This is a genomic window from Desulfovibrio sp. SGI.230, from assembly GCF_050313065.1.
In the GTDB taxonomy this organism is placed as follows: Bacteria; Desulfobacterota; Desulfovibrionia; order Desulfovibrionales; family Desulfovibrionaceae; genus Desulfovibrio.
The window spans coordinates 1-57,671 of sequence record NZ_JBNPKS010000012.1 but is presented as its reverse complement, the minus strand read 5'-3'; the positions used below and the strand labels follow the sequence as shown (position 1 = coordinate 57,671).

Here is a 57,671-nt window from a genome sequence, read left to right as displayed (position 1 = left end):
TGGTGTAGGGATAGCTGACCCAGTAGGGGGCGGGCAGCAGCACTTCGTCACCGGGGTTGATGGAGGCCTGCATGAAGTTGTACAGGGCATGCTTGCCGCCGGCGGAAACGATGGTGCATTCGGGGGCGATGTCCTCGCCGTAGAATTTTTTGAAGTAACCGCCCACCGCGGCCCGCAGCTCCGGGATGCCGGGCACGGCCGTGTAGCGGCAGAAATTGGCGTCGATGGCGGCCTTGGCGGCCTCACAGATATGCTTGGGGGTGGGGAAGTCCGGCTCGCCCACGGCCAGGCTGGTGACTTGTATGCCCTGGGCCCGCAACTCCATGGCGCGGGTGTTGACGCTGAGGGTCAGCGAGGGCTTCATGGTGCGCACACGTTCGGAAATCTGCATAGGGTGCTCCTTGCCTGGAATAGGAGTGGCCGGACTGCGGCGCGCCCGCTCCGGTCACGGCGCAATAGCGTATCAGGTTCATATCTGACTGTAAACGAGGGCCCCTCCCCGCGGCCCTGTGTCCCTTTTAAGGATGATCCATGGAAAAAACACCGTTGCTGCCCCTTCCCCAAGGCTGTGTGGTGGGGCGTTTCATCAGGCGTTACAAGCGCTTCAGTGTGGAGATGCTGCTGGACGGGCAGAACGTCTGGGTCCACAGCAACAATTCCGGCAGCATGCTGGGCCTGACCCTGGCCGGAGCCCCGCTGCTGGCCTCGCCCGCGGCCAATCCGGCGCGCAAGCTGCCCTACACGCAGGAGGCCGTCTGGCTGGCCGAGCGGGCCGTACCGCCCCTGCCCGGCGGGGAGGAAGGCGCGGATGGCTCCGCCCTGGGCCGTGGCTTTTGGGTGGGCGTCAACACCAGCGTGCCCAACCGCATGATAGAAGTTGCCTTCCATGCCGGGCGGCTGGCCTTTGCCGCCGGATACACGCAATGCCGCCGGGAGGCCAAACGCGGCGAGAGCCGCCTGGATGCCTGCCTCACCGGGCCGGATCTGCCGCCGCTGTGGGTGGAATGCAAGAACGTGACCATGGTGGAAGACGGCGTGGCCTGCTTTCCCGATGCGGCCACGGAGCGCGGTCAGAAGCATCTGCGCGAGCTCATGGACATCGTGCGCTGCGGCGAACGCGCGGCCATGTTCTATCTGGTGCAGCGCCCGGACGGCCATTGCTTCGGCCCGGCGGACGTAGTGGACCCCGCCTATGCGGCCCTGTTCTATGAGGCGATGGATGCCGGGGTGGAGATCTATCCCTACCGCGCCTCGGTGAGCCCTGCCGGTATCGAGCTGGAAGGCCTGCTGCCCGTGGCGCCCCGTCCCGCCGGACTGTGATGTCCTCCTGTTGGGGGGAATGTGATGCGGAGGGGCGCGGGGCCATTTTCATAGGGCACCCCACAGCGCGTGAGCGCCTCTTCCCCACGCCTGTTCTCTCCCTGTTGCCCATTGGGACAAAAACGCGCACAATGACGGGCGGCAAACTGTGGCGGGCGCATCGGCCGTTCCCGGCCGGAAAGGGATTCGCCGTTTGCCGCTCCGGCACAGGCGGATACCGCCTTGCGGCGATGTGTCCCGGCGGCCCCCTGTGGCCCCTGTTGCCACGGTCCATGCTCTCAAGGAGACAGTTCCATGACTCACCGTTTCATCCCCCGGCTTTCTCCCGAAGAGATCGCCCGCCAGCAGCTGGAAGGCCTGCGCTTCACCGTGCGCCAGGCTTTCAAGTCCCCCCAGTACCGCAAACGTCTGGAAGCCTGTGGCGTCACGCCTGACGACATCACCTCGCTGGACGATCTGCGCCGTCTGCCCACCGTGGACGTGGAAGACCTGCGCGAAGGCTATCCCCTGCCCCTGCTCTGCGTGCCCGAAGAGGAAGTGGTGCGCATCCATGCTTCCAGCGGCACCACGGGCAAGCGCAAGATCCTGGCCTACACGGCCAATGACGTGAATAATTTTACCTTGCAGATGGCCCGTTGCTACGAGATGGCGGGCCTGACCCCCATGGACCGCATGCAGGTGGCCGTGGGTTATGGCCTGTGGACGGCCGGTGCTGGCTTCCAGCTGGGCAGCGAGCGCTTCGGCATGCTCACCATCCCCGTAGGCCCCGGCAACCTGGAGATGCATCTGCAGCTCCTGCGCGACATGGGCTCCACCTGTTTCGGCGCCACGGCCTCCATGGCCCTGCTGCTGGCCGAAGAAGTGGAGCGCGCCGGTATCCGCGACAAGCTCAAGCTGCGCAAGGTCATCTGCGGCTCGGAGATCCGCAGCGAAAAGATGCGTCTGGCCATCGAGAGCAAGCTGGGGCTGGAAAGCAGCTATGACATCGCGGGCATGACCGAGATGTATGGCCCCGGTACGGCCATCGACTGCGACGAGCACAACGGCCTGCACTACTGGGCCGACATGTTCATCATCGAGATCCTCGATCCCGAGACCCTGCAGCCCGTGCCCGAAGGCGAAGTGGGCGAGATGGTGGTCACCAGCCTGCGCAAGGAGGCCGTGCCCCTGCTGCGCTACCGCACCCACGACCTGTCCCGCCTGCTGCCCGGCGACTGCCCCTGCGGCCTCAGCATGCCCCGCCATGACCGCATCCTCGGCCGCTCCGACGACATGATCATCTACCGCGGCGTCAACATCTACCCCGGCCAGATCATGGACGTCATCGGCGCCTTCCCCGAACTGGGCGGCGAATATCATGTGGAACTGACCCGCGACGACCGCTCGCTGGACCACATGACCCTGACCGTGGAACGCGCCCAGGGCGCCACCTCCGGCGGCGATGCCCAGCTGGTGGCCGCGCTGGAACAGCGTCTGCACAAGTCCCTGCTGGCCCGCGTGGCCGTGAAGCTCGCCGACCACGCCAGCCTGCCCCGTACCTTCAGCAAGTCCAAGCGCGTCACCGACCTGCGCTAGGGCGGTGGTTGTTTTTTGAGGGGGGAAGGGGCCCTTTTTGAAAAAAGGTCGCCCCTTCCCCCCTCAAGCTCCCCCCATCCCTCCCAAAAACTTTTGTTCTGATCAGTGACGGTCCGCCTGACCACGGCGGGCTTTCTTCGTGCGTCCGTCCCCAGGGCGCGCGGAAGAAGGGGACAGTAAGCGGGCCGGGGAGATATGATTGTTTTTTCATGGGAAGGGAACGGCCAGGAACTTCGATAAACGGTCGCCCAGTGTGGGGCACCTAAAAAAGCCAATAGAAAAGGACGCCATGCGTGGCGTCCTTTTCTATTGGCTGAATCTATGATCCTCGCGTCTGCGACCGTCTGGCTGGCGGGGCTGCGGGCTGCCTGTCCTGTGCCGAATGCCTTGCCCTCTCAGACAGCGACGGGGACCATCCGGCCGGACCGGAGAAAAAGTTTTAGGGGGGAAGAGGGGTTCCAAGGGGAGAAGGGAGACCCTTTTCCAAAAGGGGCCCCGTCTCCCCTTGGCAGCATCTTGTCTTACTGCTTCAGCAGATCGTCCTGGCTGTCGCGGGCATGGCGCACGAAGACGGCGCGCACGCCGGGCAGCTCGCCCAGACCGGTGAGTACGGGGCGGGGGGTGAGGCCCAGGGCGCGGATCTGCGAGGCCCAGGAATCGGACTCGTCACCGGCCAGGTCGTTGCGGGCATGGTCCCCGGCTACCACCATGAAGGGCTGGAGCCAGATGACGGACGCGCGGCTGGTCTTGATGGCGGCAAGCACCTGGTCGAAACCGTGCGAGCCTTCCACCGTGGCCAGCACGGCCAGGTTGTCGGCATCGGCCAGGGTGGCGCGCATGCCTTCGATGATCATGTCGCCCCGGCCGTGGCTCTGGCCGTGGCCCATGAGGGCCAGCAGCTCGCCGGACTTGCGCTTGCCTTCGGTGGCGCCGAGGACGGCGCGGCAGACATCTTCGGCATCCTGCCGGGATTCCAGCAGCGGGCGGCCCAGATAGACGGCCTTGAAACTGTCGGGATGGCGGACCAGCCAGCTGACGAGCAGGCGCTCCATCTCGCTGAATTCCTCCCCGGCCACCACATGCAGGGACTGGACGCGCACCACGTCCACCTTTTGCCGGGCCAGCTCTTCCAGACCGGCGGCCACGTCACCGATGTGCACGCCCTTCTTTTCCAGCTTGGCCCGGATGATGCTGGAGGTATAGGCCCAGATCACGGGGCTGTGGGGGAAGGCGGCCTTGAATTCCTTGTCGATGGCGGTCAGGGCGGGCTGGGCCTCGGGCACGCTGGTGCCGAAGGCCACCAGCAGCAGGCCTTCCTTCTGGGCCGCCAGGGCAGGCAGGGCCAGGCAGAGGGTGAGCAGCAGGGCCAGCAGCGTGGAGCGCAGGGATGTTGTGGGGATGCGACGCATGGAACCTCCTCAATGACGCGTTGAAAGGTTAGGGATGGAGCGGGTATTCGGACTTGAGGGAATGGGGAGGCATGCCTCCGGGCCTTTGCTTCGCCTTCACCGTGACGGCTGGCTGTCGTGGCGTGTCGCCAAAGAAGCTCCGTACCCTCTTACCGCAGCGCGACTGTTTCCGATTTGCACGGAATTCCCCGCATGGATGCGCCATCAGAAACGGTTTGGGGCACAAAAGTCAAGCCGGGCGGAAAAGTAAAAGCCTGCGCTGTCCGGGAGATGCGGGGGGAAGGCTCCTTTTGTCCGGCCGTTGCGTCACGGGCGGCGCTGGTCCGCGAGGGGAGGACGGCCCTGCTTTTTTTCGCCGCTCGGGCCATCCCCGTCGCCGAAGGAGGCTGGCGGACGCTTGGCCTTGTCCGGGCTTTGGGCTATGCTGATCACATGAGTACGCACAGTCGATCATTTCCCGCGCCCCGTCGTGGCGCCCTCCATGAGGAGCAGGCCCCGCAGGAAGCCGACAGGGAAGAGAAAAAACGTTCAGCGCCCCGCCGTCGCAGCGGGGGCAAGGCCAGCCCGGAGCAGGGCGCGGACAGGCAAGGCCCGTCCCGCCGTTCCGGGCGTCGTGTTTCCGGGGAGCCGGCAGCGCAGGCTCCCGCCCGGGCCAAAACGGGCTGGGGCAAGAAGGCGGAACAGCCGGAACATGCCGCCGGGGAGGCCCATGCCCTGCCCCGCTGGCGGCAGGAGCGCCGGGAACAGCGGCGCGAGGCCCGGCAGCAGGAGCAGGTGCTCCTGGCCCGTCGCTGGCCCGACCTGCCCCGTTCGGCCCTGCCCAAAGAAGATTTCAGCGTGCAGGTGGCGGCGCGTGACTACATGCAGCCCCTGCTGGAAGAGCTGGGGGACCGCGTCATCACCGTGCGTGGCCGTCTGGTGCTGGCCAGAGGCACGGAGCCCGCGGCCTGGGCCCAGAACGTCTGGACGGAACCGCGCTGGATCCCCATCACCTCCATCGGCAGCGGGGCACGGCAGCTCTCGGCCCTGCAGCGCAACTGGCGGGCGCACATCCCCACCCTTGGCGGACATGTGCGGCGTCTGCGCCTTATGCAGGAGCAGCTGCCCTACGTAGCGGCACGGCCCCTGCACTTCGGCACGCCCGCCCCGTCCGCACCGCTGGGGGCCTTCACCCTGTGGGAAAAAGACCTGATGCTGGCCTCGCCGTGCACCACCTCGCCCTTTGCCGACGGGGAAGTGCAGTTCGTGGAGAACCGCGAGGACCCGCCGGGCCGCGCCTACCTCAAGCTGTGGGAAGTCTTCACCCTGACCGGGCGCACGCCCGCGCCGGGGGAACTGTGCATCGACCTGGGCGCCGCACCGGGCGGCTGGACCTGGGTGCTGGGGCGGCTGGGCTGCCGCGTGTTCAGCGTGGACAAGGCCGAGCTGGCGCCCCAGGTGGCGGCCATGCCCGGCGTCAACCACTGCCTGGGCAGCGGCTTCGGCCTTGAGCCGCGCCATGTGGGCCAGGTGGACTGGCTGTTCTCGGACATGATCTGCTACCCCGACCGCCTGCTGGAGACCGTGCAGGAATGGCTGGCGGCCGATGCCTGCCGCAACGTGGTCTGCACGCTCAAGTTCCAGGCCCAGACCGACCACGAGACGGCGCGGGCCTTCGCGGCCATCCCGGGCGGCCGTCTGCTGCATCTTTCCTGTAACAAGCACGAGCTGACCTTCGTGAAGCTGGCCGACTAGACCATCCTTTCCATCGCCATGATGCGGGCATGCCGTCGCCGGACGGTGTGCCCGCTTTGCGTTTTTCCGGTCATCGCAAGGGCGGGCGGCGATGGGCCTATGCAGCCATGGCAGGCGGGAGGCGGAGCCCTTGCCGTCCAGGCTCTGCAGGACGGCAGCCTTGCGGTGCCGCGCCTTCCTTTTTCTTTTCAGGAACCATTGTCAGGAATGGGGAGCTCTTTTCCCTGTCCTTTCACGACGTTCCGTTCGCCGTCCATGGCGTGGAAAGGGCCGTTCCGCGTGCCCTGACACGTGTCCGGGCCATTTTCGCCTTGTGCTTTGCCTTTCCTTTTGCTACTTTCTTTCACCCCCGTACAGGGGACAAATTATGTTTGGAGGCATGTCAAGCATGGCAGACAAGGAAACCGGGCACGAAAACGAAATGAGTTTCGAAAGCGCCCTTGAAAACTATCTCAATCCCGACTTCGGCGACCTCGAAGAAGGCTCTATCACCAAGGGCGAGATCGTTCGCGTGGATGACGACAATGTTCTGGTGGACGTGAACTTCAAGTCCGAAGGCCAGATCCCGGCCAGCGAGTTCCGTGACGCCGCCGGCAACATGACCGTCAGCGTGGGCGACCGTGTGGATGTCTACGTCGTTCGCAAGAACGAAATGGAAGGCACCATCACGCTGTCCTTTGAGAAGGCCAAGCGCATGCAGGTCTTTGACCAGCTCGAAGACGTGCAGGAAAACAACCGGGTCATCAAGGGCCACATCGTGCGTCGCATCAAGGGCGGCTACACCGTGGACATCGGCGGGGTTGAAGCTTTTCTGCCTGGCTCGCATGTGGACCTGCGTCCCGTGCCCGACATGGACGCTCTGGTCAACCAGGAATTCGAATTCCGCGTGCTGAAGATCAACCGCCGCCGCAGCAACGTGATCGTTTCCCGCCGCGTGCTGCTGGAAGAAGAGCGTGATTCCAAGCGTCAGGATCTGCTGCGCACCCTGGAAGAAGGCCAGATCGTGCACGGCAAGGCCAAGAACATCACCGAATACGGCGTGTTCGTGGACCTGGGCGGTCTGGACGGCCTGCTGCACATCACCGACATGAGCTGGAAGCGCATCCGCCATCCCAAGGAAATGATCACCATGGGTCAGGACCTGACCCTGAAGGTGCTCTCCTTCGACCGCGAGAACAACAAGGTCTCCCTGGGCCTCAAGCAGCTGGTGCCCGATCCGTGGCAGGACATCTCCGCCCGCTTCCCCGAAGGTGCCAAGTGCACCGGCAAGGTCACCAACCTGGTGGACTACGGTGCGTTCGTGGAACTGGAACCCGGCGTGGAAGGCCTGGTGCACATCTCCGAAATGTCCTGGACCCGCAAGCTGCGTCATCCTTCCCAGATGGTGCACACCGGTGACGAAGTCGAAGTCGTCATCCTGGGTGTGGACGGCGAGAAGAAGCGCATCAGCCTGGGCATGAAGCAGGTTCGTCCCAATCCCTGGGAACTGGTGGCCGAAAAGTATCCTGAAGGCACCATCCTCGAAGGCGTCATCAAGAACATCACCGAATTCGGTATGTTCATCGGTATCGAAGACGGCATCGACGGCCTCATCCACGTGTCCGACATCAGCTGGACCAAGAAGGTGCGTCATCCCAACGAGATCTACAAGGTGGGCGACACCGTGCAGGCCAAGGTGCTGACCGTTGACCAGGAAAACGAAAAGTTCACCCTGGGCATCAAGCAGCTGGTCGATGATCCGTGGGGCCACGTGCCCAGCACCTACCCCGTGGGCTGCACCGTGAAGGGCGTGGTGACCAACATCACCGACTTCGGTCTGTTCGTGGAAGTGGAAGAAGGCATCGAAGGTCTGGTGCACGTTTCCGAACTTTCCAGCAAGAAGATCAAGAGCCCTGCCGAGCTCTACAAGGAAGGTCAGGAAATCCAGGCCAAGGTCATCCACGTGAGCGCCGAAGAACGCCGCCTGGGTCTGTCCATCAAGCAGATCAAGGACGACGAAGACCGCCGCAAGCCCAAAGAATTCCACGCTGGTCCCCAGGAAGCCGGTCAGAGCCTCGGCGACCTGCTGAAGGCCGCTCAGGAAAACAACTAGTCCTCACGGACCGGTTTGCGAATATGAAGGGGGAGCCGCAAGGCTCCCCCTTTTTGCGTCCGCAAGGCAGGGCGGAGGAACGGCAGGCCATCCTTGCGGCCCCATCCTTTTTCCCGGGCAGGGAGCCCGCGGCAGCGGCGGCCCGGCTTGCCTCGGGACTGGCGATGCCCTACACTTGTCCTGTAGCCCGACCACAGGACAGACAGGCCATCGGAGGCGGATATGAAGCGCGTACTTTGCTGGATCGGAGGTATCGTTCTGGTACTGGCGGCGGTACTGGCCATAGTGATCAGTCAGCTGGATACCGAATTCATCAGCGGCCAGATCTCGGCCGCGGTGGAAAAAGCCACGGGCACGCCCGTGCGCTTCGCCAGCCCGCCCGAGCTTTCCCTGCTGCCCCCCGGGGCCAAATTCACCGCCGTCAGCTGGGACGGCGTGCAGGACGGGCAGGGCATGCGCTTCACGGCCAAGGGCGGCGAGGCCCATCTGGAGCTGGAACTGCTGCTGCACGGGGAGCTGGTCATCGGCGAAGTCCGTCTGGACAGCCCCTCGCTGAGCCTGCTGCTGCCGGAAGGCAAGGCCGCCGCGCCTGCGGATGCGGCCTCCGGCAATGCCGCCGGCAACAAGCCCGGCAGCGAAGTGCTCCTGCCGCTGGAGCTGGGCCGCCTGACCCTGAGCAAGGGCAGCCTGCATGTGGAGAAGGGCAGCGAGCGCTACGACCTGCGCGACATCAACCTTTCTGTAGAGAACCTGCGCAACGGTCAGGACGCCGTCCTGCGCTGCGATTTCACCTATGATCTGCTCACCGCCGGGCGCACGCTGGCCGGGACCCTGGCCCTGGATGCCCAGGCCGGGCTCTTCGGCATGGCCCCGCGTGTGCAGAACCTTTCCCTGACCATCACACCTTCCCGCCGGGGCCTCCTGCCCGCGGACCTCGGGCCCGTGCAATTGCAGGGCGATGCCTCGCTGGATACGGCGGCCCGGCAGCTGCATCTGTCCCGCCTGAGCCTTTCCGTGCCGCACGGCCGCGTGGGCCTCACCGGTACGCTGGGTCTGGACGGCCCGGCCTTCACGGGCTCCGTCCTGCTGGAAGGCGCACCGCGCAAGCTGGCCTCGGCCCTGGGCGTGCAGCTCAAGCCCCATGCGCAGGACGCCCTGCTGTTCAAGGGCTCCGTGACCTGGGAAGGCGACACGCTGGCGCTTTCCCAGTGCAAGGGCAAGCTGGACGCCACGCCCCTGCGGGCGGAACTGCGCCTGCACTTCCGGGACGTGCTCGCCATGGAAGGCTCCCTGAGCCTGGGCAAGCTGCAACTGGACGAATATCTGCCCCTGCCCGAAAGCGGCAAGGACGCGGGAACGGCCAAGGGCAAGGAAGGCAAGGCCGTGGCGGCCGCGGACAAGGAAAGCGCCACCAGCTGGCCCACCATCAACATGCGCCTGGCCATGTCGTCCCTGGGCTGGAAGAAGATGCATCTGCGTGACATCTCCCTGGCTCTGAGCGGCAGCAAGGGCGATTACCGCCTGACCTCCTTCCAGGGCGTGCTGGAAAGCGGCGGCCGCCTGTCCGCCGGCGGCCGTGCCGACCTCCGGAACCGCAAGTATGCGCTGGATCTGGATGCGGCCGAAGTGGCCCTGGGCCCCCTGCAGGAATCCCTGGAAAAGCCCCGCTCCGTGGAAGGTCTGGCGGCCCTCAAGGCCTCCTGCACCACGAGCGGCACAGGCGCCGACGCCATGATGGCCGCCCTTTCCGGTTCGGGAGACCTGCGGCTGCGCAACATGCATATCCCGGCCCTGACCTCCCTGCTGCATTCGGTGCCCGGCCTCAAGGGCGCTGTTTCCGATACCTTCGAGCAGGTGCATGTGCCCTTCGTGCTGCGCAAGGGCGAGGCCGACCTGGCGCCCATGACGGCCACCTCGCCCAAGCTCCAGGCCAGGGGCCAGGCCCACGCCAGCCTGCCGCGCCAGCACCTCAAGGGCACGGCCACCATCACCACGCTGGGCCTGAACATCCCCGTGAACTACGAAGGGCCCTTCGATAACCTTTCGTTCTCGCTGGATTCCAAGTTCGCGCTGGACGCGGTCAAGGGCCTCGGCAGCAATCTGCTGGAAGGCGGCAAGAAGGCGGGCAGCGCGGCCGGTGATACGGCCCGCGGCGCGGGCAACAGCATCGGCGGTGCCGTGCGTGACGCCGGCGGCGCCATCCGGGGGCTGTTGGGCCGTTAGGAAGGAAAGCGTTTTGCGGGAAGGGCTCCTTGCGTTGCTGTTGATCCCGCAAGTTTTTTATTGTTGAGGGGGGCCCCCTCATCTCTGCTGTCGATGCCCGTAGCTTCCTGCGTCGCAACGGGCACGGCCCTGCGGGCCGCCATCCGGTCGCTGCTCGCGCGAGAGGGGTTCCCCCCTCAAACTCCCCCCTCCCCAGCGCGCATTATTTTGGAGAAGCAGGGATGTACAGGCATTGCTGTCGTCTTTGGGGCAGGTGTACGGCCGGAGGAAGCCTCTTCTTTTCAGGGCGTGTCCTGCCGGACAGACTGAAGGGGCAAGGTCCTGTGCAATGAAATATGAAAAAAGGCCTCTTTCCCGCAGGGGAAAGAGGCCTTTTGCTGTCGTGTTGCGCCGTCTTACTTCTGGCGGCTCTTGAGCCAGCTCTTTTCGGTACCGGCGCGCAGGCGGGCGATGTTCTCCTTGTGCTTCCAGACCACCAGGGCCCAGATGCACAGCGACAGGGGCACCCAGGCGTACTTGGTGGCGGCCAGCAGGGCAAAGGGCAGCACCGTGACCAGGGTCAGGGAGCCCAGCGAGACGAAGCCGCTGCGCCAGATGACCAGCACGCAGGCCGCGCAGGAGAAGAGCAGGGGGAAGAAGGCCAGCGGCAGGAACACGCCGATGCTGGTGGCCACGGCCTTGCCGCCGCGGAAGCCCATGAAGCAGGAGAACACATGGCCCAGCACGCAGGCCAGGGCCACGCAGGTCACCAGCAGGGGCGAAAGGCCCAGCCACAGGGCCAGGGCCACGGGCAGGGCGCCCTTGCCCAAGTCACAGGCCAGGGTCAGCACGCCCCAGCGGAAACCGCACAGGCGGGCCACGTTGGTGGCGCCGGTGTTGCGGCTGCCGTCGTTACGGGGATCGATGCCGCAGAAGGTGCGGGCGATGACCAGCCCCCACGGGGCGGAACCCAGCACATAACCCAGAACGATACACAAAAAGGCCGTCATATTCCTCCTCCTTGAACCGGGGCTGTCCTTGCCCCGCCACAGCGGCTGCCATGGCGTTGTTTATCCCTGTAGTGTCCCGTTCCCGTACGGCCCGTTTCCCCTGATGAAGCGCATTTGGGGGAGGATGGGGGGCCTGGGGGAAGGGACCCCCTTTGGGCGCTGGTTAAAGGGGGTCCCTTCCCCCCGGAAACATATCCTCAGGATCCCGCATCAGCCGTCCATGCTGACGGCTTCGAGGATCTGGATTTCGTTGTACAGCGGGTGCACGCGGCCGATGCGCACCTGCACGGCCATGCCGGGGCAGGTACGTTCGTCGAACATGCGGCGTTTGCCGCGCACGTACATGCCCTGTGCGGGCAGGCTCACGTTGACGAACATGTCGTTTTCTTCGGTGACCACGCCGTCCCACCAGACCTTGTCGCCCTGCTGGCGGAAGTAGAGCAGCTTCCAGTAGCGCGGGCGGAAGCGCTGCACCTGCCCGGCGGCATCCAGCACGGCATTGAGGCTGACCAGCAGGGTGGACAGGGCCTCGCCATCCCAGCGGGGCGTGCCGTGGGTGAGCCAGTGCAGCAGCTGGGCCTCGTTGATGAGGTCGGGATAGCGGCGCAGGGGCGAGGTCATGGGCGTGTAGCGCGCCAGGCCCAGGGCGGCGTGCGGCCGGGCCTGCACTTCGAGGCTGGAGGGGATCAGGGCGCGCATGATGCGCGTCATGTCCTGGGGCTCCTTCCAGACGCCGGCGTATTCCCTGGGCAGGGCCACGTCCTGGGTGCGGTGCAGCATGGGGATCTCGCGTTCCGCGGCCCACTGGGCCACGGCGGCGCTGGCCAGGATCATCATCTCGGCCACCAGAGGCTGGGAGTCCGGGGTCTCGTGGCCGGGCTCGATGGACACGCGCGTCTGCGCGCCTTCGCCTTCCAGCACGATGGACGGTTCGGGCCGGTCCATGATGACGGCCCCGCGCGCGATGCGGGCCTTTTGCCAGACGCGGGCGAAGTCGTTGCCGCAGGCCAGCATGGTGGCCCAGGGCGCGGCGGGGTTGTCCGCCTGCGGGGCCTCACCGGCGGCCAGGGCGTCGAGGACGGCCTGGGTGTCGTCATAGGTCAGGTTGGCGGCCAGGCGCACCCGTGCGGCCCAGGGCTCGCAGGAAAGGATCTCGCCCGCGGCCGAGATGCGCGTCCGCACACAGAAGGCCGGGCGATCCTGACCGGCCAGCAGGGAGAAGGCGTCCGTGCCCAGGGCTTCGGGCATCATGTGGCTGTCGCCCTCGGGCAGGTAGATGCTGGTGCCGCGACGGAACACGGCCTTGTCCAGGGCCTCGCCGAAAGGCCAGCAGGCGGCCGGGCAGGCCAGGGCCAGGGTCAGATCGAAGCCGCCGTCGTCCGTGGGCAGGATGTGGAACGCGTCGTCCACGTCGCGGGTGGTGGCGCTGTCGATACTGATGAAGGGCAGGTCGCAGACGGGCAGCTCCACCTCACGGGCAGCCCGCTGCAGGGCCTCCACGGCCGGGGCTAGAGGCTGCCACCAGTCGTCGCCGGGGGCGTAGCCCGCGCGGTCATACCAGAAATTGTAATGGGCGGGCACCTGTTCCCAGGCCATGAGCAGCTGTACGGGCAGGTGCGGCACGTCGGGCAGGCCCTTGGAGAGCATGCGCCACAGTTCGTCGTATTCCTGGCTCTCGGGGTCGGCCATGCGGGCGAACAGGATCTGCTTCAGACGTTCGGCCACTTCGGGGGCCGGCCATTCGGAGATGCCCCGGGTGTCCTCGCCGGGCTGGGGCGGCAGCGCGCGTTTTTTGCAGGCCACGTCCCAGAGCAGGCGGAAAAAGCTGTTGCCGCCCAGCACCAGGGCCTCGCGGGCGGCGCGTTCCTGCTGTTCCTTGAGGCGCTTTTCCACCATCTCGGCGGAAAAGATCTGGAAGACGGGAGGCTGGAAGCGAAAGTGGCTCTTGCAGGCCAGCAGGGCCCGCCCGCAGGCGGCGACGCTGTCGGCGTCCCCGGCCTGACCGGCCAGTTCGGCGAACCACTGGGCCGAGGCTTCCGGCACCTCTCCCTGGCTCATTTCCCACAGTTCCAGCACGGGCAGGGCCGCGGCCAGTTCTTCGCGGCGGGCGCGGTGCTGCTCCAGCACGCGGGCGGACTCGTCCTTGCCGGGCATGGAGCCCAGCGCGGGCCCGGCCCAGGGCAGCAGGCGCGACGTGGTGAGACGCGTCTCGCGCCGGTTGGGCAGCAAAAGACGCAGTTTGCCGCCAGATTCTTCGGTGACCAGCGCGATCTGGATGGCATTGCCTTCAAGATATTCCACAATGCAGCCCGCCGAGGGGTACTGCACACAAACCGACATAAAAGCTCCTTCAACCGGAGGATGGGCTCCGATAGGCGGTACAATCCGTCATTTTGCCTGTTCTGGCAAGTCCCGGCGGCGCATCCTTCGACACGTCCGAAGGCCGGAGCGCCGTCCCGCCGGCCCTTTGACGCGCCGTCGCTAACAGGATATGTTCCTTACCTTGTACGTCACTTTTCAGGCCGGACGGAGTTCCATGAGCAGCATCATCCATCAGACGGGCAGCGTTCGCCCGCTTTCGCTTCAGGAACGGGAACAGCCCCAGCTGTACCGCGAGCTTTTTCCTTACACCAGCATCTGTCGCACGACTTTCGACGAGGTGCTCCTTGCCCCGCGTCCTGCCGAACAGATGCGCATCACGGACACCACCTTCCGTGACGGCCAGCAGGCCCGGCCGCCGTATACGGTCAAGCAGGTGGCCAAGATGTTCGACTTCCTGCACCGCATGGGCGGCAAGACGGGCCTCATCACGGCGTCGGAGTTCTTCCTGTACTCGGCCAAGGACCGCAAGTGCATCGACGTCTGCCGGGCGCGCGGCTACCGCTTCCCGCGCGTGACCTCCTGGATCCGCGCCAACAAGGAAGACCTCAAGCTGGCCCGGGACATGGAGTTCGACGAGACCGGCATGCTGACCAGCGTGTCGGACTACCATATCTATCTCAAGCTGGGGAAGACCCGCCAGCAGGCCATGGACATGTATCTTGACCTGGCCCGGCAGGCCCTGGAATGGGGCATCATCCCGCGCTGCCACTTCGAGGACGTGACCCGCGCCGACATCTACGGCTTCTGCCTGCCCTTTGCCCAGAAACTCATGGAGCTGAGCCAGCAGAGCGGCATGCCGGTCAAGATCCGCCTGTGCGACACCATGGGCTACGGCGTGCCCTATCCCGGCGCGGCCCTGCCCCGCTCGGTGCAGCGCATCGTGCGTGCCTTCACCGACGAGGCCGGTGTGCCCGGCGAATGGCTGGAATGGCACGGCCACAACGACTTCCACAAGGTGCTGGTCAACGGCGTCACGGCCTGGCTCAACGGCTGCGGCGCGGTCAACAGCACGCTGTTCGGCTTTGGCGAGCGCACGGGCAACACACCGCTGGAAGCCCTGATCATCGAGTACATCTCGCTCACCGGTGACGATGCCGCCGCCGACACCACCATCCTGAGCGAGGTGGCCGAGTTCTTCGAAAAAGAACTGCACTACAACATCCCCTACAACTATCCCTTCGTGGGCCGCGACTTCAACGCCACCAGCGCCGGTGTGCATGCCGACGGCCTGGCCAAGAACGAAGAGATCTACAACATCTTCGACACCAAGCATCTGCTGGGCCGTCCCGTGCCCATCATCATCACCGACAAGACCGGCCGTGCCGGGGTGGCCTACTGGATCAACGTCAACCTCAAGCTGCCCGAAGGCAAGCAGATCTCCAAGAAGCACCCCGCCGTGGGCCAGATCTACGAGGCCATCGTGGCCATCTACGACACCGGCCGCACCACGCACCTTTCGCACGACGAGATGGCGGCCCTGGTGCAGCGCTACATGCCGGAACTGTTCGAGACCGAGTTCGACCACATGAAGGAACTGGCCGACGAGCTGGCCGCCCACCTCATCGCCCGTCTGGCGCAGAACGAGGACCTGCGGGACTTCGGCAAGCATGCCTGCGCCCGTCTGGACAGCTTCTCGCGCGAGTACCCCTTCATCCAGTACCTCTACCTCACGGATACCCAGGGCAGCCTCAAGTGCGCGGCCATCACCGACCCGGCTTACCGTGAAAAGTACGAGGCCCTGCCCATCGGCTTCGACTTCTCGCAGCGCGAATGGTTCAAGATGCCCATGCAGACCGGCGACATGCACATCATGGACGTGTACCAGTCCCAGTTCACGGGCAAGCTGGTCATCACCGTGTCCTGCCCGGTGACGGACGATGACGACAACATCGTGGGCGTCATCGGTGTGGACATCCAGCTTGAGCAGCTGCTCAAGCGCTCGCAGGCCCTGCAGCAGGAAGCCCGCGCAGCCGAAGACTAGACGCATGGCGGCGCGCCGGTTCCCCGGTGCGCCGTTTTTTGCCTACAGGCCCGCCCCCGGCGGCCGCAATCAGGAATACAGAAAAGGATGCAGACAATGAGCAGCAAACGAGTTTACTGGATCGAAGGCGACGGCATCGGCCCCGAAATCTGGCGCGCCGCCCGCCCTGTCATCGACGCCGCGCTGGCCAAGGAATCGGACATGCGCATCGAGTGGGTGGAACTGCTGGCCGGTGAAAAGGCCACGGCCGAGACCGGCTCCCCCCTGCCCGAGGAGACCATGAACGCCCTGCGCACCGCCGATTTCGCCATGAAGGGCCCCCTGGGCACCCCCGTGGGCACCGGCATCCGCAGCCTCAACGTGGCCCTGCGCCAGACGCTGGACCTGTACGCCTGCATCCGTCCCGTGCGTCACTTCGAAGGCCTGGAAACGCCGGTCAAGCATCCCGAGCGCGTGAACATGGTCATCTTCCGCGAGAACACCGAAGACGTGTACGCGGGCATCGAATACGCCGCCCAGACCCCGGAAGCCAAGAAGCTCATCGCCTTCCTGCGTGAAGAGTTCGGCGTGACCAAGATCCGCGAGGAAGCCGCCGTGGGCATCAAGCCCATGAGCGAGTTCGGCTCCAAGCGCCTGGTGCGCCGCGCCCTGCGCTTTGCCCTGGATACCGGCAGCAAGAGCCTGACCCTGGTGCACAAGGGCAACATCATGAAGTTCACCGAAGGCGGCTTCCGCCAGTGGGGCTATGATGTGGCCGCCCAGGAATTCGGCGACCTGACCTGCACCGAGAAGGAACCCGTGGAAGGCCGTCTGGTGGTCAAGGACCGCATCGCCGACGCCATGTTCCAGGAAGCCCTGCTGCGTCCCGAACAGTACCAGATCCTGGCCACCCCCAACCTCAACGGCGACTACATCTCCGATGCCCTGGCCGCGCAGGTGGGCGGTCTGGGCCTGGCCCCGGGCGTCAACATGTCCGACTCCCTGGCCTTCTATGAGGCCACCCACGGCACCGCTCCCACCATCGCCGGTCAGGACAAGGCCAACCCCGGCAGCGTGATCCTGTGCGGCGCCCTGATGCTGGAACAGATGGGCGTGCCCGCGGCTGCCGAGCGCATCCGCAACGCCATGAGCAAGGCCATCGCCGGCCGCGCCGTCACCGTGGACCTGGCCGCCCAGGTGGAAGGCGCCCGCGTGGTGGGTTGCCAGGAATTCGGCGAGATCATCGGCGCCTGCCTGTAGGCAGCCGCGTCACTGCACTATCTTCGTATATCCGGGAGGAAGGGCGCATCCCTGCGGGAAGGGCCCTTCCTCCCTTTGTTTCCCGCCCCGTGATCGCGGGCGACCTACAGGAACGACGCATGGTCTCATTGGAAAACCTGCTCCTCTACATCCCACTGGCGGCCCTGCTGGTCATGCTGCCCGGCCCGGATTTTGCCCTTATCGTCCGCACGTCCCTGACGGAGGGGCGCAGCTCCGGTCAGGCCGCGGCCTGCGGCGTGGCGCTGGGCATCATGGTCCACACCTCGGCCGCCATGCTGGGCATCAGCGCGGTCATCGCCCAGTCCGTCACCCTGTTCACGCTTTTGCGCTATGCGGGGGCCGCCTATCTGTTCTGGATGGGCATCCATGCCCTGCGGGCCGGGCGTGAGGTCACGGCCGCCGTGGTGCGTCACGGAGGGCAGGAAGAGGAAGTGCAGCCTGTCCGCGGCCTGCGTCGCCGGGCCTTCCGGCAGGGATTTTTGACCAATGCCCTCAACCCCAAGGCCGTGGTCTTTTTCCTGACCATGCTGCCGCAGTTTTTGGACCCGCATGCCGCCCTCTGGCCGCAATTCCTGGAGCTGGGCGGCATCATGGCCTTTTTCTGCCTGGGCTGGTTCGTGCTGCTGGCCAGCCTGCTGCACCGCATCCGCCGCCTGTTCGCCCGGCCGTCCTTCCAGGCCTGGCTGCACCGGCTCACGGGCCTCATCTTCATCTGTTTCGCCTTCCGGCTGGCGCTGGAGAAGATCTAGGCGCCGGCCGCACGCCCGCCGTCATACCGGAAGAAAGGAGGGGCAGCCGTCTCTTCCGATGCCCGTAACGCACTCCGGTATGACGGGCATGGCTCCACTGCCGCCATCCGGCAGAGCCTTCCCCGCTCCCGCACCATCCCTGTCTTGATGCCTTTTGTGACCATTGCCCTCGCGGCCATTGCCGGTGATGTGCTCCGTCCTCTTTCCAGTGCCGGGCCGGGCGGCTGGAACACAGACGAAAAATCTGTGCCGGATGCTGGGGGAAGTGGTAACACCTTGTAGAATCAAGCTATTTATTTTTTATTAAAACGGGGTGTTTACAGGTGTTGCCTGCTGTCCGGCTTGCAAGACGGCCCCTCCGGTGGCAGAGTTTGACTTCCTGTTCTTCCCCTTCCCGCTGAGGTACCCATGCACGAGATCCCCCTGCAACGTGTGGCCGCCATCCATGACCTTTCCGGTTTCGGGCGTGCCTCGCTGACCGTGGTCATCCCCATCCTTGCCAGCATGGGCGTCCAGACCTGCCCCCTGCCCACGGCGGTCCTGTCTTCCCAGACCTCCGGCGTGGAGGGCTTCACCTTTCATGACCTGACCGCCGAGATGGGGCCCATGCTGGATCACTGGCAGCGGATGGGCCTGAGCTTCGACGCCGTCTATTCCGGCTTTCTGGGCAATCCGCTCCAGCTGGAGATAGCGGCCCGGTGCATCGGCCACTTCCTCAAGCCCGGCGGCTTCGCGCTGGTGGACCCCGTGCTGGGCGACAACGGCACCCTGGACCCCACCCAGACGCCGGAGATGGTGGAGGCCATGCGCCAGCTCATCGGCCACGCCCACGTCATCACGCCCAACCTCACCGAAGCGGCCTTTTTGCTGGACGAACCCTACCGGCCGGACATCTCGCCCGACGGCCTCAAGGAGCAGCTGCGACGCCTGGCGGCCATGGGGCCGGACAGGGTGGTCATCACCAGCGCCCCGGCGACCCGTCCCGGCCATTGTGCGGCCGTGGCCTATGACCGCGAGCAGGGGCGCTTCTGGAAGATGGAGTCGCCCTACATCCCGGCCTTCTATCCCGGCACGGGCGATACCTTCTCCAGCGTGCTGGTGGGGGCGTTCCTTCAGGGGGACAGCCTGCCCGTGGCCCTGGAGCGCGCGGTGCGCTTCGTGACCCTGGGCATCCGCGTCACCTACGGCTACGACACCCGCCACAGCGACGGCGTGCTGCTGGAGCGCACCCTGCCCGCGTTGCAGGACCGTTGCGCCATCGGGGAGTACGAGGCGTTTTAGGCCATTGCTCCGGTTCCGGGCGCACGCAAGATGCCCCGGATGCCGGCACCGTCGCAGGATACGGCCTTGCCGCCCGGTGCGATATGAAGCGCCTCTTCTTGTCTTTGTATCATCGTGACGATCCTTGTTGCGGACGGCGGACATGTTGCGCCGGTGGCCCGGTCGGGGCAGGCCAAAGAGGTCCCGCAGTACGCATCAAGGCCCTTGGTGCCGCGATTCGCGGTGATATCCTGTAGCCCCATTCCCCTTTTGTCTGGCCGGAGGTGCCATGAAGAAATTCTTTTTCCTGCTCTTGGTCGCGTGCGCCCTTTCCACTGCCTTGCCCCGCATCGCCCTGTCCGCGGAGTCGCAGGCGGATACCGCTACGGAGAACAGTGATTCCGAAGTGTTTGTGGACGACAGTGATCGTTTCACCGCTTTTGAGGAAGAGCTGCTGGCCCGGTATGCCGACAAGGGGATCACGTCCGTGGATGTCTCCGCCTATGCCAAGGGCATCGACATCGTCTTCGTCGCGGCTGACCGGAAGATGACGCGGGCGGCGTTCTCCGCCATCGCTTCCCGCAGCGTCAGGGAATTAAAGGAACGTTTCGGTTTCGAGAAGGATCTGCCCATCGGGGCCGTCCTTGACTATAAAAAGGACGCAGCGAGCGATACCCGGACGCGCTTCGTGCTGAAGCTGCGGTAAGGACAGGACTCCTTGTTTCCAGCGGCGCTAAAAACGGGCAAGCATGGATACGGGCGCACGCCTTCCCTTTTTTAGCTTTCTTCCGTTCAGATTGCGGCTCTTGTTATCTTCGTCCTTTAATGAGCCATGCTCCTCGTAGGGGCGGGATAAGCCGCATGACCGATATTCATGCGCAGGTCAGCGCCGGAAGGAAAGCGTTCAGCCTTTTTGACGGTTTCAGCCCCCTGCATGCTCTCAGACCTGCCTTTGTCAGCGTCACCGTCTTCAACGGAGTCCCTTTTCCTCTGTGCAGAGGATCCTGCCCTGACGCGGCGCTATCACACCTTGAGGAGAGGGCGCTTAAAAACGCGGCCGCCCAGACAGGGAATTTTGGGGCCATAGCGGATCTGCATAATATGGATACGCCGCGAACACAAAATGCCCTCTCCTCTTTCTTTATTCTTTTCTCAAATTTGACTACCCTGCTCAGTATGATTCCCCTGTCCGTTCCGGCAGGCTAACGACAACAACATTCAGGAGAGCCCATGATTACGGGGGCCGTAAAAAATAAAGTTGATAAGATTTGGCTCGACATCTTTTCCGCGGGTCTGGCCAACCCGCTCACCGTTATTGAACAGCTTACCTACCTCATGTTCGTCCGCGCGCTGGATGTCAAAGAGCTGGAAAACGAAAGATACGAAGCCCTCGGCATGAAGGTGGAAAAAATTTTTCCGCAGACGCCCGCCGGCCAGTCCATGCGCTGGAGCAAATTCAAGAACAAAGACGCCCAATATATGTTCGACGTCATGTCCCAGCGCGTTTTTCCGGCCATCAAGGGCATGAGGGGCGGCAGGCTGCCGGACTTCGACGAGGAAAAAGGCACGTTCGTCCCGCTGCCGGATGTCGATGACGGCACGGCACAGGCGGCCTTTGCCCATTTCATGAAGGACGCCGTATTTCTCATGCCCACGCCGCAGGTGCTGGAAAAGGTCGTCACCGGGCTGGAAGAACTGTATGAGCATGATATTGCCGACCTCGACATGCAGGGCGACCTGTACGAATACATGCTTGGCAAGCTCTCCACGGCGGGCCGCAACGGGCAGTTCCGCACCCCTAAACATATCCGCGACATGATGGTCGCCCTTCTGCGCCCCACGCCCGACGACGTCATCTGCGACCCGGCCTGCGGCACGGCGGGATTTCTTATTTCCGCCGCCGAATACATCCGCGCGCACTACGAAAGCGGCATGACCACGGAGCAGTGGGAGCATTTCGCCGGGCCGGCCTTTACCGGTTACGATACCGACCCCACCATGCTGCGCATTTCGGCCATGAACCTTATGCTGCACTCCATACATCACCCGGATGTCCGCTACCGGGACAGCGTGTCCAAGGAAAACGACGTGAACGCCGCCTTCACCATGTGCCTGGCGAATCCGCCGTTCAAGGGCAGCATCGACGCCGAAAGCATCAGCGATTCTCTGAAAGCCGTGACCAGCACCAAAAAAACGGAGCTCCTGTTTCTCGCGCTTTTTTTGCGTCTGCTGAAAAAGGGCGGCCAATGCGCCTGCATCGTGCCCGACGGCGTGCTCTTCGGCAGCAGCAAGGCGCATCAGTCCATCCGCAGGGAGCTGGTGGAACAGCATCAGCTGCGGGCCGTCATCTCCATGCCCTCCGGCGTGTTCAAGCCGTACGCGGGCGTCTCCACCGCCGTGCTTGTCTTCACCAAAACGGCGGCGGGCGGCACGGGCAACGTCTGGTTCTACGACATGCAGGCCGACGGCTTTTCTTTGGACGACAAGCGCACGCCCGTGGCGCAGAACGACATCCCCGACATCATCGCCCGTTTTGCCGCTCTGGAAAAGGAGAAGGACCGCGCCCGCACGGAACAGTCCTTCTTTGTGCAAAAGGAAGAGATCGTCGCCAACGGCTATGACCTTTCCATCAACAAGTACAAGCGGGTGGAATATACGCCAGTGGAATATCCCCCTACGCAGCAACTCATGACCGAACTGCACGAGCTGGAAATGCAGATTTCCGCAGGACTGGCCGAGCTGGAGGAGATGCTGTGATGGTGAAACTTGGTGATATCTGCACTGTGGTTTCCGGTTCAACCCCCAGTAGTTCCGTCGCGGAATATTGGGATGGAAACCATATTTGGATAACTCCAGCGGAATTATCTGATGATAGCTTCATTATATATGACTCTGCCCGACATATTACAGATAGAGCTATACAAGAAACAAGCCTGAAGCCTTTTCCTGAAGGCACAGTTATACTTTCGTCGCGTGCGCCTATTGGAAAAACTGCTATTGCAGGGTGCAAGATGTATTGCAACCAAGGATTTAAAAATTTAATTTGTAGTGATTCTATTTATAATAAATATTTGTACTTTTTTCTTTCCGCAAAGACGAATTACCTGAACAGCCTTGGAAGGGGCGCTACATTCAAGGAAATTTCAAAACATATTGTTGAGAATATTCAAATCTATCTTCCTACTATTGAAGAGCAAAAAAAAAGAGCTGGTATTCTTGAAAAATTGATATTCCTGATTCAAACGAGAAAACAGCAGCTCTCCAAGCTCGACCAGCTCGTCAAATCACGATTTATCGAGATGTTTGGAGATCCAGTTATAAATACAAAAAAATTTCCTGTATTCCGCATGGACGAAGTGGTCAAATTTGTAGGGGGTAGCCAGCCAGACAAAAAATATTTTGAGTACTCTCCGACTCCTGACAATATTCGTTTGATTCAGATCAGAGATTATAAGTCTGATAAGTTTATCACTTACATCCCTAAATCTATGGCTAAACGGCATTGTACTGCTGATGATATTATGATCGGCCGTTACGGACCTCCTATTTTTCAGATATTACAAGGAATTGAGGGATCTTATAATGTCGCACTTATGAAGGCTGTTCCTCTCAGAGGAAATAAGGAGTTTATCAGATACTTTCTTAAACAAGACGCTCTCTTGCATTATCTTGAATCACTATCCTCAAGAACTGCAGGTCAAGATGGTATTCAAATGGATAAGCTAAAGGAATATCCATTTCCATTTCCTCCTCTGATAGATCAAGAAACTTTTGTAACCTTCACTAAGCAGGTCGAAAAAGCAAAATCGTCCATAAAGCAGAGCCTTGAAAAACTGGAAACGCTGAAAAAATCCTTGATGCAGGAGTATTTCGGATAAAGGAATGCCAACATGACTACGGAAGAAATGAAATTCTGGATGGACATATTCCATTCGCCGGTAGCTATTGCTCTGGCTTCCGGCCTTGCAGGCTCCCTCATCACACTTATTGTCACGTTGCTGAAATTGCGCCATGACTCCAATGAAAACAAAAAATCCTGGGAGCGTCAGGAGCAGCGCCGTATAGAAGAACGAGCCTTTAAAGAAAAGACAAAGGCCTATGAAGAATTTTTCAAATGCTTCGAAACGACGTATGGTCCGGAACCAAGCAATTTCGATAGATTTTTTGCTCCATGTCTCATAAAGCTTATGGTATATGGAACATTGGCAATAAAGCAATATGCAAGATTAGCTCTAATCCAATTTGTCGAATCTAAAAAATATCAAATTGGAACATCTGAATATAATAAATGTATGGACAGTGCAAAAGAATATTATAATGAAGTCCATGCTGCCATGATGGAGGATATAGATACGCATTTTTATCGAGATGATATGAATAAGTGGAAGGAACAATCAGCAAAATCAAATTAGCAAATAAAATATTATAAAGCTCACATAAAGTTAATGTTATGTCGAGGAGTCCCTGTATGCCCAACTTCGACTTTCTGAACGGCCGTCAAGAGTTCTCCCTGTTCGCCCCTTCCGCCGTGGAGGCGGAAAAGGTCTTTGCCACGTCGCCCGCCATGTGCGTCATCGGTTGCCGCAAGGCTCTGGAGCTGGCCGTGAAGTGGGTCTATACCGTCGATAAAGGCATACAGGCTCCCTATAAGGACAATCTCTCCGCGCTCATCCATGAGTATACCTTCAAAAAACAGCTTCCTCCCCTCTTGTTCGGCAAAATCAAGGGGATCGTCGCGTTCGGGAACATCGCCGTTCATACCAGCAAGATCGTCCCTCCCGCTTTTGCCGTCCAGTCGTTGAAAAGTCTTTTTGAGTTCATTCAATGGGTGGATTATTCCTACGGCAGCGACTATCAGGCCCGTACGTTCGATGAACAACGGATTCCCAAAACGCACGTCTCCCTCGACATGCAGAAGATCCGGGCACAGGAAAGTCTGCTGGGAGAAAAAGACGCGGAGATTGAACGACTCCGGCAGCAGCTTGCCGAACTTGCGGACAAGTACACCGGCGCGAAGGAACGCAACCGCCAGAGCCGTACCATCACCATGGAAGACCTTTCCGAGTTCAGCACCCGGAAAATCTACATCGACGCCATGCTCCTGGGCATGGACTGGGAACTGGAAGGGCCGGACAGCGACGTTTCCCAGGAATACGAAGTGGAAGGCATGGCCGGAGTTCCCGGCCAGAAGGGATATGCGGACTACGTGCTCTGGGGCAGGGACGGCAAACCCCTTGCCGTGGTGGAAGCCAAAAAAGCCTGCAAGGACCCCAATACCGGAAGAACGCAGGCCAAACTCTATGCCGACTGTCTTGAGCTCCGTTTCGGGCAACGCCCCGTCATGTTCACGACCAACGGCTTCGATACCTTTTTCTGGGATGACAAAGGCGGTCCCCAGCGCAAGGTGAGCCGCATATTCAGCAAGACCGATCTGGAAAGAATCATCGAGCGGCGAACGTCCAGGCTCCCACTTGAGAGCATCACCATCAGTAACGCCATCACCGACCGCTATTATCAGCAGGCGGCCATCCGCTCCGTGTGCGAGGAGATCAGCCGCGGCGTGCGAAAGCATCTGCTCGTCATGGCCACAGGCACGGGGAAGACCAGAACCGCCGCCAGCCTGGTCGATGTGCTGAGCCGTGGGCACCACATAACCAACGTCCTCTTTCTTGCCGACAGAACGGCGCTTGTCTCACAGGCCAAAGACGACTTCAAAACATACCTGCCGAACATGTCGCTCTGTAATCTGTGCGCCAACAAGGACGACGCGTCCGCACGCATCGTCTTCTCCACCTACCCCACGATCATGAACGCCATCGACCGCGAAAAAAGCAAAGACGGCGGCATGCTGTTCTCCCCCGCGCATTTCGACCTCATCATCATCGACGAAAGCCACCGGAGCATCTTCAAAAAATATCGCGCCATCTTTGAATACTTCGATGCCATCCTTCTTGGCCTGACCGCCACGCCGAAAAACGAAGTGGCCAGAAACACCTATGAATTCTTCGAGCTGGAAAACGGCGTCCCCACCTATGCCTACGACTACGATACCGTCGTGCATCAGGATCACGTTCTGGTTCCGTACTACAATTATGAGGTCACGACAAAATTCCTTTCGGAAGGCATCACCTACGAGGAGCTTTCCGACGAAGACAAGGAACGCTACGAAGATGACTTTACTGAGGATGGCGTCATGCCGGATTCCATCCCTTCGCAGGCGCGAACGACTTCGTCTTCAACCAGAAAACCGTGGACCTTGTGCTTCAGGACCTTATGGAGCGCGGCATCATGGTGAACGGCGGCGAACGCATCGGCAAGACCATCATCTTTGCCCAGAACAAAAGGCACGCCGAGTTTATTCTGGAACGCTTCAACAAACTTTATCCGCAGTATCACGGCACATGGGCAAGCCGCGTCGTCTGCGACGACAGCTATGCCCAGACCGTCATCGACAATTTTAAGGAAGCCGAAAAAACTCCGTATATCGTGGTTTCGGTGGACATGATGGACACCGGCATCGACGTGCCCGCATGTGTGAATCTGGTGTTCTTCAAGAAAGTCCGGTCCAAAACAAAATTCTGGCAGATGATCGGACGTGGAACACGTCTTTGCCCGGAACTGACCTGTACCGACCTTATAGAACGCGAGGAATACACAGGTAAAAAGCGCTTCCTCATCTTCGACTACTGCGGCAACTTCGAGTACTTCCGGCAGGTCAAACATACCACGGAAGGCGAGGTCCCCATCTCGCTCTCGGAAAATATCTTCCGAAAATGCGTCCGGCTGGTCGCGGCGTTTCAGGACGCTTCAAAATTCGATGGCGCTTATCAGCCATGGCGCAGGGAGCTGACGGAACTATGCCAAGGCCGGATTGCTGGCCTTAATACGGATCTCTTTCATGTGCGGCTTGCTTTGAAGCATGTGGAAAAGTTCAAAAAGCCGGAAGCCTTCATCTGTCTTTCCGAGCTGGATCAGCAGGAGCTTACGGAACACATCGCCCCTCTGGTTCATTTCGATGAAGCTGATGCCATGGCTTTGCGCTTTGATAACTTCATCTACGGCTTTATCCTGAATGTGCTGGACGAAAGTCCGCTGGTCAGGCGCGACATGGCCCGTCTGGTCACGACGGCCAGACTCCTCGAAAAAAAATCCTCCATTCCGCAGGTGGCGGCAAAGCTCCCGCTGCTCCACCAGATAGGTGCCCCGGAGCTCTGGAAGGATATCGACATCTGCAAGCTGGAAGACATTCGACGGGAACTGCGCGCGCTGATCCGCTTTCTGGATGAAGGCAGTAAAAGAAAGGACATCATCACCATCCTTACCGACCCGATACTGGACTCGACCGCGGGAATCCCTCTGCCTGAGGAAGACCCTTTTGAAAGCTATAAAATGAAGGTCAACCGCTACATTGAGGAACACAAAAACTCTCTGGCCATCTATAACCTGACGCACAATATTTCTCTGACCAGAAAGGACTACGAAGAACTCGAACGAGTCTTTACACAGGAACTCGGCAGTAAGGAAGATTATGTGAAGACGTTCGGCGACACTCCCTTCGGCCTGCTGATACGCAAAATCGCAAAACTGGATCACGAGGCCGTTCTTGCCGCCTTTTCTGAGTTCATCAACGACCAGTCGCTGAACTCACGACAGATAGCATTCGTTCAAAAGGTCATCACACACATCGAGCAGAACGGCTATATTGAAGATATTTCCGTATTGACGAAGGCTCCGTTCGACAAACCGGCAAAACTGCTGGACTTCGACGAAAGACGCCAGGAAAGACTGCTTGCCGTCATCAAGTCGGTACGAGATAATGCGCTGGTGATATAGGCCACGCGTGCGGGCAGAACGGAAGCCGTCTTGCTAGTGAAAGGAGGGAGCCATGCATATCTATTATGCCACCAGGGGGCTGCGCGGCAGGCCCTATCACAGTGACATGATAAACACAGATCTGTTCGCATTTTTTCAGGGAAAAAGAATGCGCACCATCCCCTCCGCAGAAACGTTGCGCGCTGTCAACGCCTTTCCCAAATGCGATATTGATATGGGGGAAGACACGGATTCCGAATATGCGTGTGAGAAAGGGACGTTCTACATCCCCAAAAGCATCTGCATGGGGGAAGTCGTCAACGCCGGCTGGGCCGTTGATTATTACTTCGTGGTGCTTTGCGGTGATGCCGTGGAACTGCGCTATGTGCGCTGGGACTGTCCGTGGTATGAGACGGTGGGACGGGATACCGAAGTCACTGATCCCGCCGTCATAGCCAAAATGGAGCGCACGCTGGCAATGCTCCTGGATGCGAATAAGCCCAGGATACCGGCGCCTGTGCCCATATCGCGTCCGGCCCTGCTCACGTTCCTTACCCTGCTCGGCGTTGCCGATGCCGAAGCGCTGGCGGGCAAGATCCACGCCGCCGCCACGACGCCGGAACAGTGCGCCGCGCTCTGTGAAGAATTCGATATGGATGAAGCCTACACCGGCTGGCATATTACGTTGATGCGATTGGCCCTGCGGGACCGGAAACGCCTGGATTGGGTAGACTGGAAGGAAGCGCCGGAAGAAGTTTTCGCCTCCCTGTGCTGCCTCTTGCCGCCGGGGGCAAAGGAACACCTGCCCCCCTGCGATGATGAAGACGCGTACCCCGAGGAGGTGCTCCGCGCTTGCAGCCCCGTCTTGCATGACCGCTATGGCCTGACGATCCTGCTGTGGGATACGGGCGGCGATGAATATGTCTTCATGGTCGTACCGAGCGACAAGGTCGCGGAAGCGTTCGCGGCGGCCTCCGAGCTGGGCATTACCCTGCAACGTGTCGAGGACCTGTTCGACCAGGAGTAGAAGGCGGCAAAAGAGAAGGAGCGGCACGCCATGCGGGACGATCGTCCGGCGGTTTCGTCTTTTGCGGACAGGGCATTTTCGTCAACGCTGTCGTTCGTGACGAGACCGTCCGGTCGTCCGGGCCGGTATCTTCCTGCGGTAACAAGGCTTGCCGGAGCGCGCCACCGGCAAAAAATGCGGGACAGCGGCGCAGGGCGCATGCCTTCCGCAAAGAGCGTACGGGGATTTCTGCGCAGCCTCGTAGAGGCGCGGAGTCCTGACAGGCAATAATGATTGGGGACAGGAACAGTGGTGGGAAAGATCCCGCTAACGAAAAAAGGCTTCCGACGAAAATCGGAAGCCTTTGATCTTTCTGGTTGCGGGGGCAGGATTTGAACCTACGACCTTCGGGTTATGAGCCCGACGAGCTACCGAGCTGCTCCACCCCGCGACGCGGTAGCATTCGCACGTCATCCGTGCGAGAAGTCCTTTCTAGCTAAAAGCCCCCTGCCTGTCAATAAAAAAATCATTTTTTGGCAAATTTTTTTATTGCCGTTCTCCGGGGCCTTGTTTGCAAGAAGCTCCATCTATATGAAATCGCTTGTGTTCCTTTCAGGATCGGGCCTATGCCGCTTCCCTGCTCATCCAGAGCGGCAGCAGGCAGAGCAACAGGGCCGCTGCCGCGAGGTAGGCAGCATCCATGCCCCAGAGGTCCTGCACGCTGTAGGCCAGTACCGGGCCCGCAGCCGCGCCGCAATCCACGATGAAGGCATAGGAGGCCAGCGTATGCGTGGGATGGCCGTGCCGTTCGGCCGTATCCGAGGCGGCGGCATCGGAGAGGGTGGCCAGGCCCGTGGCGCAGAGCTGCGAGCAGAGCAGCAGCGGCAGCCACAAGGGCGCGGGCAGGTACAGGGCCACCAGGGCCAGCGCACAGGCGCCGCCGCCAAGGCAGGCGCACAGCACCGGGCCCCGGCCGCGCGGGCCGTCGGAAAGGCGGCCGAACCACGGCGCCAGCCACGGTTCCCAGAGCCAGCGCAGGGCCTGCAACGTGCCGGCCAGGGTGGCGCAACCGATGACGAGACCGCCGGCAAGGGCCAGCTCGCCCACGTGCAGGGCCACCATGCGGCTGAGGGTGGCGGCGTAGATGCCCTGGAAGACCAGGGCCACCAGCAGCCCGGTGATGAAGGCACGCCGCATGTCGGGGTGGCGCAGGTGCAGGCCCGAAAGCAGGGACGTGGCGGCCTGGCTTGCCGCTCCGGTGGCGCGGCCGCTGCGGGGGATGCGGGTCAGGGCCAGCGGCAGGCCCGTCAGCGTCAGGGCGCCGAAGAGCAGGGCCACGGTGGAGAAGCCCAGCAGATCGGCCAGGAGGCCGCCGCCGATCATGCCCAGCAGGCTGCCCAGGCGCACGAGGCCATTGTAGCTGCCCATGAGATAGCCGCGATTGTCCTTGCGGGAGGCCGCCATCAGGGCGAACAGGGAGCCGAGGCGCAGGAGCGTCCAGGCCAGGCCCCAGAGGCAGCGCAGCAGCAGCCAGAGCGCAAAGGACTGGGCCACGCCGTACAGCAGGGTGGTCGAGGCGGCCAGCACCACGGCCAGGGCCATGCCGGTGCGCTGGTCGATGCGGGTATAGAGCAGGCGCACCAGCGGGTTGAGCGGCAGCCGTATCAGCCGGTTGACGGCCAGCAGCACGCCCACCTGCCAGAGCGCGGTCAGGCCGCATTCCTGCCAGAACAGGGGCAGGGCGATGTAGAGCATGGTATCGCCGGTCAGGCAAAAGGCCGAGACCACGGCCATGCTGCGGGCCAGACGTCGGGCTGCGGCGTCATCGGGGCAGGATGGGGAAGGAGCGCTCATGGGCCTGTCCTGTGGCACGGGCTCAGTCCGGACGCCGGGCCAGTGCGGCCACGGCCAGCCGGGCCAGCAGTTCCAGGCCGCGGGGCAGGACGCTCTCGTCAAAGGTGAAATGGCTGGTGTGATGCCCGTCGGGCCTGTCGGCGCCCAGCTGCAGATAGGCCGCCAGACCGCCGTCTTCCTGCACCTTGTTCATGAACCAGCCAAAGTCCTCCGATGCCCAGAAGTCGGCCTTGCGGCGCACTTCGCGGAAGCTGCCCATGTCCCGGGCCGTGCGTTCCACCAGATCCACCAGCTCGGGGCTGGACATGGCGCCCGGGCAGTGGCTCTGGCAAAGGAAGCGGCTGCGGCAGCCGTGCATGCGCGCCGCGCCGTCCACCACGCGCCGGGCCTCGGCCAGCATGTAGCCGTTGATGTCCCCGTTCTCGCCTCGGGTCTCGCCGCGCAGCCAGGCCTTGGCCGGGATGATGTTGGGGGTCTCGTTGACGTGCATCTCGCCCACGTTGATGCGCGAGGCGCCCTGACCGTGGCGGGCGATGGCCAGCAGGTTGGTCACGGCCGTACAGGCGGCCAGCAGGGCGTTGCGGCCTTCGTGCGGGGCCAGCCCGGCATGGGCGCTCTGGCCGGTGAAGAAGACTTCGAAATTGGTGGTGGCCAGGAATTTGTCCGTACCGCAGACCAGATCGCCGCTGCGGCTGGCCTGCATGCTCAGGTGCAGGCCGAACAGGGCCCGGACGCCGTCCACGGCCCCGGCGGCCACCATGCCGGGCGCGCCTTCGCCCTCTTCCTCGGCGGGCTGGAAGATCAGGCGGATGCGGCCGCTCAGGTGGCGTGACAGTTCGTCCCGCAGGCCGCCCAGCAAGCGGGCCAGTTCCACGCCCAGGGCCACATGACCGTCATGCCCGCAGGCATGCATGCAGCCCGCATGGCAGGAGGCGAAGCCTTGCGCCGCAGGGAAGTGATCCTTGTCCGTGGCTTCGGTGATGCCGGCGTTGGCGTCCATGTCGAAACGGAAGGCCACCAGCGGGCCGCGCTCGTCTTCAGGGGTGCCGGGGGAGTCCAGATCAAGGTCGCCCCACAAGCCCGTGAGGCCGCCGGCCATGCAGGCCACCAGGGTGGGGTCGGCGCCCTCGTTGAGGGCCCGGCCGCTCTGGGCCGTACAGAAAGCCGCCTCGGGCTGGCGGGGACGGGCCGAAGGCCGCAGGGCATTGGCCCCCAGGGTGAGCCGGAAACCGGCATCCTGCAGGGCACGGGCCACCAGCGAAGCGGTCAGGTATTCGCCCCAGGCCGGTTCCGGGTGGCGGTGCAGGTGACGGCGCAGGGCCGTCAGTCGCGGGCCGGCCTCCCCGGCCCTTCGTCGGATCTCCTCCGCAAGACGTTCCATATGGGCATCTCCTTTGACGCGGCACATTGCCAAGGCCGCCTGCACAGGATATATGCCGGAGACACGTTCATGCAAGTCGCCGGATACCTTGCGGCGGCTTTCCATTTTTCACGAGGGACCTATGCTCACCCTGATTCTCGCTGTCAGTGTCGCGGTCGTCATCTCCTTTACCTGTTCCCTGACGGAGGCGGCCCTGTACGCCGTGCCCTGGTCAGCCATCGAGAAGATCCGCAATGACGGCAGGCCCGTGGGGGAAGTGCTCTTCCGCCTGCGCAGCAATGTGGAAAAACCCATCGCCGCCATCCTCACCCTGAACACCGTGGCCAATACCGCGGGCTCCGCCGTGGCGGGCGCGGCCTTCATGGCGGCTTTCGGCGCCGAATACATGGCCCTGTTCGCCGCCGGTTTCACGGTGCTCATCCTGGCCTTCGGCGAGATCGTGCCCAAGACCCTGGGCGTGGCCTATGCCACTTCCATCGCCGTGGTGCTGGCCCGGCCGCTGGAAGTGGCGGTCAAGCTGCTGACCCCGGTCATCTGGCTGACGGGCCTGCTGACCCGTTTGCTGACGCCGCCGTCCAACGGCCCGGACATCTCCGAGGACGACATCCGCGCCGTGACCAGCCTGTCGCGTCAGGCCGGGCAGATCAAGGCCTATGAGGAGGCCTACATCCGCAACATCCTGGCCCTGGACCAGAAGCGGGTCTATGACATCATGACCCCGCGCACCGTGGTCTTCTCCCTGCCCGAAGACATGACCGCCGCCGAGGCCTACAAGAACCCGCGCCTGTGGCATGTGAGCCGCATCCCCGTCTATGGCGAGGACAACGAGGATCTGGTGGGCCTGGTGGACCGCCGCACCATCCTCCACTGCCTGCTGGAAGAAAAGGGCGAGACGCCGCTCTCCGAGATCATGAAGCCCCTGCACTTCGTGCTGGAGAGCCAGACCCTGGACAAGCTGCTCAAGGAGCTGCTGCACTCGCGTTCACATTTGTTCGCCGTGCTCGACGAATACGGCGGCCTTGCCGGTGTGGTGACGCTGGAGGACGTGTTCGAGGAGATGCTCGGCAGCGAGATCATGGACGAGAGCGACAGCGTGGCCGACCTGCGCCAGATGGCCCGGCAGCGGCGCCAGGCCCTGCGGGCGGCCGGTCTGCTGGAACAGCAGAAAAAGGAAGAACAGGCGGAGCAGTCCCGGTCATGACCGGGCGGCAGATGCCCTGATATGGACTGATATGATGACGAAGCCCCGGCGGAACTGCCGGGGCTTCTGCGTTTTGGAGGCAAAAAGGCTTGAGGGGAGGAAGGACCCCTCTGCTGGCGCGAGAGCGGTCCTCCCTCCCCTCAAACTCCCCTCCCTCTCCCCAGCGCGCTTTGTCAGGGGATGGGGATGAAGACGCTCGTTGCATGAGGAAAGGGGGATGTCCCGCGTGACGTGCGGGATGGAAACAGGAAACGTGTGTCGTTACGGGCATCGACAGCAACGCGCGACCGGATGGCGGCCGGAGGCCGTGCCCCGTTTTTTACAGATAGGGCGAGAACAGCCAGCAGGCGGCGTCACGCAGTTTGAGGATCAAAAGGCGTTCCTGCAGGTCTTTCAGGGTCACTTCGCGGCTGCGGGCGATGGTCATGTCCATGTGCAGGGCCATGGCGGTATGGAACTCGGGATCGAAGATCTCCATGTTCAGCTCAAAGTTCAGGCGCATGCTGCGGGCGTCCAGGTTGGCGGAACCGATCTGGCAGTAATAGCCGTCCACGGCCAGCAGTTTGGTGTGGGCAAAGGGGGGCGGCTGGAACCACACGCGCACGCCCGCTTCCAGCAGGACGGGCAGCAGGCGGAAGCTGGCCCAGTGGACGAAGGGCAGGTTGTTCTTGCCGGGCAGCACCACACGCACGCTGACCCCGCGCTGGGCCGCGCTGCGCAGGGCGGCGATGAGCTCGTGCGACGGCAGGAAATAGGGCGTCATGATGCGCACCGTATGCTGGGCGCTGCCGATGACCCCGCAATACAGGTCATTGAGCGGATCGGCCTCGGTGCCGGGGCCGTCCAGAACCATGCGGCACAGGCTGTCCCCGGACATGATGTTGCTGCTGGGCAGCAGGCTGCGCTGGTCGAATTTGCCGGTGGCAAAACCCCAGTCCAGCAAAAAGGCCCGGCGCAGCTGGTCCACGATGGGACCTTCGCAGCGGAAGTGCAGGTCCTGCACACAGCCGGGATGCTTGCTGAGGATGTGGTTGTCCGCGATGTTCATGCCGCCGGTAAAGGCCGTATCATCGCAGATGAGCAGCTTGCGGTGGTTGCGCAGGTTCAGGCTGAGGCTGGGCGGGAAAAGGCGGGGCGGCAAAAAGCGGGCCAGCTGGCCGCCGGCCTGGGGGATGCGCTTCCAGGGTTTGCGCAGCGAATAGACGGCGCCGCCGAAGCCGTCCACCAGCAGGCGCACGTCCACGCCGCGCCGGGCGGCATGGCACAGGGCCTCGGTGAAGCTCTCGCCCACGCTGCCGCCGCGGAAGATGTAGGTGGAGAGGAAGACCTGCTTGCTGGCCCGGTTGATGGCGTGCAGCATGGCCGGATAGGCTTCGTTGCCGTTGCGCAGGGGCAGGATGCCGTTGCCGCTGCACAGGGTCTGGCCTGTCAGGCGGCGGCCCAGGATCTCCAGGGGCCATTCCTGCGGCGGCGCGATGGCCGTCCGGTGGCAGACGACTTCGGGATGGTGGGCGTAGTCAGGTTCGATGGCGGCCATCTTGCGCATAAGGCGGGCCGCCAGGCTTTCGGCACGGCTGATGCCGAACAGGCAGTACAGCACGATGCCGACGCCGGGCAAAAAAAGGACCGTCACGATCCAGCCCAGCGCCGAGCGCGGATCGCGCTTGTGGAGCAGGGCATGGCAGACGGCCCCCCAGGACAGAAGGTGCGCTGCCACAAGGCCTAAAGTTCCCAGTGTCAGCACGGCGGATCGCTAGCGGCGGACAGCCAGCAGCGGAATGTCGGTATTGCGCAGCACGCGCTCGGTGATGGAACCGATGAGCATGTCGGCCAGGCCGTCACGGCCGTCGGTGTACATGACGATCATGTCCACGCCTTCCTCATGGCCCACGGTGACGATGGTGTCGGCGGCCAGGCCTTCACGCACGATATAGCGGCAGGCCACGCCTTCCTTTTTCAGGGCATCGGCCAGCGGCGCCAGCAGGGTCTCGGCCTTGGCGGTATTGGAACGTTCCAGTTCGGTATGGGCAGCGCCGCCCACCAGGTTGGGCAGGGCTTCGGTCACATGCAGCAGGATGATCTCGCCGGAGCACAGGGTCTTGGCATGGCGCAGAGCCTTGGCAGCGCGTTCGCCGGAATTTTTGCCGCTCACGGGCACGAGGACACGTTGGTAGATCATGTGGGCTCCTTGGATTGGGATGGCATTGCCCCAGAGGGCATTTCAACTAGGCATTGTCGCACGACAGGCCGATTTGTGCAAGCCTGCCGGGGCCGGGACGCCGTCATCAAAAAAAGCCCGTTCCGGGGAACAGGCTTTTTGATGACGATAGCGCGGCAAGGCCTACTGACGGACGACCAGCACGGGCAGCGGGGTGTTGCGCAGCACATGCTCGGTGATGGAACCGAACAGTCTGTCGGTCAGGTCGTCACGACCGTCCGAGAACATGACGATGGCTTCGGCGTCCATTTCCTTGGCGGCCTTGACGATGGTCTCCACGGGCAGACCGTGGCGGATGACGGTCTGATAGGGGATGCCGGCATTGTCCAGTTCGGCGGCGAGAGGAGCCAGGAGGGCTTCGGCCTTGACGGCGATGTCCTGCTGGTCGCGCATGATGTTGGGCATGGGGGATCCCACGCTGGGCGCCACGGCGTGCAGCAGGATGATCTCCTTGGGATCAAGCTTCCTGGCCTGGCTCAGGGCCTTGAGGGCGCGTTCTCCGGAATGCTTGCCGCTCACGGGCAGAAGGACACGTTCGTAACTCATGTGGACTCCTTGCATAAAATAAGAGATGGCCCTTGTGGGCGTTGAAGATTTAGTCTGGCACGACTTGCTCCTTTGTGCAAGAGGGCCTGTCGCGGCCTCCGCGCCGGGGCCGGGAACGAAAAAGGGCCGGTCAGCAGGACCGGCCCCGGTATGCGTATCAGGAGCCCATGGAGATGCGGTGGCGTTCCACCGCCGTGGCCAGCTCGGGCAGCAGGTCGGTCACGGCCTGCAGATCCTTGGCGCGTCCGGCGCTCTCCACACAGCGGGCCATGCGGCCCAGTACCCGGAAACCGTAGCTCTCGGCCTCGGCGGCCAGGCGTCCGGCGGCGTCGGCCACCAGATGCAGACGGCGCTGTTCCAGGGCATAACCGGCCTCCGCCAGATATTTGTCCATACGCCACATGAGAGCGGGCAACGGATCCTCGGGGTCGTCCGGCGGCTGGGGCCGCTGGGGCATGGGCGGCACGGGCATGCGCGGCGTGGGGGCCACGGGCCGGGACGCCGTGCGGCGTTCGATCCAGGGATTGGTCGTGGCGGGGATGTCCGCCGTGGTTCCCGGCGTCTCTTCCCGCGGTGCATCCTTCCTGGGCATGGGGCGCGGTGTGCCCTGCCGTTCCTGCGCGGTCGCTGCCGGAGCCTGCGGGCTCCTGGCTTCTTCCTTGTCCTGGGGCTGGCCGTTGCCCGTGTGGAAACGGGAAAGGAAGCGCATCAGGGTGTTGGCCGCAGCCCTGGTCCGGCTGGTCTCTTCCCGGCCGCTGGCAAGAAGGGTGGTGCTGTCCGGCGTCATGTCCGGCAGGCTGGAAACGTCCTTGCTGCCGGGCACGGCCTGGGGCGCCTCTTCCACAGGCGCGCCGGGGAAGGCAGGCTGCGTCCCGGCGGCCGGGCCGGTACTGCTGCTCTTGCGGGGCTGCGGCGTGATGAGGGCCGATTTGTCCGTGGGCACCAGACTGGGCTTGCCCAGCTTGCGGGCGATCTCGTCCGGGCTGACGTCCCGGCGCAGGGGGCGGACCGTGACGACGGTCTCCACCGGAGCGGATACCGTTTCCTCCTGCCGGGGGGCGGGACGGTCGACCGGGGTGCCGATGGGCATGGGCTCGCCGACCCATTCACCGGCATGGCGCAGGCTGGGGCTCACATAGCCACCGGCAAGGGGACTGCCGGCCGCCTCGACAGACGGGAAGGCAGGGGCCCTCGTGGCAGAGGCGGCCTGTGCATCGGCGACCGGAGCTTCCGTGCGCTCCTTTTCGTCGACCGTGGCTCCCGTCGCGTCATCGGCCGGGGCCGCAGCGGCAGCATCCGCCGTCTCCTGCTGGGGCAGGGGCTCTTCCCGCGTCATATCGGCCGCCGGTGCGGCGGGTCCTGCTTCCTTCGCCGGGGCTTCCGGCATGGCAGCCTCGTTCGTTTCCGCCATTTCCGCCACCGGCACGGACGGGAAGTCCGGCGCCGCAGGCGCGGGGGCCGGAGCGACGTCTTCGGCCGCCTCGGGAGCGTTTTCATTTTCCTGCACAGGGCTGTCCGCGGGCGCGGCTTCCTCCGGCTGTACGGCATCGGACACCGGCGCTTCGGCAGCATCCGTAGGCGCGTCGCCGGTCTGTACGTCATCAGCGGGCAGGGCCTGTTCGGCCGCAGCCTCCCGGGCCGGAGCCGGGAACGCCGGAGCGCTCGGGGGCACCGCGGCGGCTTCGTCCCGTGCGGAGGGCGTCACGTCAGTGTCGGCCACCGTTTCCGCACCAGCTTCATCCGTGCTGTCCATTTCATCGGACAGGGCTTCAGCAGCGACATCGGCCGGGGCAGCATCCGCCGCCTCCTGCTGGGGCAGGGGCTCTTCCCGCGTCATATCGGCCGCCGGTGCGGCGAGTTCTTCTTCCTTCACCGGGGCTTCCGGCATGGCAGCATCGTTCGTTTCCGCCGTTTCCGCCACCGGCACGGACGGGAAGTCCGGCGCCGCAGGTGCGGGGGCCGGGGCGACGTCTTCGGCCGCCTCGGGAGTGTTTTCGTTTTCCTGCACAGGGCTGTCCGCGGGCGCGGCTTCCTCCGGCTGTACGGCATCGGACATCGGCGCTTCGGCAGCATCCGTAGGCGCGTCGCCGGTCTGTACGTCATCAGCGGGCAGGGCCTGTTCGGCCGCAGCCTCCCGGGCCGGAGCCGGGAACGCCGGAGCGCTCGGGGGCGCCGCGGCGGCCTCGTCCCGTGCGGGGCTCGGCACGTCAGTGTCGGTCATTGCTTTCGTACCAGCTTCTTCCGTGCTGTCCATTTCATCGGACAGGGCTTCAGCAGCGACATCGGCCGGGGCAGCATCCGCCGTCTCCTGCTGGGGCAGGGGCTCTTCCTGCGTCATATCGGTCGCCGGTACGGCGGTATCTTCTTCTCTCGCCGGGGCTTCCGGCATGGCAGCCTCGTTCGTTTCCGCCGTTTCCGCCACCGGCACGGACGGGAAGTCCGGCGCCGCAGGTGCGGGGGCCGGGGCGACGTCTTCCGCCGCCTCGGGAGCGTTTTCGCTCTCCTGCACAGGGCTGTCCGCAGACGCGGCTTCCTCCGGCTGCACGGCATCGGCCACAGGCCGGGCGGTCTGGGCTGCGGGCGTATCGAGGCGCATGTCGTCCGTCAGGGGGAGGGTCTCCGCCTGGGCCGTATCCGCTGCAGCGGCCGCCGGAGCGGCGAACAGGTCCGGCAGATCCGCGCTTGCCGCGGCAGGAGCGGCCGGGGCCGTCTGCTGCGGGATATCATCGGTGGACAGGAGCAGATCGGGCATGCCTTGGTCTGCCTGGGGGGCCGCGGCGGGGCCGAACAGGTCGGGCAGGGGGGCATCGGCCTGTCTGGTCTCGGGCAGGGGCGCACCCAGGTCGGCCACATCGTCATGGCTGCCCAGGATCTCGAGCACGGTCTCGCGCAGGGCGTCTTCCGAGACGGGCAGGGTCAGGGCATGGCTGAAACCGGCATGGGCCAGCGCATCCCACTGGCTCTGGTCGGGCGTCAGGGCCACGGCGCCGAAGGGGCCGGTCCTTTCGGCAAGGCTGTGGTAGCGGCGCAGCAGCGGCGCGGCGTCCACGGAAGCTTCGGGACCGCAGACCAGCAGCACGGCAGCCGGTGTCCGGCCCTTGCGGGCCCCGGCAGCCAGACCGTGGGCCAGGGTGCCTGTCTCGTGGCAGGTGCAGGGCAGGTCGCGCAGCATGGCGCCCAGCTCGTGACGGGTGGCGGCATCGGGAGCGCAGACCAGGACCGTGGGCAGGTCCTCGCCGTCAGAAGCTTCCGGGAGATGCAGCTGCAGGGTGAAGATGACGGACGTGCCGCGGGGGCCGCTCTCCACGCCCAGGAAACCGCCGTGGGACGAAGAGAGTTCCCAGATACGGGCCAGGAGCGATGCGGAACGCTGCTCCGGGGGCAGGCCCGTGCCCGTGTCGCGCACCTGGAAGAGCAGATGTCCGGGGTGCTTGCTGTCCGGCACACGACGCACGGCAAAATGGATTTTGCCCCCTTTGGTGGCCCGCAGGGCATCTTCCAGCAACAGGCGGAGGACGTCTTCCAGTTCCCCGGCGGGGCCTTCGTAGAGCTGTTCGAGGTCGGCCGGGACATGCCAGCCCAGGGCGATGCCGGATTTTTCCGCCAGCGGGCGGCAGGTGTCATGGGCCTGCCGCAGCGTCTTACGCAGGTCGAAGACACGCTTTTCAGCGCGGGCCGTATCCGCGGGAGCCGGTGCCTCGGGTGCGGCAGCATCCCCGGCCGGGTCGTGCAGCAGGCTCAGGGCTTGCCGGGCACGGCGGCCCATATTCTCCACACGGGAACGGACATCATGGGGCAGGGCGCATTGTTCGAGCTGGCGGTCCTGTTCCACGATCTCGCGCAGGGGCGCGGCAAGGGCCTGCTCCAGACGCCGGATGGCCGTGGCGGAGGCACTTTCGGCTTCCACGGTTGCCGGAGCGGGGGCAGGCTGGCTGAGACCGGTCATGAGCGGCAGGGTGTTGCCGTCGGTATCCAGCAGGCGCAGGTTGGGGTCCGTGATGGTCTGGTTCCGGGCGGGGCGGCCCGGTGTCAGAGGATCGGCAGGTTCGGCGGAGGTGCCCGCTTCACGGCCGGGGGCGCTCATGCCCGCGATGATCAGGGCGCTGAGGGCCGTCCCCCACAGAGGCAGGGTGCCCTGGACGAAGGGCGGGAGCAGCGTCCCGAGGTCAAGGACGGCCAGCCCGGCCCCCAGTGCGGCCACGAGGCAGCCCAGCAGGAAACGGCGGGCTCCCGGCACGCCCATGAGCCAGGCGCCGAGCGTGGTGGGCACGAAGATCAGGGCCAGCATGGGCCAGAGCGGCAGGAAGCGCCCCAGCCAGCTGAAGTCGGGCCAGAGGGGCAGCAGGGCCAGCACGGCGCCGGGCAGGGAAAGCAGCAGGTACTGGATGTCCAGCAGGCGGGAATGGCTGGCGGTCTGCATCAGGTGCCGGGCCAGATGGGCCAGGAACATGAGGGCCAGGCCGGGGGCCATGGCGCTGACGGCGTCGGCGGGCGTGATGTTGCCGGCACCCAGGTCAGGCCCGCCCAGCACGGCATGGGTCAGGGCGGCGCCCACATACAGGGCCGTCCAGAAGCGCCACTGGCCGCGCTCGGTGATGCCGCGCAGCAGGGCCAGCAGCATGACCACGGCCAGGGCCAGCATGACGCCGGGGCCGAGCAGGCTTTCCGGCGCGCCCGCCAGATTGTCCAGGCTGCGCAGGGTGGGCGCGAACCAGAGGGGCGGCTGCCCGTCCAGACGGATGAAGCAGACCTGCGGCGTTTCCGCGGGCAGGGGCAGCGGCAGCAGGTTGCGCCAGTTGGCCTGGCTCTCCTGCCAGGTGGTCTGGCGGGAAAGCGGGTCGATGTCGGGCGTATAGAGGACGGCTCCGGCCGGGACGCCCTGGCCGAGGTCGAGCATCAGGGACTCGGTGCGCTCCGTCCCGGCGGCGGGGATCTCCAGACGCAGCCAGGTCACGCCGCTGCTGCGGGGCAGGGTCCTGGGATGCAGCGGCTGGAAAGAGGGCATCATGCCCGGCGTGGCCACTTCTTCCACGCTCATGTCGCCGTCCGTATCCAGAAAAGCCGAAAGGTAGGGCAGGATGCCCAGCTGTCCCGCGGCGGTGCCCTGGGGCGTCGCGGACAGGCTCACGGGCAGGGCGGGCGTGGGCGCGGGGGCCGGGGGCGGTGTCGGGACCGCCGGACAGGTGGCGGCCAGGCTCAGGACGAGCAGGAGCGGAATGACGATCAGGGCCAGCCTGCGGGAGCCGGCCTGTAGGGGAAGAAGGGGGTACGTCATGCTTTTTTACCTTGAGGGACATCTCCGCCACGGGGGAGACGGCCCGGGAAATTCCGGGACGGCAGCGGGGACGGGAAGAGCGGACCGGTGGTCTGCGGACCACGGAAGGCACAGGGGCCGGTGGGCTGCCCCGGCCCGGGGGCGGGGCAGCCGGAACCGGATCAGTGCAGATGCTTGATCAGCTCCGAGACGGGCGTCCCGTCAGGGGCGTGGGCGTTGGGATCGGCGGCCAGCAGCTTGCGCCAGGCGGCTTCGGCCTCGTCTTTGCGCTTGAGGTCGTAATAAAGGACGATGCCCTGATTGAACAGGGCGTTCCTGTGCCCGGGCTGGACGCGCTCCGCCTCGCGGAAAGCCTTGAGGGCATCCTCGAAGCGGTGGAGCTCGCGGTACATGATGCCCAGGTCGGTCAGGACGTTGGCATTGCCGGGCTTCAGGCGCAGGGCGTTCTCATAGGCCGTGACGGCCGCGGAGGGGTTCTGGTTGTCGAACTGGAAGTTGCCCAGCTTGATCCAGTTCTCCGCCTTGTTGGGTTCCTTGACCACGGCTTCCTGCAGTTTGAGCAGGGCGCTGTTCAGTTCGGGGGAAAGGCTGGCCTTGGCCTGCTGTTGGGGGGCCGCCTGCTGCTGCGCGGGCTGCTGGGCCGGAGCGGCCGCCTGGGGCCGGGGAGCGGGGGCCTGACGGCTGTCCATGAAGCCGGGCAGCATGCTGCCGATGCACAGGCCCAGGGCAAGGGCCACCACCACGCTGACCAGACAGGTGGTGAGGGAAACGGTGGTGACTCGGGCCGGGGCCGCCGTCCGGGCCTGATCCTGTGCGGGGGCCTGGGGCTTGTCCTTGACCGGCGCGGGCTGCTGGGAAGTCTTCTTCTTGGCCATGATCGCTCCTCTGCGTGCATGAAAGTGCCGCCGTCACGGCGGCTTCGTCCTGTGCGCTGTTCCTTGCGCTGTGAAAGTGGGGGCAAGAGTAGCCGCAGGCAGGTAAAGAGGCAAGTCTGCCCTGCCTGCGGCCCTGTCCGGCATCCTGTGCCGGACCTAGTTGAAACTGAGGGTCGCCCGGCCCTGTTTGAGCATCATCCGGGCCAGCGGCAGGTCGCGCCACCATAGGGCGGCCTCGTTGCCCGCAAGGCCGGTCTGGCGGCTCTGGCCGCTGAGCAGGGCCGTGATGTCGCTGATGTCGTCCAGCACCAGGCTGTGCGCCGGGTCGGGGACGGCGGGCAGCAGGCAGCGCAGACGGGGCGCCATGTGCAGGCGGCCGCCTGCCATGCGGCCCAGCAGGGCGCCCTGCCAGGTGAAGCCCTGCGGCAGCAGCAGGTCGGCATGGGCCGGGATGAAGCGCACCTGCTCGCCGTAGATGCGTGCCTCACCGGCGGGCAGACGGTCGGGATCGCAGCAGGGCCCGGCCAGGGCGCTGCGGGGCACCACCTGGCCCTGGGGCAGGGCAGGGCGGGCATCGCGACGGCTGCGGCCACGGGCCGCGTTACGGGCGGCCGTGCGGGCATCGGGCTCGGCGGAGAGGGGCGGCAGTTCGGGCAGGGGGGCGTCCGCGGGCTTGCGCAGCAGGGCCACATAGAAGCCCTGGGCCGCCGAGCGTTCGCCGTCCACGCGCAGGGTTCCCTCGCCGCCGGGGCGCTGTTCCCAGACGAAGCCCTCGAAGGGCGTCAGGTGTTCGCGCACCAGTCCCAGCTCCTCTTCGGCAAAGCGCACCTGCGCTTCGTTCTCGTCATCGTTGGTGGTGCAGGTGGAGAAGACCACGCGGCCGCCGGGGCGCAGCAGGCGCGCGGCATGGGCCAGCAGCAGCTGTTGCAGGCCCACCAGGCCCTTGAGCTTGTCGCCCTGCCAGAGCTTGAGGACCTGGGGGTTCTTTTCCACCGTGCCCCAGCCGGAGCAGGGGGGATCCAGCTGGATGGCGTCCCAGGTGCCGGGCGTCAGGGGCAGGGCCTGGCCCTCGAAGGAGCAGGTGCCCACATGCGGCAGGTTGCAGGCGTGCAGGTTGGCCCGCAGGGTGGCCAGACGGGCGCGGGAAAGCTCGTTGCCCAGCACGAAGCCGTCGGGGCCGGTGAGCTGGCCCAGGAAGCCCGTCTTGCTGCCCGGGCTCGCGCACATGTCCAGCACGGCTTCGCCCTGCCGCGGCGCCAGGGCCAGGGGCGGCAGCATGGAAGACCTGTCCTGGATATAGATGTAGCCGAAAAAGGCGGCCAGCGAGGAGCCCAGCGGCCGCGGTTCGCACAGCAGGCGGCGGCAGAAGGGCGAGAACGGCTCGGGTTCGAACTCATAGCCCTGGGCGCGCAGCAGGCTCTCCACCTGCGGCATCTGCTCCGGAGGGCAGACCAGACGAAAGGAACGCCCCGTGGGGCGGGAAGGATTGGCGGTACTCATGGGCCTTTCTTATCTGTTCCGTCTGGAGGGGGCAAGAGCGTCCGCGGCAGGGGGCCCCAAGGAGCGCAGGGCCGCGCCGGAACAGCGGATACGGCTTTCAAGTTGCGCGGCAGGCCAAGTGTCGCTATAGTTCCGGTGCCGCAGGCCGTACGGCGCCTGCCGCGACAGCGGCAGAGACCCCGGCCGGGCGAGCCCTCCTGTGCGAGGGCGGTCGACGTACGCAGAGAACTGCAAGGAGATTTTGAATGAAATTTGCCATGAAGCTGGCGTTTGCCGCCTGCCTGATGCTGGTGATGGGCCTCCAGGCCCAGGCTGCCCAGGCAAAGTCTTTCGTGCTGCTGCCTTTTGAGGTGCACGCGCCCCAGAACTACAGCTACCTGTCCAAGGCCGTGCCTTCCACGCTGATGGGTCGTCTCAGTGCCACGGGCGCTACGGGCACCATGGGTCCCCGTGCGGCCGGCTCCGCCGCCGAAGCCCGCAAGTTCATCGGCGGTGCCGACTATGCCCTGTGGGGCACGGTGAGCGTCATGGGCAATGACTGCACCATCGTCCTCAACAGCGTGGACAAGAAGGGCTCCACCTGGACTAATACGGCCCAGGGCCCCATGAGCGCCCTGAACGCCACGGTGCAGCGCCTCGCGGGCGCCTTCTCCTCCGAGGTGCTGGGCGTCGCCGGTGCCGCCGCTGCCAGCCGCGGCGGCCGTTCGGACATCATCCGCAACGAGACCGGCCAGACGGAATCCTACTTGAACCCCCAGTTCCGCTATCAGGGCAACTCCGCCGACGGTTCCCGCATCCGCAGCCAGCGCCTCAAGGACGAGATGGTGGACATGGCCGTGGCCGACTTCAACGGTGACGGCCGCAACGAGATCGCTATCCTGCACGACCATCGCCTGGTCATCTACAAGTGGGGCAACGACGGCCGTCTGGGCAAGCTGGGCGAGATCACCATCTCCCGCAGCAACCTGAACTTCTCCATGCGTGCCATCGACCTCAACCGCGACGGCGCCAAGGATCTGGTGGTGGCCACCTTCGAAGAAGAGAACAACCGCCCCTACACCTACTTCTACGGCTTCCGCGGCAACAAGTTCACGGAAGTGGCCAAGCGCTGCTCCTACTTCGCCAGCGTCATCAACCTGCCGCCTTCCTACCAGCCCACGCTGGTGGGCCAGGGCTGGGACTCCATCAAGCTGTTCGCCCCCGGCGTGCACATCATGGTCAAGCAGAACGGCTCCTATGGGCTGGGCCAGCGCATCAACCTGCCCAGCGGGGCCAACGTCTTCAACGTGGCCTGGCTCCCCGGCAAGAACGGTGACCAGCTGGTCATGCTGACCGACGACGAACGCCTGAAGATCTTCCAGGGCGCCAACCAGACCCTGATCCATACCACCATGGAACGCTTCTCCGGTTCCGCCACCGGCATGGAACACTACAAGGGCATGCCGGGCCTGGGCGTGGACCGCAACTACCAGATGCCCAGCAAGTACTTTGCCCCCATGCGCCTCATCGTGGCCGACATCGGCCATACCGGCGAATACACCCTGCTGGTCAACAAGCCCATCTCCACGGCGGCCCAGATCTTCGACCGCTACCGCTACTTCCCCCAGGGCGAAGTGCACGCCCTGTTCTGGGATGGCGTGGGCCTGGGCCTGAAGTGGAAGACCCGCCGCATCCGCGGTTCCGTGGCGGCCGTGGACCTGGCCGACTTCAACAACGACGGCATCCTGGACCTGGTGGTGGGCCTGAACACCTCGCCCGATCTGGGTGTGGGCAGCCGTCAGTGCATCGTCACCGCCTATCCGCTGGACGTGTCGCAGATGAACCCCAACGCTCCTGCCGACCTCAGCGATTTTGAAGTGACCCCCAACTACTAACACGTAAGAGGATGCAGCCCCGTTCCGTGTCGCAGCGGCACGGGACGGGGCTTTTTCAGCAGCTCCGGCTGCCGGAAAGTTTTCCGTATGTCTATTTTTCAGGGAGGAGAGGTTGTGCGCATCCTGGTTATCGGTTCTGGCGGGCGTGAGCACGCCCTGGTGTGGAAGCTCAAGCAGAGCCCTCGGGTAAGTGAAGTTTTTGTGGCCCCCGGCAACGGCGGTACGGCCCGTGAGGGCGCCATCAACGTGGCCGTGGATGCCGGAGACCTGGACGGTCTGGTGGAACTGGCCCGCAAGGAAAAGATCGACCTGGTGGTGCCCGGTCCCGAACTGCCCCTGACCAAGGGCATCACCGACCGCATGCGTGAGGCCGGCATCCCCTGTTTCGGCCCGGATGCCTACTGTGCCCGTCTGGAAGGCAGCAAGGCCTTCGCCAAGGACGTCATGAACCGCGCCGGTGTGCCCACGGCCCACAGCCAGGTCTTCACCGATCCCGACAAAGCCAAGAACGCCGTGGTCAAACTGGGCGCCCCCCTGGTGGTCAAGGCCGACGGCCTGGCTGCCGGCAAGGGCGTGGTGGTGGCCATGACCACCCAGGAAGCCCTGGATGCCGTGGACGACATCATGTGCAAGCGTGCGCACGGTGCCGCCGGTGCCAAGCTCGTCATCGAGGAGTTCCTCGTGGGCGAGGAAGCCTCCTTCCTGTGCCTGTGCGACGGCAAGACCGCCGTGCCCCTGCCTTCCGCCCAGGACCACAAGGCCGCCTATGACGGCGACCAGGGCCCCAATACCGGCGGCATGGGCGCCTACAGCCCCGCCCCCATCCTGCCCTACAACGCGGCCGAAGCCATGGCCGATACGGTCATCCGTCCCATCCTGGCCGCGCTGGCCAAGGACGGCCATCCCTTCGTGGGCGTGCTCTATGCCGGTCTGATGATGACCGAGAACGGCCCCAAGGTGCTGGAATACAACACCCGTTTCGGTGACCCCGAATGCCAGCCCCTGCTGATGCGTCTGGAAGGCGATCTGGTGCAGATCATGCTGGACTGCATCGAGGGCAAGCTCCGTCCCGAGAGCCTCACCCACACCTCCCAGACCGCTCTGGGCGTGGTGGTGGCCGCCGAAGGCTATCCGCACGCCTATCCCAAGGGCATGGTCATCGAAGGTCTGGACGAAGCCGACGCCCTGCCCGGCGTCAAGGTCTTCCACAGCGGCACCAGCATGGACGGCGACAAGACCCTTTCCAGCGGCGGCCGCGTGCTCTGCGTGACCGCGCTGGGCGATACCCTGGCCGACGCCCAGGCCCGTGCCTATGAGGGCGTGAAGGCCATCCGCATGGACAAGAGCTTCCACCGCAGCGATATCGGCCAGAAGGGCATCCGCCGTCTGGAACAGCTGGCGCAGGAAGAAAAGTAAGCAACCGCGGCCTTATGCCGCCATAAAGGAACATCTATGGCTCAAGTCGTCATCATGATGGGCTCCAAGTCCGATGAAGAAAAGGTCAGCCCCTGCGTGGACGTGCTGCGTTCGCTGGGCATCTCCTATCTCTTCACGGTCAGCTCCGCCCACCGTACCCCCGAGCGCACGGAAAAGATCCTGCGCGAACAGGAAGCCGCCGGCGCCAAGGTCTTCATCTGCGCCGCCGGCATGGCCGCGCACCTGGCCGGTGCCGTGGCCGCCCGCACCACCCGTCCCGTCATCGGCATCCCGGTCTCCGGCGGCCTGATGGGCGGCATGGACGCCATGCTCGCCACTGTGCAGATGCCTCCCGGATTCCCCGTGGCCACCGTGGCCATGGACAAGGCCGGTGCCCGCAACGCCGCCTGGCTGGCCGCCCAGATCCTGGCCGTGGCCGATCCCGCGCTGGATGAAAAGATCCGCGCCGCCCGCGCCAAGATGCAGGCCGGTGTGGAAGAAGCCGCCGCCGAGATCGAAGCCAAGTACGGCTGCTAGCCGGCCGGTACACCAGCAAACAAAAAGCCCTCCGTTCGCGGAGGGCTTTTTGTTTGGCAGCGGCCTGGCTGCATCACATATCCTGAAACAGAAAATCCCGGAGACGGGGAGCTGCCCGCTTCCCATACCTGTCCGTCATGCGGATCGTCCCGGTCCATGCCCGGATGGCGGCTCCTCCGGCCAGTGACGGGGACCGGCCGGTCAGACCGGAGAAAGTTTTTTCGGGGCGGGGGAGAGTTTGAGAGGGGGAGGGGCAGTTTTTGTCCAAAAAACGCCCCTCTCCCTCTCAACGAAGCCTCATTGCCCTAAAAACAGCATTTGCCGTCCAGACCGCAGGCCGCGCCCTGGGCGACGGGGCTTTCGCGGACACCGCGCAGGGCATCGTCCAGCTTGGCCCGGACGCTGGCGTAGTCGCTGTAACCGCGGGCCAGCAGGGTGCGCTGGCCGTCGTGCTCCAGATACAGGGTCGGATAAAGGAGGAATTCGCCCATGACCTCCTCGGCTTCGGCGGCGTCATGCCGGGCGGCGCTCCGGATGGCGGGGTCCGCCATGGCGGCGGCCAGGGCGTCGGCGGGCGTCCCCGCAGGCAGCCAGGCGGCCGCGATGGCAGCCTGTTCCCCGGCGGCCATGACATCACGGCCCTGGGCATAGAAGGCCATCTGGAAGGCCTCCATCTGTTCCAGCTCGTGACCGGGGGCCAGATGGCGCAGGGCGGCCAGGGGCAGGTTCATGGCCGGGGAATGCATGAGCAGGTCCGGGCCCGTACCGGCCACGGCCTGTTCCAGGGCCTGGCGGAAATGTTCCGTGGACTGGCCGGTGGTCTCCTGCAGGCGGGCGAAGAATTCCCGGATGGTGGGGTATTCTTCCAGCATGCCGGTGAGGGTCTGGGGCTCGTCCATAAGGTTGCCGCCCAGCACGCGCACGGGCAGTTCGGGATGTTCCGCAGCCAGGCGGCGCATGACCGGCGCGAAGCCGTAGCACCAGGGACAAAATACGTCGGTGAGATAGAGGAGGTTCATGGCCGCAGCATACGCTTTTGGCCGGGGAAGGAAAGGCCCGGCCGGGAGCCGTGCGGGCGGGGAAGGAGGGGCGGCCCTTTGCCGTGGTGGGGAGATGGAAAAACTTTTTTGATTTTTTTGTTGACAGAGGGGCTGCTTTTTGGCAATGTACCTTCTTGCCGAGGGGCTGTAGCTCAGTTGGGAGAGCGCTTGAATGGCATTCAAGAGGTCAGGAGTTCAATTCTCCTCAGCTCCACCAAAAAGGAAATCAGGGTTTGCGGAAACGCAGACCCTTTTTTCGTTTCTGGCCACAGAAACACAGACAGCAAAAAGCCGGGGCTCTGATGAGCCCCGGCTTTTTTGTATCCGGCTGGAGGCGGGCCGTGTCCCCGCCCTGCGGCAGCCTTACTTGACGGTGATGATGTCCGAGGCGGCGATGGTCTCGGGCGTCAGTTCCTGGCCAAGGCCGGGCAGTTCGGGAACGGTGTAGCGGCCCTTGCTGGGCATGTAGTTGTGGATGCAGGTCCTGGTGTTGGGTTCCAGCAGGGCATAGCGGTGCAGTTCGTGGATCATGAAGTTGGGGATGGCCGCTTCCATGTGCAGGGCGGCTGCGGTGGAGATGGGGCCGCCGCAGACATGGATCTGGACGGTGACGTCATAGACGTGGGCCATGTCGCAGATCTTCTTGACTTCGGAGATACCGCCGCAGGTGCAGATGTCCGGCTGGATGACGCTCAGGCTGCCGTCTTCCAGGAAGGGGCGGTAGCCCCAGCGCCAGTAGATGCGTTCACCGGAGGCCAGCGGGATGTTCACATGGTCGGCCACCTGCTTCATCATCTTGGGGTTCAGGGGCATGACGGGCTCTTCGTAGTACAGGACGCCCAGCTCCTCGATCATGCGGCCGAACTGGATGGCCGGTGCCGCCGAGGTGAAGGAGTGCATCTCCACGATGATGTCCACATCGGGACCGATGGCGTCGCGCATGGCTTTCAGGCGGTCATAGCCCAGGCGCAGGATGTTGTCCGGCAGCAGGCCCTTGAGGTCACGCTGGTTCCAGTTGCCGTGTTCGTCCATGGCCAGCACGTCCACCTTGATGGCGTCATAGCCTTCGCTGACGGCGACACGCGCCACGTCGGCGTACTGTTCCGGCGACACGAGCATGGCCTTGTCGGTACCGCCGCCCCAGCCGAACTGGAGCTGGCTGGCGTAGGCCCGGATGCTGTCACGGCTCTTGCCGCCCAGCAGGACATACAGGGGCACGTTGAGGGCCTTGCCCTTGATGTCCCACATGGCGATGTCGAGGCCGCTCATGGCTGCGGAGAAGATACCGCCGCCGCCCTGGCCCCAGAAGGTCTTGCGCAGCATCTTTTCCCAGATGGCTTCCGTATCCATGGGGTTCATGCCGATCAGCAGGGCGGACAGATCCTTGGCCACGCCGATGCCGCCGGAGGCGCCGACGCCGTAGGCGAGGCCCACTTCACCGAAGCCGCTGATGCCTTCATCCGTGTTGACCCGGACGACGGTGGGGCGCCATTTGCTGGTGGCGGAAGAAAAATCGTTGGCGACATCGATGATATCGATACTGGTGATTTTCATTACAGGCTCCTTGAAGTCTGGATTGATTTGATTTTATTTAATATTTCTGGATAACGAGGATGGCTGCCGCCAGCGTCGCTGCCGCACCGGTGAAGACCAGGCACAGCAGGCCGCCGCTGAACTGGCCCGTCAGGGTGATGAACAGGCCGATCAGGGCCGGGGCCAGAGCGGCCAGACCATTGGCGAAACCGTTCATGATGCCGGAGGCCGTGGACATGGACGAACCGGGCACGAGGCTCTGCAGGAGGGTCCAGGCGACAGGGGTGCCCATGGTGCAGAAAGCCACGGAGCAGGAGAGCAGGACGGCGGAAGCGTACTTGTTGTCCACCGAGGCGCCGAAGTAGACGCACAGACCGGCGAACAGCATGGCGCACATGAGGATGGGCGCACTGCGGCCGACCTTGTCGGCCAGGATGCCGCTGGAAGCCTTGCAGAAGATGGAAAGGACGAAGGGCAGGGAGGCCAGCCAGCCCATCTCGCTCCAGGAGAAGCCGCGGGCGGTCTTCAGATAGCTGGGCAGCCAGGTGATGAGGCCCCAGTACATGCACTGCAGGCACAGGTACCAGAACACCAGCAGCCAGTAGCGGTAGTTGCCCGCAAAGGCCTTGAAGCGCACGGCGACGGGAATCTTTTCTTCGGCGGAGGCAGGGGCCTGCTCCTGACCGGCTTCGATGTGGGCCAGTTCCGCGGCGTTGATGCCCTTGGCCTGACGGGGCGTGTCCGCCACATGGCGCCAGAGCAGGTACAGGGGGATGAGGCCCAGCACGAGGCAGACATGGAAGTTCATGCGCCAGCCGTGGGTCCCGATGAGCCAGGCAAAGAAGGGCATGGCGATGGCAGGCGCAACGGACTGCCCCACGACCCAGGCTGCATTGGCCCGTCCCCGTTCCTGTTTGGGGAACCAGTTTTTGATAAAGACACTTTGCAGGGGATAGTAAAAGCCCTCACCGATGCCAAGTATGATTCTGCTGACGATGATCAGCATGAAGGATGTGGCGATACCACCAATGAAGAGGGATATCGTCCACAGTACGATGCAGAGCATCATGCTTTTACGCGGTCCAAGATAGTCCCCGATAGGCGAAAGGACGACATTGGATATCCCGTATGCCGCAAGGAAGACGGACATCATCATGCCTATGCGCACGGGCGTATCCTTGATGCCCATTTCAAGGAGGAAAGGATCGTTAGCCGCAAGTACAGATACGTTCACTCTGTCGAGATAGGCTATAAAAATACCTATAAAAAGGCATATAACGATTATAAAACGCTTCTTTGTTGGATTTTGCTGTATAGAATTTGCATTTTCCATATGCATCTCCAATTGTTATGATTTTGATTTTCCTGTACGCTCTAGAGCAAATACGATTCATCAGATCTTATTTGGGAGTATCCATGAAAAAACAGGGGATGTACAATTTTTTTTGTTGATCGATGCATCACTTCTGCTTATGCATCCGTCACGAATCCGCCAGCAGCCCGGGATGAACTATGAATATCACCATTCGTCAGGTAGATGCCTTTTTGATGGTCGCAGAGCTCCGCAGCTTCACGGCGGCCGGTGCGGCGCTGCACATCACGCAAAGCGCGGTCAGCAACCTGGTCAAGGATCTGGAAGACCAGATAGGCGTCCAGCTTTTTGACAGAGGGAGGCGAGTCGTCAAATTGACGGCGGCGGGCAAGATATTTTTCGAAAAGGCCAGCAGGGCCCAGGACGTGTTCCGCAGCATGGAACAATGCGCCACGGAACTGCACGATGCCCGCATCCACCGGGTACGCATCGCGGCGGCGCCGCTTTTGGGCTGTACGCTGATCCCGCTGCTGGCCTACCGCTTCATGCGCCGGTATCCGGAGATGCGGGTCGAGCTCGTGGATCTGCCCATGTCCAGGGTCCAGCAGGCCGTGGTGGACGGCAGCGCCGACCTCGGCTACGGCCCTGCCCGTGATCTGGAAGCGGGCGTGACGGGCGAGCTGTTTTTTGAAACGTCTGTCCACATGCTCTCGCTGCCCCAGCACCCGCTGGCAGGGGAGGCCGTCTCCTGGGAGCAGGTGCGCAAGGCGGACGTCATCGCCGTCGGCCGGGAGTCCATCCACTACATCTCGGCGGATGTGGGCGGTGAGGAAGACTTCCATGTGGCGCATACGGTGCACCACATGGCAACGGCGTTCGCTCTGGCGGCCACCGGCGCGGGCATCGCGCTGGCCGGGCGTTTTTCCATCCTGCTGGCCCGGGGCTTCGGCCTTGTGGCCACCCCTGTCTACCCGGTGCTCCGGCGTGCCATGCTCCTGTACCGGCCGGCACAGCAGGAGCTCTCGTCCCCGGCGGAGCTCTTCGTCAGCTTCACGCAGGAGTATGCTCGCCGCCACTGCCTGGATTCCCTGCCCGACGATTCCCTGACGGCTCTCGCCAATACGGCAGGCTAGCCCGGTGATACCGGCCGGACTGTGCGTGCGCGCACACTGGATTCATGCGGCTTTGCTGTCCTATCAGGAGCGATTCTTACTTGTCAAAAAGGCAGGGTTGTGCTAGGGTATGCAGCAGCTTCGTGCCGGGAAAGGCACGTTCTTTCATGCAAGGAGACCCCATGCCCCGCAAGAAAAACACCTGTATGTATCTCGTGGCCGCCCTGCTGTTCCTGGGTGGTCTGGGCTATCTGGTCTTTTCCGGCCTGTCGGAGAATACCGTCTATTTCCTCAACGTCTCCGAAGCCAGGGCCGCCACGGCCGACAAGTTGCAGGCGGCCCGCCTGTTCGGCACCGTGGCCCCCGACAACCTGCTCAAGAACGTGGACGGCCCCGGGGCCAGCTTTTTGCTGCAGGACAAGGACGATGCGGGCCTGACCCTGCCCGTGGTCTACAAGGGCGCCGTGCCGGATACATTCAAGGCGGGCGCCGAGGTCATCGTGGAAGGGGGCCTGCAGCCCGACGGTCGTTTCATGGCCAAGACCCTCATGACCAAGTGTCCTTCCAAGTACCAGAAGGAAAACCGCAAGAGCTAGGGCGGCGCAGGCCGTACCCTTCCTGACGCACGGCCGGGCCTCGGGGGCCGGTCGCGTCCTCACCGGAAATGTGCCGCCATGGCTGGTCGTGGCGTGCCCAAAGGAGCCCCATGTATTTCATTGCCTATGCCATGCAGCTGCTGACCCTGATCTGTGCTCTGGGCGGCAGTGCGCTGGCGCTTCTGCAGCTCTGGCAGCAGCGCGGCGACGCCCTGGCGCTGATCGAAAAGGTCCACTGGGCCATCACCGGCGCCCTTTCCCTGGCGGCGGCCCTGCTGCTGCACGCCCTGTTCTGGAACGACTTCAGCCTGGTCTATGTGGCCAGCTACACGGACCGTGTGCTGCCCGCCTTCTACCGCCTGACGGCCTTCTGGGCCGGGCAGCCGGGCTCCATGCTGTTCTGGGCCTTTTCCGTGGCCATCAGCGGCAGCATCTTTGCCCTGACGCCCGCCTACAAGCGCCTGACGCCCGCCACGCGGCTCTGGTACTGGGGCTTCTTCTACGCCATCATGGCCTTCTTCGCCCTGATCCTCTCCTGCTGGAGCAATCCCTTCGAGATGCAGTCGCCCGTGCCGCCGGACGGCAACGGCCTCAATCCCTTGCTGCAGAACCCCGGCATGATCTTCCACCCGCCGCTGCTCTTCCTGGGCTACGGCGGCTTCACCGTGCCCGCCTGTCTTGCCCTGGCCCAGAGCCTTTCCGGCGGTGAGGGCGAGGACGGCTGGCACCGTGTGACCCGCCCCGTGACCCTGCTGGCCTGGGCCTTCCTGACCGCGGGCATCATCCTGGGCATGTGGTGGGCCTACATGGAACTGGGCTGGGGCGGCTACTGGGCCTGGGACCCGGTGGAGAACGCCTCCCTCATCCCCTGGCTCATTAGCACGGCGGCCCTGCACACCCTCATCGTGCAGGAGCGCCGCAACAAGCTGCATCGCGTGAACGTGGCCCTGATGTGCCTGACCACCATCTCCGCCTTTTTCGCCACCTATCTGGTGCGCAGCGGCGTGGTGCAGTCCGTGCACGCCTTCGGTGACGGCAGCGTGGGCACGCCCCTGACGGTCTTCGTGCTGGGGGGCCTGCTGATCTCCTTCTGGGCGGCCTTCTCCGTGCCCGCGCGCGGGCGCGAGCTGGCGGGCATCGTCAGCCGCGAAGGTTTTTTGGTGATGGTCTGCTGGCTGCTGCTGGCCCTTTCGGTCATCATCCTCGTGGGCACCATGTGGCCGGTCATCAGTCTGCTCTGGACGCCGGAGCCCCACGGCCTGGACGCCAATTTCTACAACCGTGTCTGCGTGCCCCTGGGCATGCTCATCATGCTGCTGCTCATGGTCTGTCCCTGGCTGCGCTGGGACGGCGGCCTGCGTGACGCGCCGCGCTTCTGGCTCGCTCTGGGGGCCTTCGTGGCCTCGGGCGCCGCTTTCTTCTTCCTGGGCTACCGCCAGCCCGTGGCCCTGCTGGCCGCGGCGGGCTCCGTGGCCTGTCTGGCCGGGCTGCTGGCCAGTCTGCCTTCCCTGCCGGGCAAGGGCGGCTGGCGTGCCGTCGGCGCCGCGGGCCTGCATGTGGGCCTGGCGGTGCTGGTGCTGGGCATGGCCTTCTCCGGCCCCTACAAGCAGGAATACGACCTGCTCTTCCAGAACGGCAAGGGCGTGCAGCAGGCCGGCGCCTACCGCGTGGAGCTGCTGGAGGCCCAGCAGGGCCGCGCCGTGGACCATGACTATCTGGAAGCGCGCCTCAAGATCTATGAAGGCGACACGCTGCTGGGCGAGCTCAAGCCGCAGCGCCGCATGTACGACAAGTTCGGTACCATGCAGTTCTCCGAAGTGGACGTGGTCCCCGGTCTGGGCAACGAGCTGTATGCCTCCTTCCTGGGCCTGGACGAGAACGCCTCGGTGCTGATCCGCTTCAGCGTGGAGCCCCTGGTCAACTGGATGTGGATAGGCGGCACGCTCATGTGCCTGTTCCCCTTCCTCATGCTGGCCCGCGGCCGCAAAAAGCAGACGCCCGAAGCGGGGAGCGACGCTCCCGCCGACAACGGGCCGCAGGCCTGAGGCCGCCATCATGCTGCGTCTTGAGAACCTGGCCAAGCTCTACGGCCTCAAGGTGGTCTTCAAAGGGGTGAGCTGCCGCTTCACGGCGGGCAGCATCACCCTGCTGGCCGGGGGCAACGGCGCGGGCAAGAGCACGCTGCTGCGCATCATCGCCGGCCTGTCCCGCCCCTCGGCGGGCGAGGTCATCTTCGACGGCACGGGGGCGGGCGGCGTCGCCCGTGAAGACGGGCCGCGCCTGGCCTATCTGGGACACGCCACCTTCGTCTATCCGGGCCTGAGCGCGCTGGAGAACCTGCAGTTCTGGGCCCGGGCCCACGGCCTGCGCCCTTCGCGGGCGGAGCTCCTGGCCCTGCTGGAGCATGTGGGGCTGGCCGCCCATGCCGAAGAGCGGGCCGGGGTGTTCTCGCGCGGCATGGCCCAGCGCCTGAACCTGGCGCGGGTGCTGCTGCTGGACGCGGACCTTGTGCTGCTGGACGAGCCCGGCACCGGCCTGGACGTCAATTCCATGGCCCTGGTGCGGCGCGAGATGCTGGCCGCCCGGGAGCGAGGAGCCTGCGTCATCGTGGTCAGCCACGATCTGGCGGGCGACAGCCCCCTGGCCGACCGCCTGCTGCTGCTGGAGAACCGCCGCCTGGCCTATGACGGGCCGCCGCAGGGCCTTGCCGCCGTGGATTCCGTGCTCAACGCGGCCACGGGGAATGTGGCCGCGTCCACTGCCGGGGAGGTTCCCGCATGATATCCTTTGCCTTGACCGTGGCCCGCAAGGACCTGCTGCTGACCTTCACCCGCGGTAGCGGGCTGGTGCAGGGCCTGCTGCTGGGCCTGTTGCTGCTGTTCGTGTTCAGCCTGTCGCAGGGCGTGGGCGAACGCATGAGCCCCCAGGGCGCGGGCGCCGTGTTCTGGCTGGGCTCGGCCTTCTGTCAGGTGCTCATCTTCAATACGCTCTATGCGCTGGAAGAGGCCAACGGCGCGCGTCTGGGCCTGTTGCTGGCCCCGGCCCCCATACAGGCCGTGTGGCTGGGCAAGGCCCTGGCCGGGCTGCTGCTCTTGCTGGTGGCCCAGATGTTCTTTTTGCCCGCCGCCGTGGTCTTCCTGTCGCAGGAGATAGGCGCGCTCTGGCCCGTGGGCCTCGGCACGCTGCTGCTGGTGGACGTGGGCATGTGCGCCCTGGGTTCGCTGCTGGGCGCGCTCTCGCAGGGCGGCGCGGCGCGCGAGTCCCTGCTGAGCATCGTGCTCTTCCCCCTGCTGGTGCCCCTGCTGCTGGCGGGGATCGGCGTGGCGGCCCAGGTGTTCGGTGCGCCCGCGCCTGACGGCCCGGCCTCGTGGATAGGGCTGGCCGCCGCCTTCGACGGTGTCTTTCTGGCTGCCGGACTGCTGCTGTTCGGCTTCATGTATTCGGGAGACGAATGATGCAACGCGCCTTTTCCGTGTGGCCCCTGCTGCTGGTGTTGCTGGGCGGTGCGGCCCTGGCCGTGTGCCAGTGGCTGATCTTTTTCTATGCCCCTGTGGAAGCCCAGCTGGGCCTGATGCAGAAGGTCTTCTATACCCATCTGCCGCTGGCCTGGTGGGCGCTCATCAGCTTTCTGGTGGTCTTCGTGGCGTCCATCGTCTACCTGATCCGGCGTTCCCCGGCCGCTGACCGCGTCTGCGCGGCCGCTGCCGAAGTGGGCGTGCTGCTGGCCGGTCTGGCCCTGGTCACGGGCATGATCTGGGCCCGCCGCTCCTGGGGCGTCTGGTGGACGTGGGATCCCCGCCTGACCACCACGCTGGTCATGTGGTTCATCTATGCGGGCTATCTGGTGCTGCGCGGCCTGGACCTGCCGCCCCAGCGCAAGCGCATGATCTGCGCCGTAGTGGGCGTGGTGGCCTTTCTGGACGTGCCGCTGGTCTTCCTTTCGGCCCGGCTGTGGCGTTCCATCCATCCGGCGGTGTTCGCCTCCAAGGGCGGCGGGCTGGAACCTGAGATGAAGCTGACCGCCATCGCCTGTGTGGCGGCCATGGGCCTGTTCTGGGCGGGCCTGGTGTGGCTGCGCACCCGCCAGCTGGGCCTGCGCGACCGGCTGGACAGCCTGCGCCTGCAGGCGGAAGACTGATTTTCGGTCCCCGGTCTGTCCCGTCCGCCGCATGCGGCGGGATGACGGCCGTGGATGCGCCGCTCCCGGGGAGCGGACAGGCGGAGCCGTGCTCCGTCCGGGCTCGGTGAGCCCTGTTTTCAACGGATACAAGCGGGATCCCCGCTTTCAAGGAGTGCCCTATGGACAGCAATTTCCTGTGGCTGGTGGCGGCCGGTGCCGCCGTCTGGCTGGGTCTGGCCGCGTACCTGGTCTTCATGGGCTGTGCCCAGCGTCGTCTGGATGCCCGTCTGCGCCAGATGGAGATCCTGCATGACTGATAGCCGTCTTTCCTTCACCGCCCGCGCCATCATCCTGCTGCTGGGCCTGAGCCTGCTGGTCATGCTGGGCGTCACCATCAAGGAACGTGTCAGCAATCCGCACCTGGTGACCGAACGTCCCACGGCCCCGCAGGGCATGGGACAGGAACAGAACCTGCTGGCCAGCCTGATGCAGAAGGTGGCCGCCGAGCCCACCAACAAGGATGCCCTGATGCATCTGGCCGAACACCTGATGGCCACCCAGGAATGGGACGCCGCAGCCACCTTTGCCCAGCGCGCCGTGGCCCTGGACGTCAACGATCCCCAGCCCCTCTACATGCTGGGCGTCATCCTGCACAATCAGGGCAAGCCGCAGGAAGCGGCCGCGACCCTGGAAAAGGTGGTGGCCCTGCGGGACGACGCCACGGTGCGTTACAGCCTGGGCGTGCTCTACAGCTACTTCCTGCAGCAGAAGGACAAGGGGCGCGCCCATTGGGAGGCCGGCCTCAAGGATCCGAAGATCTCGCCCGAGATGCGGCAGGCCATCGAAGAAGAGCTGAAAAAATAACCCCTTCCCCATCAAAGACAAAAAGGGCGCCCTCGGGCGCCCTTTTTTCATGCCCTGTGGCCGACAGGAGATGGAGGCTACGTTGAGGCCCCCTCTTCGCCGTCTCCAGCCTTTGCCCGGCATCCTCTCCTTCCGGCCCGTTCCGGGGCAGGCAACCTGCCTTCTTTATTAAAAATTCCTTTGTGACTTGAGACCTCTCCCCTCAGGGAGACAGTCCGCACGCCCCCTGTCCGTCGGCTGCGGAGGCGGTAGCCGTTGCCCGCACCAGCTGGCTTACGGATAGCGACAGCGCTTTCATGGGCTGTCTTGCCGCGTAACACATTGCTGTCTTTATCCGTAGCTTCCTGCGTCGCAGCGGCTAAAGCTCAGCCGGCGGATGGGGCGACTGTGGATTGAAACATCAGGTCTTGCCCTTTCCCGGTGTCCACCACGAAAAAAGCCGCTCACCATGGAGCGGCCTTCCAGCTTTTCCTCTCTTGTTCCCTTTCGTGCCCATGCCGGGAACACAGCGCCATCCCTGCCCTCCGGACAGCGACGGGGACAGGCAACATCACCAGAGCAAAAGTTTTTTCGGGGATGGGGGCGTGGGGGAAGGGGCAGTTTTTACCAAAAAACGCCCCTTCCC

General features: G+C 64.1%; 44 protein-coding genes, 2 tRNA genes and 1 riboswitch (1 of these 47 running past the window's edge). Of the genes, 30 read left to right on the top strand and 16 right to left on the bottom strand.

All coding sequences use genetic code 11. From position 1 onward, the window contains the following. A protein-coding gene (locus ACQRAG_RS09585; RefSeq protein ID WP_168935023.1) for a pyridoxal phosphate-dependent aminotransferase crosses the window boundary here: on the bottom strand, positions 1–391 show its 5' end (the start). 788 nt of this gene lie to the left of the window's left edge; only the first 391 of its 1,179 coding nucleotides appear in the window; the start codon lies at positions 389–391; its stop codon lies off the left edge, out of view. 140 nt (positions 392–531) lie between these two features. Here ACQRAG_RS09585 and sfsA point away from each other — a divergent pair, with 140 nt between their 5' ends. Together sfsA and ACQRAG_RS09575 are read left to right on the top strand one after the other, a co-directional pair. Continuing rightward, entirely contained in the window at positions 532–1,320 is a 789-nt protein-coding gene (gene sfsA / locus ACQRAG_RS09580) for a DNA/RNA nuclease SfsA (protein WP_427799484.1), read from the top strand. Positions 1,321–1,614: 294 nt separating this feature from the next. After that, the gene (locus ACQRAG_RS09575) at positions 1,615–2,895 is read left to right on the top strand and encodes a phenylacetate--CoA ligase (protein WP_006006795.1); all 1,281 of its coding nucleotides are present in this window, start codon (positions 1,615–1,617) and stop codon (positions 2,893–2,895) included. Positions 2,896–3,416: 521 nt separating this feature from the next. Here the strand turns inward: ACQRAG_RS09575 and ACQRAG_RS09570 are convergent. Next, on the bottom strand, positions 3,417–4,304 hold the full coding sequence (locus ACQRAG_RS09570) for a sirohydrochlorin cobaltochelatase (protein ID WP_427803991.1): 888 nt from the start codon (positions 4,302–4,304) through the stop codon (positions 3,417–3,419). A 21-nt stretch (positions 4,305–4,325) separates the two neighbouring features. Further along, positions 4,326–4,523, bottom strand: a riboswitch (cobalamin riboswitch). A 642-nt stretch (positions 4,524–5,165) separates the two neighbouring features. Here ACQRAG_RS09570 and ACQRAG_RS09565 point away from each other — a divergent pair. The 3 genes from ACQRAG_RS09565 (at position 5,166) to ACQRAG_RS09555 (ending at position 10,353) form a co-directional block, all read left to right on the top strand. Further along, positions 5,166–6,038: an SAM-dependent methyltransferase gene (locus ACQRAG_RS09565; RefSeq protein ID WP_303930503.1), complete on the top strand. Its 873-nt coding sequence runs from the start codon at positions 5,166–5,168 to the stop codon at positions 6,036–6,038. Positions 6,039–6,426: 388 nt separating this feature from the next. Then, a complete protein-coding gene (locus ACQRAG_RS09560; RefSeq protein ID WP_168935027.1) occupies positions 6,427–8,130 on the top strand; it encodes a 30S ribosomal protein S1 in 1,704 nt (567 codons plus the stop codon). 222 nt (positions 8,131–8,352) lie between these two features. After that, complete coding sequence (locus ACQRAG_RS09555) at positions 8,353–10,353, top strand: AsmA family protein (protein WP_427803992.1); 2,001 nt, start codon at positions 8,353–8,355, stop codon at positions 10,351–10,353. Positions 10,354–10,748: 395 nt separating this feature from the next. Here ACQRAG_RS09555 and plsY read toward each other — a convergent pair whose 3' ends face one another. Then, positions 10,749–11,342, bottom strand: a complete 594-nt coding sequence (plsY, locus tag ACQRAG_RS09550; RefSeq protein ID WP_006006779.1) for a glycerol-3-phosphate 1-O-acyltransferase PlsY — start codon at positions 11,340–11,342, stop codon at positions 10,749–10,751. Positions 11,343–11,552: 210 nt separating this feature from the next. Further along, entirely contained in the window at positions 11,553–13,682 is a 2,130-nt protein-coding gene (locus ACQRAG_RS09545; protein WP_427803993.1) for a ribonuclease catalytic domain-containing protein, read from the bottom strand. Between the two features lie 196 nt (positions 13,683–13,878). Between ACQRAG_RS09545 and ACQRAG_RS09540 the strand changes: the two genes are divergently transcribed. The 12 genes from ACQRAG_RS09540 (at position 13,879) to ACQRAG_RS09485 (ending at position 27,813) form a co-directional block, all read left to right on the top strand. Then, on the top strand, positions 13,879–15,705 hold the full coding sequence (locus ACQRAG_RS09540; protein ID WP_168935031.1) for a triose-phosphate isomerase: 1,827 nt from the start codon (positions 13,879–13,881) through the stop codon (positions 15,703–15,705). Positions 15,706–15,801: 96 nt separating this feature from the next. Further along, a complete protein-coding gene (gene icd, locus ACQRAG_RS09535) occupies positions 15,802–16,944 on the top strand; it encodes an NADP-dependent isocitrate dehydrogenase (protein ID WP_040369647.1) in 1,143 nt (380 codons plus the stop codon). Positions 16,945–17,063: 119 nt separating this feature from the next. Further along, on the top strand, positions 17,064–17,714 hold the full coding sequence (locus ACQRAG_RS09530; protein WP_168935032.1) for a LysE family translocator: 651 nt from the start codon (positions 17,064–17,066) through the stop codon (positions 17,712–17,714). Positions 17,715–18,122: 408 nt separating this feature from the next. Next, complete coding sequence (locus tag ACQRAG_RS09525; RefSeq protein ID WP_204626283.1) at positions 18,123–18,995, top strand: pyridoxamine kinase; 873 nt, start codon at positions 18,123–18,125, stop codon at positions 18,993–18,995. A 268-nt stretch (positions 18,996–19,263) separates the two neighbouring features. After that, positions 19,264–19,680: a DUF6981 domain-containing protein gene (locus ACQRAG_RS09520; protein ID WP_204674915.1), complete on the top strand. Its 417-nt coding sequence runs from the start codon at positions 19,264–19,266 to the stop codon at positions 19,678–19,680. Positions 19,681–19,835: 155 nt separating this feature from the next. Further along, positions 19,836–20,180 (top strand): hypothetical protein, encoded by a 345-nt coding sequence (locus tag ACQRAG_RS09515; RefSeq protein WP_427803994.1) that lies wholly within the window; start codon positions 19,836–19,838, stop codon positions 20,178–20,180. A 24-nt stretch (positions 20,181–20,204) separates the two neighbouring features. Continuing rightward, positions 20,205–21,731 (top strand): N-6 DNA methylase, encoded by a 1,527-nt coding sequence (locus ACQRAG_RS09510; RefSeq protein WP_427803995.1) that lies wholly within the window; start codon positions 20,205–20,207, stop codon positions 21,729–21,731. Further along, entirely contained in the window at positions 21,731–22,852 is a 1,122-nt protein-coding gene (locus ACQRAG_RS09505) for a restriction endonuclease subunit S (RefSeq protein ID WP_427804009.1), read from the top strand. The genes ACQRAG_RS09510 and ACQRAG_RS09505 overlap by 1 nt, the downstream gene beginning before the upstream one ends. Before the next feature lie 12 nt (positions 22,853–22,864). After that, on the top strand, positions 22,865–23,386 hold the full coding sequence (locus tag ACQRAG_RS09500; protein ID WP_427805314.1) for a hypothetical protein: 522 nt from the start codon (positions 22,865–22,867) through the stop codon (positions 23,384–23,386). Between the two features lie 56 nt (positions 23,387–23,442). Then, positions 23,443–25,269: a DEAD/DEAH box helicase family protein gene (locus ACQRAG_RS09495; RefSeq protein ID WP_427803997.1), complete on the top strand. Its 1,827-nt coding sequence runs from the start codon at positions 23,443–23,445 to the stop codon at positions 25,267–25,269. After that, a complete protein-coding gene (locus ACQRAG_RS09490) occupies positions 25,248–26,807 on the top strand; it encodes a type I restriction-modification enzyme R subunit C-terminal domain-containing protein (protein ID WP_427803998.1) in 1,560 nt (519 codons plus the stop codon). Before ACQRAG_RS09495 ends, ACQRAG_RS09490 begins: the two co-directional genes overlap by 22 nt. A 52-nt stretch (positions 26,808–26,859) precedes the next feature. Then, complete coding sequence (locus ACQRAG_RS09485) at positions 26,860–27,813, top strand: DUF6630 family protein (RefSeq protein WP_427803999.1); 954 nt, start codon at positions 26,860–26,862, stop codon at positions 27,811–27,813. A 353-nt stretch (positions 27,814–28,166) separates the two neighbouring features. Here ACQRAG_RS09485 and ACQRAG_RS09480 read toward each other — a convergent pair. From ACQRAG_RS09480 to ACQRAG_RS09470, 3 genes are all read right to left on the bottom strand, one after another. Next, positions 28,167–28,243 (bottom strand) — tRNA-Met (locus ACQRAG_RS09480). A gap of 173 nt (positions 28,244–28,416) precedes the next feature. Continuing rightward, complete coding sequence (locus ACQRAG_RS09475; RefSeq protein WP_427804000.1) at positions 28,417–29,646, bottom strand: MFS transporter; 1,230 nt, start codon at positions 29,644–29,646, stop codon at positions 28,417–28,419. Positions 29,647–29,668: 22 nt separating this feature from the next. Continuing rightward, positions 29,669–31,027, bottom strand: coding sequence for an amidohydrolase (locus tag ACQRAG_RS09470; protein ID WP_168935060.1), 1,359 nt, complete (start codon positions 31,025–31,027; stop codon positions 29,669–29,671). 121 nt (positions 31,028–31,148) lie between these two features. Here ACQRAG_RS09470 and ACQRAG_RS09465 point away from each other — a divergent pair, with 121 nt between their 5' ends. Further along, positions 31,149–32,228: a CNNM domain-containing protein gene (locus ACQRAG_RS09465; RefSeq protein WP_006006750.1), complete on the top strand. Its 1,080-nt coding sequence runs from the start codon at positions 31,149–31,151 to the stop codon at positions 32,226–32,228. Between the two features lie 319 nt (positions 32,229–32,547). On the opposite strand, the gene ACQRAG_RS09460 is transcribed toward ACQRAG_RS09465, so the two are convergent. The 6 genes from ACQRAG_RS09460 to ACQRAG_RS09435 all read right to left on the bottom strand — a co-directional run bounded on the left by ACQRAG_RS09460 (position 32,548) and on the right by ACQRAG_RS09435 (position 42,642). Next, positions 32,548–33,945 (bottom strand): phospholipase D-like domain-containing protein, encoded by a 1,398-nt coding sequence (locus tag ACQRAG_RS09460; RefSeq protein WP_204626498.1) that lies wholly within the window; start codon positions 33,943–33,945, stop codon positions 32,548–32,550. A 36-nt stretch (positions 33,946–33,981) separates the two neighbouring features. Continuing rightward, positions 33,982–34,407, bottom strand: coding sequence for a universal stress protein (locus ACQRAG_RS09455; protein WP_204626499.1), 426 nt, complete (start codon positions 34,405–34,407; stop codon positions 33,982–33,984). Positions 34,408–34,569: 162 nt separating this feature from the next. Beyond that, the gene (locus ACQRAG_RS09450; protein WP_168935064.1) at positions 34,570–34,992 is read right to left on the bottom strand and encodes a universal stress protein; all 423 of its coding nucleotides are present in this window, start codon (positions 34,990–34,992) and stop codon (positions 34,570–34,572) included. 157 nt (positions 34,993–35,149) lie between these two features. Beyond that, positions 35,150–40,267 carry a 7TM diverse intracellular signaling domain-containing protein gene (locus tag ACQRAG_RS09445; protein ID WP_427804001.1) on the bottom strand — a complete coding sequence of 1,706 codons (5,118 nt, stop codon included), beginning with the start codon at positions 40,265–40,267 and terminating at the stop codon, positions 35,150–35,152. Positions 40,268–40,428: 161 nt separating this feature from the next. Then, positions 40,429–41,142, bottom strand: coding sequence for a tetratricopeptide repeat protein (locus tag ACQRAG_RS09440; protein ID WP_204675327.1), 714 nt, complete (start codon positions 41,140–41,142; stop codon positions 40,429–40,431). 156 nt (positions 41,143–41,298) lie between these two features. Further along, the gene (locus tag ACQRAG_RS09435; RefSeq protein ID WP_204675325.1) at positions 41,299–42,642 is read right to left on the bottom strand and encodes an RsmB/NOP family class I SAM-dependent RNA methyltransferase; all 1,344 of its coding nucleotides are present in this window, start codon (positions 42,640–42,642) and stop codon (positions 41,299–41,301) included. A 245-nt stretch (positions 42,643–42,887) separates the two neighbouring features. Here ACQRAG_RS09435 and ACQRAG_RS09430 point away from each other — a divergent pair, with 245 nt between their 5' ends. The 3 genes from ACQRAG_RS09430 (at position 42,888) to purE (ending at position 46,469) form a co-directional block, all read left to right on the top strand. Further along, positions 42,888–44,516, top strand: a complete 1,629-nt coding sequence (locus tag ACQRAG_RS09430; protein WP_168935071.1) for an FG-GAP repeat domain-containing protein — start codon at positions 42,888–42,890, stop codon at positions 44,514–44,516. 114 nt (positions 44,517–44,630) lie between these two features. Further along, positions 44,631–45,932 (top strand): phosphoribosylamine--glycine ligase, encoded by a 1,302-nt coding sequence (gene purD / locus ACQRAG_RS09425; RefSeq protein WP_427804002.1) that lies wholly within the window; start codon positions 44,631–44,633, stop codon positions 45,930–45,932. Between the two features lie 36 nt (positions 45,933–45,968). Continuing rightward, positions 45,969–46,469 (top strand): 5-(carboxyamino)imidazole ribonucleotide mutase, encoded by a 501-nt coding sequence (purE, locus tag ACQRAG_RS09420; protein ID WP_006006731.1) that lies wholly within the window; start codon positions 45,969–45,971, stop codon positions 46,467–46,469. 305 nt (positions 46,470–46,774) lie between these two features. On the opposite strand, the gene ACQRAG_RS09415 is transcribed toward purE, so the two are convergent. Beyond that, a complete protein-coding gene (locus tag ACQRAG_RS09415) occupies positions 46,775–47,488 on the bottom strand; it encodes a DsbA family protein (protein ID WP_303877370.1) in 714 nt (237 codons plus the stop codon). A 162-nt stretch (positions 47,489–47,650) separates the two neighbouring features. On the opposite strand from ACQRAG_RS09415, the gene ACQRAG_RS09410 reads away from it, so the two are divergent. Next, positions 47,651–47,726, top strand: a tRNA-Ala gene (locus ACQRAG_RS09410). 146 nt (positions 47,727–47,872) lie between these two features. Here the strand turns inward: ACQRAG_RS09410 and ACQRAG_RS09405 are convergent. Together ACQRAG_RS09405 and ACQRAG_RS09400 are read right to left on the bottom strand one after the other, a co-directional pair. Further along, positions 47,873–49,063 carry a mandelate racemase/muconate lactonizing enzyme family protein gene (locus ACQRAG_RS09405; RefSeq protein WP_204626552.1) on the bottom strand — a complete coding sequence of 397 codons (1,191 nt, stop codon included), beginning with the start codon at positions 49,061–49,063 and terminating at the stop codon, positions 47,873–47,875. A gap of 37 nt (positions 49,064–49,100) precedes the next feature. Continuing rightward, a complete protein-coding gene (locus tag ACQRAG_RS09400; RefSeq protein WP_239465111.1) occupies positions 49,101–50,375 on the bottom strand; it encodes an MFS transporter in 1,275 nt (424 codons plus the stop codon). A 179-nt stretch (positions 50,376–50,554) separates the two neighbouring features. Here ACQRAG_RS09400 and ACQRAG_RS09395 point away from each other — a divergent pair, with 179 nt between their 5' ends. From ACQRAG_RS09395 to ACQRAG_RS09360, 8 genes are all read left to right on the top strand, one after another. Next, positions 50,555–51,487, top strand: coding sequence for a LysR family transcriptional regulator (locus ACQRAG_RS09395; protein ID WP_204626550.1), 933 nt, complete (start codon positions 50,555–50,557; stop codon positions 51,485–51,487). 161 nt (positions 51,488–51,648) lie between these two features. Continuing rightward, positions 51,649–52,062, top strand: a complete 414-nt coding sequence (locus ACQRAG_RS09390; protein WP_168935077.1) for a cytochrome c maturation protein CcmE — start codon at positions 51,649–51,651, stop codon at positions 52,060–52,062. Positions 52,063–52,172: 110 nt separating this feature from the next. Continuing rightward, a complete protein-coding gene (locus ACQRAG_RS09385) occupies positions 52,173–54,107 on the top strand; it encodes a heme lyase CcmF/NrfE family subunit (protein ID WP_204626549.1) in 1,935 nt (644 codons plus the stop codon). Positions 54,108–54,117: 10 nt separating this feature from the next. Continuing rightward, positions 54,118–54,843 carry a heme ABC exporter ATP-binding protein CcmA gene (gene ccmA / locus ACQRAG_RS09380; protein ID WP_303899857.1) on the top strand — a complete coding sequence of 242 codons (726 nt, stop codon included), beginning with the start codon at positions 54,118–54,120 and terminating at the stop codon, positions 54,841–54,843. Beyond that, positions 54,840–55,517, top strand: coding sequence for a heme exporter protein CcmB (locus ACQRAG_RS09375; protein ID WP_006006720.1), 678 nt, complete (start codon positions 54,840–54,842; stop codon positions 55,515–55,517). The genes ccmA and ACQRAG_RS09375 overlap by 4 nt, the downstream gene beginning before the upstream one ends. Beyond that, complete coding sequence (locus tag ACQRAG_RS09370) at positions 55,514–56,200, top strand: cytochrome c biogenesis protein (RefSeq protein ID WP_168935084.1); 687 nt, start codon at positions 55,514–55,516, stop codon at positions 56,198–56,200. Before ACQRAG_RS09375 ends, ACQRAG_RS09370 begins: the two co-directional genes overlap by 4 nt. 161 nt (positions 56,201–56,361) lie before the next feature. After that, positions 56,362–56,499 carry a CcmD family protein gene (locus ACQRAG_RS09365; RefSeq protein ID WP_006006716.1) on the top strand — a complete coding sequence of 46 codons (138 nt, stop codon included), beginning with the start codon at positions 56,362–56,364 and terminating at the stop codon, positions 56,497–56,499. Next, positions 56,492–57,046, top strand: coding sequence for a tetratricopeptide repeat protein (locus ACQRAG_RS09360; RefSeq protein WP_168935086.1), 555 nt, complete (start codon positions 56,492–56,494; stop codon positions 57,044–57,046). The genes ACQRAG_RS09365 and ACQRAG_RS09360 overlap by 8 nt, the downstream gene beginning before the upstream one ends. The last annotated feature ends 625 nt before the right edge of the window (positions 57,047–57,671 follow it).

Bases quoted from the DNA above. Each gene is read 5' to 3' on its own strand.
- sfsA (WP_427799484.1), top strand. From the start codon at position 532: ATGGAAAAAACACCGTTGCTGCCCCTTCCCCAAGGCTGTGTGGTGGGG.
- ACQRAG_RS09575 (WP_006006795.1), top strand. From the start codon at position 1,615: ATGACTCACCGTTTCATCCCCCGGCTTTCTCCCGAAGAGATCGCCCGC.
- ACQRAG_RS09570 (WP_427803991.1), bottom strand. From the start codon at position 4,304: ATGCGTCGCATCCCCACAACATCCCTGCGCTCCACGCTGCTGGCCCTG.
- ACQRAG_RS09565 (WP_303930503.1), top strand. From the start codon at position 5,166: ATGCAGCCCCTGCTGGAAGAGCTGGGGGACCGCGTCATCACCGTGCGT.
- ACQRAG_RS09560 (WP_168935027.1), top strand. From the start codon at position 6,427: ATGGCAGACAAGGAAACCGGGCACGAAAACGAAATGAGTTTCGAAAGC.
- ACQRAG_RS09555 (WP_427803992.1), top strand. From the start codon at position 8,353: ATGAAGCGCGTACTTTGCTGGATCGGAGGTATCGTTCTGGTACTGGCG.
- plsY (WP_006006779.1), bottom strand. From the start codon at position 11,342: ATGACGGCCTTTTTGTGTATCGTTCTGGGTTATGTGCTGGGTTCCGCC.
- ACQRAG_RS09545 (WP_427803993.1), bottom strand. From the start codon at position 13,682: ATGTCGGTTTGTGTGCAGTACCCCTCGGCGGGCTGCATTGTGGAATAT.
- ACQRAG_RS09540 (WP_168935031.1), top strand. From the start codon at position 13,879: ATGAGCAGCATCATCCATCAGACGGGCAGCGTTCGCCCGCTTTCGCTT.
- icd (WP_040369647.1), top strand. From the start codon at position 15,802: ATGAGCAGCAAACGAGTTTACTGGATCGAAGGCGACGGCATCGGCCCC.
- ACQRAG_RS09530 (WP_168935032.1), top strand. From the start codon at position 17,064: ATGGTCTCATTGGAAAACCTGCTCCTCTACATCCCACTGGCGGCCCTG.
- ACQRAG_RS09525 (WP_204626283.1), top strand. From the start codon at position 18,123: ATGCACGAGATCCCCCTGCAACGTGTGGCCGCCATCCATGACCTTTCC.
- ACQRAG_RS09520 (WP_204674915.1), top strand. From the start codon at position 19,264: ATGAAGAAATTCTTTTTCCTGCTCTTGGTCGCGTGCGCCCTTTCCACT.
- ACQRAG_RS09515 (WP_427803994.1), top strand. From the start codon at position 19,836: ATGACCGATATTCATGCGCAGGTCAGCGCCGGAAGGAAAGCGTTCAGC.
- ACQRAG_RS09510 (WP_427803995.1), top strand. From the start codon at position 20,205: ATGATTACGGGGGCCGTAAAAAATAAAGTTGATAAGATTTGGCTCGAC.
- ACQRAG_RS09505 (WP_427804009.1), top strand. From the start codon at position 21,731: ATGGTGAAACTTGGTGATATCTGCACTGTGGTTTCCGGTTCAACCCCC.
- ACQRAG_RS09500 (WP_427805314.1), top strand. From the start codon at position 22,865: ATGACTACGGAAGAAATGAAATTCTGGATGGACATATTCCATTCGCCG.
- ACQRAG_RS09495 (WP_427803997.1), top strand. From the start codon at position 23,443: ATGCCCAACTTCGACTTTCTGAACGGCCGTCAAGAGTTCTCCCTGTTC.
- ACQRAG_RS09490 (WP_427803998.1), top strand. From the start codon at position 25,248: ATGGAGCGCGGCATCATGGTGAACGGCGGCGAACGCATCGGCAAGACC.
- ACQRAG_RS09485 (WP_427803999.1), top strand. From the start codon at position 26,860: ATGCATATCTATTATGCCACCAGGGGGCTGCGCGGCAGGCCCTATCAC.
- ACQRAG_RS09475 (WP_427804000.1), bottom strand. From the start codon at position 29,646: ATGAGCGCTCCTTCCCCATCCTGCCCCGATGACGCCGCAGCCCGACGT.
- ACQRAG_RS09470 (WP_168935060.1), bottom strand. From the start codon at position 31,027: ATGGAACGTCTTGCGGAGGAGATCCGACGAAGGGCCGGGGAGGCCGGC.
- ACQRAG_RS09465 (WP_006006750.1), top strand. From the start codon at position 31,149: ATGCTCACCCTGATTCTCGCTGTCAGTGTCGCGGTCGTCATCTCCTTT.
- ACQRAG_RS09455 (WP_204626499.1), bottom strand. From the start codon at position 34,407: ATGATCTACCAACGTGTCCTCGTGCCCGTGAGCGGCAAAAATTCCGGC.
- ACQRAG_RS09450 (WP_168935064.1), bottom strand. From the start codon at position 34,992: ATGAGTTACGAACGTGTCCTTCTGCCCGTGAGCGGCAAGCATTCCGGA.
- ACQRAG_RS09445 (WP_427804001.1), bottom strand. From the start codon at position 40,267: ATGACGTACCCCCTTCTTCCCCTACAGGCCGGCTCCCGCAGGCTGGCC.
- ACQRAG_RS09440 (WP_204675327.1), bottom strand. From the start codon at position 41,142: ATGGCCAAGAAGAAGACTTCCCAGCAGCCCGCGCCGGTCAAGGACAAG.
- ACQRAG_RS09435 (WP_204675325.1), bottom strand. From the start codon at position 42,642: ATGAGTACCGCCAATCCTTCCCGCCCCACGGGGCGTTCCTTTCGTCTG.
- ACQRAG_RS09430 (WP_168935071.1), top strand. From the start codon at position 42,888: ATGAAATTTGCCATGAAGCTGGCGTTTGCCGCCTGCCTGATGCTGGTG.
- purE (WP_006006731.1), top strand. From the start codon at position 45,969: ATGGCTCAAGTCGTCATCATGATGGGCTCCAAGTCCGATGAAGAAAAG.
- ACQRAG_RS09415 (WP_303877370.1), bottom strand. From the start codon at position 47,488: ATGAACCTCCTCTATCTCACCGACGTATTTTGTCCCTGGTGCTACGGC.
- ACQRAG_RS09405 (WP_204626552.1), bottom strand. From the start codon at position 49,063: ATGAAAATCACCAGTATCGATATCATCGATGTCGCCAACGATTTTTCT.
- ACQRAG_RS09400 (WP_239465111.1), bottom strand. From the start codon at position 50,375: ATGGAAAATGCAAATTCTATACAGCAAAATCCAACAAAGAAGCGTTTT.
- ACQRAG_RS09395 (WP_204626550.1), top strand. From the start codon at position 50,555: ATGAATATCACCATTCGTCAGGTAGATGCCTTTTTGATGGTCGCAGAG.
- ACQRAG_RS09390 (WP_168935077.1), top strand. From the start codon at position 51,649: ATGCCCCGCAAGAAAAACACCTGTATGTATCTCGTGGCCGCCCTGCTG.
- ACQRAG_RS09385 (WP_204626549.1), top strand. From the start codon at position 52,173: ATGTATTTCATTGCCTATGCCATGCAGCTGCTGACCCTGATCTGTGCT.
- ccmA (WP_303899857.1), top strand. From the start codon at position 54,118: ATGCTGCGTCTTGAGAACCTGGCCAAGCTCTACGGCCTCAAGGTGGTC.
- ACQRAG_RS09375 (WP_006006720.1), top strand. From the start codon at position 54,840: ATGATATCCTTTGCCTTGACCGTGGCCCGCAAGGACCTGCTGCTGACC.
- ACQRAG_RS09370 (WP_168935084.1), top strand. From the start codon at position 55,514: ATGATGCAACGCGCCTTTTCCGTGTGGCCCCTGCTGCTGGTGTTGCTG.
- ACQRAG_RS09365 (WP_006006716.1), top strand. From the start codon at position 56,362: ATGGACAGCAATTTCCTGTGGCTGGTGGCGGCCGGTGCCGCCGTCTGG.
- ACQRAG_RS09360 (WP_168935086.1), top strand. From the start codon at position 56,492: ATGACTGATAGCCGTCTTTCCTTCACCGCCCGCGCCATCATCCTGCTG.